The sequence below is a fragment of the Streptomyces sp. NPDC104831 genome, from assembly GCF_055583025.1.
On record NZ_JBVJOT010000009.1, the window covers coordinates 51,943 to 93,760 of the forward strand.

The 41,818-nt window shown below is 72.4% G+C and carries 35 protein-coding genes and 1 tRNA gene; 20 read left to right on the forward strand and 16 right to left on the reverse strand.

The features are described 5' to 3' along the window. Positions 1-189: 189 nt before the first annotated feature. From ACZ63H_RS08865 to ACZ63H_RS08885, 5 genes are all read right to left on the reverse strand, one after another. Positions 190-1,113, reverse strand: a complete 924-nt coding sequence (locus ACZ63H_RS08865) for a serine hydrolase (RefSeq protein WP_469863118.1) — start codon at positions 1,111-1,113, stop codon at positions 190-192. A gap of 463 nt (positions 1,114-1,576) precedes the next feature. Continuing rightward, positions 1,577-1,708, reverse strand: coding sequence for a hypothetical protein (locus ACZ63H_RS08870; RefSeq protein ID WP_469863119.1), 132 nt, complete (start codon positions 1,706-1,708; stop codon positions 1,577-1,579). Between the two features lie 183 nt (positions 1,709-1,891). Further along, positions 1,892-3,577: a thiamine pyrophosphate-binding protein gene (locus ACZ63H_RS08875; RefSeq protein ID WP_469863120.1), complete on the reverse strand. Its 1,686-nt coding sequence runs from the start codon at positions 3,575-3,577 to the stop codon at positions 1,892-1,894. Continuing rightward, positions 3,574-4,554 carry an agmatinase gene (gene speB, locus ACZ63H_RS08880; RefSeq protein ID WP_467933909.1) on the reverse strand — a complete coding sequence of 327 codons (981 nt, stop codon included), beginning with the start codon at positions 4,552-4,554 and terminating at the stop codon, positions 3,574-3,576. The genes ACZ63H_RS08875 and speB overlap by 4 nt, the downstream gene beginning before the upstream one ends. Before the next feature lie 57 nt (positions 4,555-4,611). After that, positions 4,612-6,078, reverse strand: coding sequence for a sodium:solute symporter family protein (locus tag ACZ63H_RS08885; protein ID WP_469863121.1), 1,467 nt, complete (start codon positions 6,076-6,078; stop codon positions 4,612-4,614). 173 nt (positions 6,079-6,251) lie between these two features. Between ACZ63H_RS08885 and ACZ63H_RS08890 the strand changes: the two genes are divergently transcribed. The 3 genes from ACZ63H_RS08890 (at position 6,252) to ACZ63H_RS08900 (ending at position 9,153) form a co-directional block, all read left to right on the forward strand. Continuing rightward, positions 6,252-7,790 (forward strand): PucR family transcriptional regulator, encoded by a 1,539-nt coding sequence (locus tag ACZ63H_RS08890; protein ID WP_469863122.1) that lies wholly within the window; start codon positions 6,252-6,254, stop codon positions 7,788-7,790. Between the two features lie 78 nt (positions 7,791-7,868). Then, a complete protein-coding gene (locus ACZ63H_RS08895; RefSeq protein WP_469863123.1) occupies positions 7,869-8,657 on the forward strand; it encodes a phosphatase in 789 nt (262 codons plus the stop codon). 79 nt (positions 8,658-8,736) lie between these two features. Next, on the forward strand, positions 8,737-9,153 hold the full coding sequence (locus ACZ63H_RS08900) for a hypothetical protein (protein ID WP_469863124.1): 417 nt from the start codon (positions 8,737-8,739) through the stop codon (positions 9,151-9,153). Between the two features lie 253 nt (positions 9,154-9,406). Here ACZ63H_RS08900 and ACZ63H_RS08905 read toward each other — a convergent pair whose 3' ends face one another. From ACZ63H_RS08905 to ACZ63H_RS08915, 3 genes are all read right to left on the reverse strand, one after another. Further along, complete coding sequence (locus ACZ63H_RS08905) at positions 9,407-10,282, reverse strand: acyl-CoA thioesterase (RefSeq protein WP_469863125.1); 876 nt, start codon at positions 10,280-10,282, stop codon at positions 9,407-9,409. Positions 10,283-10,318: 36 nt separating this feature from the next. Continuing rightward, on the reverse strand, positions 10,319-11,476 hold the full coding sequence (locus tag ACZ63H_RS08910; protein WP_469863126.1) for an acyl-CoA dehydrogenase family protein: 1,158 nt from the start codon (positions 11,474-11,476) through the stop codon (positions 10,319-10,321). A gap of 424 nt (positions 11,477-11,900) precedes the next feature. After that, positions 11,901-12,503 carry an SACE_7040 family transcriptional regulator gene (locus ACZ63H_RS08915; RefSeq protein ID WP_469863127.1) on the reverse strand — a complete coding sequence of 201 codons (603 nt, stop codon included), beginning with the start codon at positions 12,501-12,503 and terminating at the stop codon, positions 11,901-11,903. Between the two features lie 96 nt (positions 12,504-12,599). On the opposite strand from ACZ63H_RS08915, the gene ACZ63H_RS08920 reads away from it, so the two are divergent. The 10 genes from ACZ63H_RS08920 (at position 12,600) to ACZ63H_RS08965 (ending at position 25,478) form a co-directional block, all read left to right on the forward strand. After that, positions 12,600-14,216 carry a carboxyl transferase domain-containing protein gene (locus tag ACZ63H_RS08920; RefSeq protein WP_469863128.1) on the forward strand — a complete coding sequence of 539 codons (1,617 nt, stop codon included), beginning with the start codon at positions 12,600-12,602 and terminating at the stop codon, positions 14,214-14,216. An 11-nt stretch (positions 14,217-14,227) separates the two neighbouring features. Next, positions 14,228-16,144, forward strand: coding sequence for an acetyl/propionyl/methylcrotonyl-CoA carboxylase subunit alpha (locus ACZ63H_RS08925; RefSeq protein ID WP_469863129.1), 1,917 nt, complete (start codon positions 14,228-14,230; stop codon positions 16,142-16,144). Further along, positions 16,141-17,082 carry a hydroxymethylglutaryl-CoA lyase gene (locus ACZ63H_RS08930; protein WP_469863130.1) on the forward strand — a complete coding sequence of 314 codons (942 nt, stop codon included), beginning with the start codon at positions 16,141-16,143 and terminating at the stop codon, positions 17,080-17,082. The genes ACZ63H_RS08925 and ACZ63H_RS08930 overlap by 4 nt, the downstream gene beginning before the upstream one ends. Before the next feature lie 5 nt (positions 17,083-17,087). After that, positions 17,088-18,248 carry an acyl-CoA dehydrogenase family protein gene (locus ACZ63H_RS08935; protein WP_469863131.1) on the forward strand — a complete coding sequence of 387 codons (1,161 nt, stop codon included), beginning with the start codon at positions 17,088-17,090 and terminating at the stop codon, positions 18,246-18,248. A 132-nt stretch (positions 18,249-18,380) separates the two neighbouring features. After that, positions 18,381-19,427, forward strand: coding sequence for an ABC transporter substrate-binding protein (locus ACZ63H_RS08940; protein WP_469863132.1), 1,047 nt, complete (start codon positions 18,381-18,383; stop codon positions 19,425-19,427). A 64-nt stretch (positions 19,428-19,491) separates the two neighbouring features. After that, the gene (locus ACZ63H_RS08945; RefSeq protein ID WP_469863133.1) at positions 19,492-20,337 is read left to right on the forward strand and encodes a siderophore-interacting protein; all 846 of its coding nucleotides are present in this window, start codon (positions 19,492-19,494) and stop codon (positions 20,335-20,337) included. A gap of 117 nt (positions 20,338-20,454) precedes the next feature. Further along, complete coding sequence (gene desA / locus ACZ63H_RS08950) at positions 20,455-21,921, forward strand: lysine decarboxylase DesA (RefSeq protein WP_469863134.1); 1,467 nt, start codon at positions 20,455-20,457, stop codon at positions 21,919-21,921. After that, on the forward strand, positions 21,905-23,191 hold the full coding sequence (locus ACZ63H_RS08955) for a lysine N(6)-hydroxylase/L-ornithine N(5)-oxygenase family protein (protein ID WP_469863135.1): 1,287 nt from the start codon (positions 21,905-21,907) through the stop codon (positions 23,189-23,191). Before desA ends, ACZ63H_RS08955 begins: the two co-directional genes overlap by 17 nt. Then, positions 23,188-23,712 (forward strand): GNAT family N-acetyltransferase, encoded by a 525-nt coding sequence (locus ACZ63H_RS08960; protein ID WP_469863136.1) that lies wholly within the window; start codon positions 23,188-23,190, stop codon positions 23,710-23,712. Before ACZ63H_RS08955 ends, ACZ63H_RS08960 begins: the two co-directional genes overlap by 4 nt. Beyond that, on the forward strand, positions 23,709-25,478 hold the full coding sequence (locus tag ACZ63H_RS08965; RefSeq protein WP_469863137.1) for an IucA/IucC family protein: 1,770 nt from the start codon (positions 23,709-23,711) through the stop codon (positions 25,476-25,478). Before ACZ63H_RS08960 ends, ACZ63H_RS08965 begins: the two co-directional genes overlap by 4 nt. Before the next feature lie 71 nt (positions 25,479-25,549). Here the strand turns inward: ACZ63H_RS08965 and ACZ63H_RS08970 are convergent, their stop codons facing one another. Continuing rightward, entirely contained in the window at positions 25,550-27,157 is a 1,608-nt protein-coding gene (locus ACZ63H_RS08970; protein ID WP_469863138.1) for a beta-N-acetylhexosaminidase, read from the reverse strand. Positions 27,158-27,240: 83 nt separating this feature from the next. On the opposite strand from ACZ63H_RS08970, the gene ACZ63H_RS08975 reads away from it, so the two are divergent. Further along, positions 27,241-28,125: a DUF4429 domain-containing protein gene (locus ACZ63H_RS08975; RefSeq protein WP_469863139.1), complete on the forward strand. Its 885-nt coding sequence runs from the start codon at positions 27,241-27,243 to the stop codon at positions 28,123-28,125. A 21-nt stretch (positions 28,126-28,146) separates the two neighbouring features. Here ACZ63H_RS08975 and ACZ63H_RS08980 read toward each other — a convergent pair whose 3' ends face one another. Beyond that, a complete protein-coding gene (locus ACZ63H_RS08980; RefSeq protein ID WP_469863140.1) occupies positions 28,147-29,709 on the reverse strand; it encodes a purple acid phosphatase family protein in 1,563 nt (520 codons plus the stop codon). 165 nt (positions 29,710-29,874) lie between these two features. On the opposite strand from ACZ63H_RS08980, the gene ACZ63H_RS08985 reads away from it, so the two are divergent. After that, the gene (locus ACZ63H_RS08985) at positions 29,875-30,132 is read left to right on the forward strand and encodes a hypothetical protein (RefSeq protein ID WP_359044690.1); all 258 of its coding nucleotides are present in this window, start codon (positions 29,875-29,877) and stop codon (positions 30,130-30,132) included. Between the two features lie 76 nt (positions 30,133-30,208). Then, positions 30,209-32,026, forward strand: a complete 1,818-nt coding sequence (gene glmS, locus ACZ63H_RS08990) for a glutamine--fructose-6-phosphate transaminase (isomerizing) (RefSeq protein WP_469863141.1) — start codon at positions 30,209-30,211, stop codon at positions 32,024-32,026. Positions 32,027-32,094: 68 nt separating this feature from the next. Here the strand turns inward: glmS and ACZ63H_RS08995 are convergent, their stop codons facing one another. Then, entirely contained in the window at positions 32,095-32,655 is a 561-nt protein-coding gene (locus ACZ63H_RS08995; protein WP_469863142.1) for a hypothetical protein, read from the reverse strand. 125 nt (positions 32,656-32,780) lie between these two features. Beyond that, complete coding sequence (locus ACZ63H_RS09000; protein WP_469863143.1) at positions 32,781-33,305, reverse strand: universal stress protein; 525 nt, start codon at positions 33,303-33,305, stop codon at positions 32,781-32,783. A 315-nt stretch (positions 33,306-33,620) separates the two neighbouring features. Between ACZ63H_RS09000 and ACZ63H_RS09005 the strand changes: the two genes are divergently transcribed. The 4 genes from ACZ63H_RS09005 (at position 33,621) to ACZ63H_RS09020 (ending at position 36,407) form a co-directional block, all read left to right on the forward strand. Then, positions 33,621-33,890, forward strand: a complete 270-nt coding sequence (locus tag ACZ63H_RS09005) for a hypothetical protein (RefSeq protein WP_469863144.1) — start codon at positions 33,621-33,623, stop codon at positions 33,888-33,890. A gap of 380 nt (positions 33,891-34,270) precedes the next feature. Then, positions 34,271-35,494, forward strand: a complete 1,224-nt coding sequence (locus ACZ63H_RS09010) for a helix-turn-helix domain-containing protein (RefSeq protein WP_469863145.1) — start codon at positions 34,271-34,273, stop codon at positions 35,492-35,494. Positions 35,495-35,624: 130 nt separating this feature from the next. Beyond that, complete coding sequence (gene orn, locus ACZ63H_RS09015; protein WP_358689621.1) at positions 35,625-36,227, forward strand: oligoribonuclease; 603 nt, start codon at positions 35,625-35,627, stop codon at positions 36,225-36,227. Between the two features lie 107 nt (positions 36,228-36,334). Further along, a tRNA-His gene (locus ACZ63H_RS09020) sits at positions 36,335-36,407 on the forward strand. Between the two features lie 113 nt (positions 36,408-36,520). Here ACZ63H_RS09020 and ACZ63H_RS09025 read toward each other — a convergent pair. From ACZ63H_RS09025 to ACZ63H_RS09040, 4 genes are all read right to left on the reverse strand, one after another. Continuing rightward, positions 36,521-37,576 carry a LacI family DNA-binding transcriptional regulator gene (locus ACZ63H_RS09025; RefSeq protein ID WP_469863146.1) on the reverse strand — a complete coding sequence of 352 codons (1,056 nt, stop codon included), beginning with the start codon at positions 37,574-37,576 and terminating at the stop codon, positions 36,521-36,523. Between the two features lie 125 nt (positions 37,577-37,701). Continuing rightward, positions 37,702-39,144, reverse strand: a complete 1,443-nt coding sequence (locus tag ACZ63H_RS09030) for a GH1 family beta-glucosidase (protein WP_469863147.1) — start codon at positions 39,142-39,144, stop codon at positions 37,702-37,704. Positions 39,145-39,498: 354 nt separating this feature from the next. Continuing rightward, on the reverse strand, positions 39,499-40,419 hold the full coding sequence (locus ACZ63H_RS09035; protein ID WP_469863148.1) for a carbohydrate ABC transporter permease: 921 nt from the start codon (positions 40,417-40,419) through the stop codon (positions 39,499-39,501). Between the two features lie 14 nt (positions 40,420-40,433). Beyond that, positions 40,434-41,426: a carbohydrate ABC transporter permease gene (locus ACZ63H_RS09040; protein WP_469863149.1), complete on the reverse strand. Its 993-nt coding sequence runs from the start codon at positions 41,424-41,426 to the stop codon at positions 40,434-40,436. Positions 41,427-41,818: the final 392 nt, after the last annotated feature.

Consider the following 41,818-nt stretch of genomic DNA (forward strand, 5'->3'; position numbering starts at 1 on the left):
GGGGGGGGGGGGGGGGGGGGGGGGGGAGGGGGGGGGGGGGGGGGGGGGGGGGGGGGGGGGTGGCGGGGGGGGGGGGGGGGGCCCCCCCCCCCACCAGGCCGGCGGCGAGGCCGGCGAATACGGTTCTCAGGCGCATGGCCGTCACCGTAGGGCCGGCCGGTGACGTCCGGGAAGCCGTCCCGTGAAGCGTCAGCCCTGCGGCGGCGCGGCGACGAACGCCTCGCTCGGCCGGCTGGTCGGGGTGAAGCGGGTGACGCCGGACTTGACCGGCACCAGGTCCTTGTGGATGGCCTTGGCGACGTTCTGGATGGTGGTCACGCCGTAGTTCATGGTGCTGTTGTCCTGCGTCAGCACGGTGATCACGTAGTCGTGGCCGGCGCCCTTGAAGGTGCCCAGGCTGTGCACGCGCCAGCCGTGCGTGGAGCGCTGCAGCCAGCCGTTCTTGACGTGCACGGAGACGGAGGACGGGGCGCCGGCCGGGGTGCCCCAGCGCTGCGAGGAGACGACCTGGCCCATCAGCTTCTGGATGTAGTCGCGGGAGTTGTCGCTCAGCACGCTGTTCTTGGCGGTGACGAGCTGGAGCAGCTTCTGCTCGTCGTTGACGTTCTCCTGGGTGAGGCCCCAGTAGCCGCCCGTGCCCGGCACCGTCTTGGTCATGCCGGCGGCCTTCAGGAAGCCCTTGATCTTCGTCATGCCGAGCTGCTTCCAGAGCTTGCTGGTCGCGTCGTTGTCGGACTTGGTGATCATGGCCTTGGCGAGCGACTGCTCGGTGCTCGACAGGTACCGGTTGTGCTTCTTGGCGTCCCACAGCAGTGCAGCGAGCACGGTGACCTTGACGGTGCTGGCCGAGTCGTAGGCGCTGGTGGCCCGCAGGGTGCAGGTGGTCTTGGTGCCGCGGTCGTAGAGGCCGACGGCGACGGTGCCCTTGCGGCCGGCGAGGGCGGCGGTGATGTCCTTCTTCAGCTTGGCGGCGAGTCCCGCCTTGGCCGACGTACAGGTCACGGCCGGGGTGGCGGCGGCGGCCGGGGTGGCGGCGGTGACGGCGGGTATGAGCAGCGCGGCACTGACGACGGCCGCGACCGCGCCGGCCCGGCCGGTGGTCCGGTGAGTCATGAAAAGTCCCCTTGAAGGTCGTACGGGCGTCCCCCTGAACGCCGTTGAGCGCACCCGTGCGCTGCCTGATGGGACTCGTCAATGCGTGGGAAAGTTGCACGCGTGTTCGGAGGAAAAGGGGTTCTTTACCGGACCATCACCGGTTCACCGGGGCGCGGCGGTTCGCGCAGCCCCGCGAACGGGCATATCGGACCCGGCTGTTCGACCGATTCCGAAAACCGTCCCGTGCGGACGGATTTGGCTAGAGTTGCGGGTGACGTGCTCCGCGCCGATGGGCGCCACGCGGGGGCATGGGCGCGCATTCGTCGGTGCACGTCGGCGCGGCGGGGTCCGGCCCCGGGTGCCACCGGAGCCGGACCGCAGCGCGTGCGCCGGGTGGGTCCGGCCGATTAGGGGCCGGTCGGACTCACCTCGCCATGCGGCAAGTCGTCCCTGCGGCCCGAACCACATCCGCGACGTCGCCCTACTTGGCGAACGCCTCCACACACACCGCGACAAGGGGGGCCAATGGCGTCAGGATCGCGACCGCGACCCGTACCCATCGGGGCAGCGGTTCCGGTTCGCTCTCCGCGGTGCCACGCCTGCTCCTTGCCATGCCAGCGCTCCTCTCGCCGTAGCGTCCCGCGCGCTGCGGGATCCGGCCCTGGCGGACCGGAGCACTGGACGGCGATCGAAGTACCGGCGGCTCAGAGCATACTGGCCGTCCACCGGCCGGGTCGGCACCTTCCGGCCATCAAGTCACGCGAGCGACAGAGCAGTTGACCGGGCGGCCCCGTGATCAGCCCAGATGGGTGGGCGCGAACATCCGCAGCACCGCCGGGAGCACGACCACCGACGGGCCCGGGGTCGACAGAGCCCTCGTCAGGTCCTCCTGGAGGGAGTCCGGGGTCGTGTGGGTGGCCGTCACGCCGAAGGACTCCGCCAGGGCCACGTAGTCCGGGCGGTGGAGTTCCGTGGCCGTCGGTTCGCCGAAGGCGTCCGTCATGTACTCGCGCAGGATGCCGTAGCCGCCGTCGTCGACGATCAGCCAGGTGACGGGGAGGCCGTACTGCTTGGCCGTGGCCAGTTCGGCGATCGAGTACAGGGCGCCGCCGTCGCCCGAGACCGCCAGGACCGGGCGGGTCGGGTCGGCCGCCGCCGCGCCGAGGGCCGCCGGGAAGCCGTAGCCGAGGCCGCCCGCGCCCTGGGCCGAGTGCATCAGGTTCGGGCCCTGCGCGTCGAACGCCGACCAGGCCCAGTACGCCAGGATCGTCATGTCCCAGAAGGACGGGGAGCCGGCGGGGAGGGACCGGCGGACGGACGACAGGACCCGCTGCTCCAGGGTCAGGCCCTGCCCGTCGATGCGGGCCGCCACCTTCGCCAGCAGCTCGCGCACCCGCTCCTGTGCCGACTCGTCCGGGCGCTCCCCGGTCGTCTCCAGGAGGGCCTGGAGGGCGAGGCGGGCGTCCGCGTGGATGCCCAGGGCCGGGTGGTTGGACTCCAGCTTGCCGGGGTCCGCCTCGATCTGGATCACCCGGCCGCGGGGCTTGAACGTGTGGTAGTTCGAGGAGAGTTCGCCGAGGCCCGAGCCGACCACCAGCAGGACGTCCGCGTCCTCGAGGAAGTCCGTCGTGTGGCGGTCCTCCAGCCAGGACTGGAGGGACAGGGGGTGGTTCCACGGGAACGCGCCCTTGCCGCCGAACGTCGTCACCACCGGCGCGTTCAGCCTCTCCGCCAGCAGCCGCAGCTTCCCCGAGGCGTCCGAGCGTACGACCCCGCCGCCCGCGATGACCGCCGGGCGCTCGGCGTGGGACAGCAAGTGGGCGGCCAGCGCCGTCAGTTCGGGGCGCGGGGGCAGGTCGTCGGGGGTGGCGTCCATCGCGGTCACCACGGGCAGCGCGGCCGGGGCCAGCAGCACGTCCTGCGGGATCTCCACCCACACCGGGCCGTGCGGGGCGGTCAGCGCCGACTTCCAGGCCGCCGCGATCGCCGACGGGATCTGGGACTGGCTGCGGACCGTGTGGACCGACTTCACCACGCCCCGGAACGAGGCCGACTGGTCGGGCAGTTCGTGCAGGTAGCCCTTGCGGGCCCCGCCCAGTCCCGCCACCGGGATCTGGCTGCCGATCGCCAGCACCGGCGCGCTGGCCGCCGCCGCCTCCTGGAGCGCGGCCAGCGACGTCAGCGCGCCGGGGCCCGTCGAGAGGAGCAGCGGGGCCGCCTCGCCGGTGATCCTGCCGTACGCGTCGGCCGCGAAGCCCGCGTTGTTCTCCACCCGGAGGCCGACGTAGCGCAGCGAGGAGCGGCGCAGGGCGTCGAACATGCCGAGGGCGTGCTGGCCGGGCAGGCCGAAGACCGTCGTCGCGCCGAGCCCGGCCAGCGTCTCCACGACCAGGTCTCCGCCGTTGCGCCCCGGGGGAGGGTTCAGGGCGGCGGTGATCTGCGCCGGCGTGGGGCGGAGTACCAGGTCGTGGTCGTGGGTCACTTCGCTTCAGCGTCCTTCCGGGCCGCGGCGATCCGGCGGCTCATGATGGTGGTCAGTTCGTAGGCCGTGTGGGAGGCCGCGACCGAGGTGATCTCGGCGTGGTCGTACGCGGGCGCCACCTCGACCACGTCGGCCGAGACCAGGTTGCAGGACGCCAGCCCGCGCAGGATCTCCAGCAGCTCGCGGGAGGTCATGCCGCCCGCCTCCGGGGTGCCGGTGCCGGGCGCGTGCGCCGGGTCCAGGCAGTCGATGTCGATGGAGATGTACAGCGGACGGTCGCCGATGCGCTGGCGCAGCTGGTCGGCCACCTCGTCGGCGCCCCGGCGGTAGACGTCCGCCGAGGTGACGATGCCGAAGCCCATCTTCTCGTCGTCGGTGAGGTCCTGCTTGCCGTACAGCGGGCCGCGGGTGCCGACGTGGGAGAGGGCGGAGGTGTCGAGGATGCCCTCCTCCACCGCGCGGCGGAACGGGGTGCCGTGGGTGTACTCGGCGCCGAAGTAGGTGTCCCAGGTGTCCAGGTGGGCGTCGAAGTGCAGGAGGGCGACCGGGCCGTGCTTCTTCGCGACCGAGCGCAGCAGCGGCAGGGCGATGGTGTGGTCGCCGCCGAGGGTCATCAGGCGGGCGCCGGTGCCGAGGAGGTCGTCGGCGGCGGCCTCGATGGTCTCCACGGCCTCGTTGATGTTGAACGGGTTCACCGCGATGTCGCCGCCGTCGGCCACCTGCGCGAGGGCGAACGGGGAGGCGTCCTGCGCCGGGTTGTACGGGCGCAGCAGCCGGGACGCCTCACGGATGGCGTTGCCGCCGAAGCGGGCGCCCGGCCGGTACGAGACGCCGGAGTCGAACGGCACGCCCACCACGGCGACATCGGCGGTGCCGACCTCGTCCAGGCGGGGCAGCCGGGCGAAGGTCGCGGGGCCGGCGTACCGCGGGACGCGGGAGGAGTCGACGGGGCCGCGGGGCGTCTCGTTGCTGCTCATGGTGAAAATGCCTTCTTTCCTGCGCTTCGTCGCGCATGTACTGCTTTCCCTATGACTCTACTGGTGAGCCGGGACCGTTTCGGACGGGAGTTCGGGGCTCCGCCCGGCGAGGCGTTCGCGCCAGGCGGCGAGGACGGCCTCGTCGGTGGGCCGGGTGGCCAGGGAGACGGCGACGTAGGCCACCAGGGAGGCCAGCAGGCCGTAGTAGACGGGCTCGTTGGCGAGGATGCCGTAGCCGGCCATCAGGCCGATGACGGCCAGGCCGCCGACGGCGACGGCGGCCAGCGCGCCCCGGTCCGTGCCGCGCTTCCACAGCAGGCCGCCGAGGATGGGCACCAGCAGGCCGCCGACGAGCAGGTTGTACGCCACGGTGAGCGCCTGGACCACGTCGTTCAGCGCGATCGCGGTGCCGATCACGGCGAGGCCCATGACGAGGATGAAGGCGCGGTTGCCGGCGACCTCGTCGTGCTCCTCGTGCTCCCCGGAGCGCTTGGCGAGGCCGCGCAGCCGGGACCAGATGTCGTTGTTGGCGACCGTGGCGCAGGCGATCAGGGCGCCGGAGGAGGTCGACATCACGGCGGCCAGGGCGGCGGCCAGCACCAGGCCGCGCACACCGACGGGGAGTTCGTCCTTGACGATGGTGGCGAAGGCGTCGTCGGGGCTGCCCAGGTCCGGGTAGAGCACCTTGGCGGCCGTGCCGATCACCGCGCCGGCCACGGCGTAGGCCAGGCAGTAGGTGCCGGCCACCGTGCCGCCCCAGCGGGCGGTCCGGTCGCTGCGGGCGGTGAACACGCGCTGCCAGATGTCCTGGCCGATCAGCATGCCGAAGGTGTAGATCAGCACGTACGTGAAGATCGTCTCGCCGCCGACGCCGAGCGGGTCGAAGTAGGAGGTCGGCAGCTCGGCCTTCATCTCGGCGAAGCCGCCCGCCTTGACCACCGCGATGGGCAGCAGCAGGAGCAGCACGCCGATCGTCTTGACGACGAACTGCACCATGTCGGTCAGGGTGATGGACCACATCCCGCCGAGGGTGGAGTACGCCACGACGATCGCGCCGCCGATGACGATCGCGACGGTGCGGTTCACGTCGAACAGCACGTCGAAGATGGTGGCGTAGGCGATGGTGGAGGTCACCGCGAGCATCAGCGTGTACGCCCACATGACCACGCCGGAGATCACGCCGGCCCGGCCGCCGTAGCGCAGGTCCAGCATCTCGGAGACGGTGTAGACCTTCAGGCGGGCGATGCGGGCGGAGAAGAACACGGACAGGGCGAGGAGGCCGAGGCCGATGGTGAGGACCATCCAGGCGCCGGACAGCCCGTACTGGTAGCCGAGGCCCACGCCGCCGATGGTGGACGCGCCGCCGAGGACGATCGCCGCCATGGTGCCGGAGTACATGGCGGGGCCCAGGCGGCGGCCCGCCACCAGGAACTCGCTCTTGGACTTGGCGCGGCGCATGCCCCACCAGCCCATCGCCAGCATGCCGGCGAGATAGACGACGATCACTGTGTAGTCGACGGCCATGGGGCGGCCCTCCTTCGCGCACTGTCCGGTGGCGTGTCGTGCAGATGCTCCGTATGGGTCGGCAGCGGCTCGCGGGGACATCCGCCCGTACCCGCGGCTGCCGTGCTCCCTTGACAGTAGGTGGCCGGAAAGCGACTGCGAAGTGTACGTTTCATCCAGTCGAACGGGGCGGGATGGAGGGTGTGCACACCATGCCGGAATCGATCTCCCCGGCCCCCGCGGTCCCGCCGACCCCGCCGGTGCCGCTCCAGGCGCTGCTGGCCCGGGAGGACCTGGCCCTGCGGCGGATCGCCGGGCCGGCGGACCCCGGGACCGTGATCCACGGGGCGCACACCTCGGAGATGACCGACCCCTACCCCTATCTGCTGGGCGGCGAGCTGCTGCTCACGGCCGGGGTGCACATCCCGGAGGCGGCCGGCTCCGGGACCTATTTCGACGCGTACGTCTCCCGGATCGTGGCGGCGGGCGGCGCGGCCCTCGGCTTCGGGGTGGCCCCGGTGCACGAGGCGGTCCCGGGCGCCCTGGTCGCCGCCTGCGAACGGCACGGCCTGCCGCTGCTGGAGGTCCCGCCGCAGACCACGTTCTCGGCCGTGGCCCGCGCGGTCTGGCAGCTGATGGCCCAGGCCCGGCTGGCCGAGCTGCGCCGCGTCACCGAGGCCCAGCAGAGCCTCGCGGCGGCCGCCGCCCGCCCGGACCCCGTCCCCTCGGTCCTGCGCCAGCTGTCCCAGCGCCTGTCCGGCCGGGCGGTCCTCTACGGCCCGGACGGCACGGAGGTCGCCGGGGCGGGGCGGCAGACGCCGGGGGACGTGCGGGCGGCCCTGGCCGGGCTGGCCGAAGTGGTCAGGCCCGCCCCCCGGCCGGCGGAAGACCCCTCGCGGCCCTCCCCGGCAAAGGTCTCCTCGCGCCCCTCCTCCGCCACCGACACCCACGGCGGGGCGCACCTCGCCGTGTACGCGCTCGGGGCCGGGGAGGGGTTCGTGCTCGGGGTGGCGAGCGCGCGGCGGGAGGCCGGGGACCACACCATCGCGTCGGTCGCCGCCGTGCTGCTGGCGCTGCTGACCGGGGAGCACCACAGCGGGGCCGGCGCGGCCCGGTCCTCCGCGCTGGTGCGGCTGCTGCTCGGCGCCCCGCCCGAGGAGGTCGCCCCGCTGCTCGGCACCGGCCGGTGGCTCGTCGTGCACGCCCGGCCGGAGGCCCAGGCGCCGGACCCGGTCGCCGCCTCCGCGCTCGGCGCCGCCCTGGCCTCGCCGCTGGTCGACCTCGCCGGCGACGTCGTACGGGTCCTGGTGCCGGCCGACCGGGTGCCGGGGCCGCAGCCCGGCTGGACCCTCGGGGTCAGTGCCCCGGCCGCGCCCCGGGAATGGCCGGCCGCCGACACCCAGGCCGCACGGGCCCTGGCCCGCGCCCGCGCCACCCGCGCCCCGCTGCTGCGGCACGCCGACCGGCCGGCGCTCGCGGACCTGGTGCCGGCGGCGGACGCCGAGACCCACGCCCGCACCCTGCTCGCCCCCCTCGCGGGGCAGCCCGCGCTGGCCGAGACGCTGCGCGCCTGGCTGTCGCTGCACGGCAGTTGGGACCGTACGGCGGTGGCGCTGGGCGTGCACCGCAACACCGTCCGGCAGCGCATCGCCCGCTGCGCGGCCCTGCTGGACACCGACCTGGACCACCCGGACGTGCGCATGGAGCTGTGGTTCGCCCTGCGCCGGAGCTGACCGGGCCGGTGCGTGACCCCCGTCCCAGCGGGCGATATCCCCGGGACCGGCGGCACCCGCTGCCCCACAATGGGAGCCATGCCGATATCCGGGACACCCAGCCGCGCCCAGCTCGTCGACCATCTGGTGCGCACCCGCATCGCGGGGGACGTCGCCACGCCCCGCGAGAACAACCTCTCCCACTACCGTCAGCTCGCCAACGGTGTCCGCAACTTCTGGTTCGGCCTGGAGCTGGGGGACCGCTGGACGGACGAGCAGGACGTGCTGGCGGTCATGGCCGAGCGGGTGGGCGTCAACGACGACCCGGAGTACCGGCACGGGCAGGACACCATCGACCCGGAGCTGACGGTGGCGGCGCTGGAGCGGATGGCGGCGCGGCTGCGCAAGGCGGCCGAGGGGCGCCAGCGGGTGCTGTTCGCGACCGGGCACCCGGGCGGGCTGCTGGACGTGCACCGGGCCACGGCCGCCGCGCTGCGCGCCGCCGGCTGCGAGATCGTGGTCGTCCCGGACGGACTGCGGACGGACGAGGGGTACGTCATGCAGTTCGCGGACGTGGCCGTGCTGGAGCACGGGGCGACGCTGTGGCACACCCACTCCGGGGAGCCGATGCGGGCCGTCCTGACCGGCCTGGAGCGCGCGGGGCGCCCGCTGCCCGACCTGGTCGTCGCCGACCACGGCTGGGCCGGGTACGCGGGACAGCACGGCGTGGACTCGGTCGGGTACGCCGACTGCAACGACCCCGCGCTGTTCCTCGCCGAGGCCGAGGGCACCGTGCAGGTGGTGGTACCGCTCGACGACCACGTGGTCAGCCCCCGCCACTACGACCCCATGACGGCGTACCTGCTGGCCGCGGCCGGACTGGACTGACGGGCCGTCACGCTCCCGGAAACGACGTGGGGGCCCGCCGAGGGGGCCGCACGCCGTGTTCGGTTGTCACGCCGGATCAGTGACCGCCACCACCGCCTCCGTGGCCGCCGCCACCGCCGCCGTGACCGCCACCGCCACCGCCGTGGCCGCCGCCACCGCCGCCGTGGCCGCCACCACCGTGACCGCCACCGCCGTGGTCGCCACCGCCGCCGTGGCCGCCACCGCCGTGGTCGCCGCCGTAGCCGCCGTGGTCACCGCCGTAACCACCGTGGTCACCGCCGTAACCGCCGTCGTCATGGCCGCCGTAGCCGCCGTAGCCGCCGTCGTCATCGTCGTCGTTCCACCAGCCGCCGCCGTGGTCGTCGTCGTACCGGCTGTAGGAACTGTCGCTGCTGTGCTCCGAGGCGGAGGCCGTCGCGGCCGTGCCGAACGCGGCCCCGCCCGCCAGCAGCAGACCGGAGGCGGACAACGCGACAAGACGCCTAGTGCGCTGTGATCGCATGGGAATACCTTCCATCTCCATCGTCTCTCGCGGCTCCGTGGAGAACGCGCGAGGTGGATGGCCGGCGCCGCGGCTGTTCGGAAGATGCGGCGCGGTCTTCAGGTTTCACCGCAGCGTGAACGAACGGAACGGCCGGGATCCGGAGGGTCTGGAACTCCCCCCCTCCGGGGCACGCCGTTCACTGCGGCCCTTCACTCAGAGAGCCTAATCGGACATAGGCCGCAAGTCATCTCGAAAAGCGCGTCCATCACGGCCGCCTCGGAACCCGGACCACGCCCTCCTGGATGACCGTGATGGCGAGCCGCCCGTCCTGCGTGTATATGCGGGCCTGACCCAGGCCCCGGCCGCCGGACGCGGACGGCGACTCCTGGTCGTACAGCAGCCATTCGTCGGCGCGGAAGGGCCGGTGGAACCACATCGCGTGGTCCAGGGACGCCCCGACGACGTCCCCGACCGCCCAGCCGCCGCGCCCGTGGGCGAGCAGCACGGAGTCCAGCAGGGTCATGTCGGAGACGTAGGTGGCGAGGACGACGTGCCGCAAGGGGTCGTCGCCGTCGAGCTTGCCGTTGACGCGGAACCACACCTGGGAGTGCGGCTCGCGCGGCTCGCCGTACCGGCCGTACGGCGGCTCGTCCACGTACCTGAGGTCGACCGCCTCGCGGGCCTCCAGGAACCGCTCGACGACCTCGGGGGCGAGGTGGCCGTAGCCGCGCAGCCGCTCCGGGGAGGTGGGCAGGGTCGCCGGGTCGGGCGCGACGGGCATGGGCGCCTGGTGCTCCAGGCCGTCCTCGTGCGCCTGGAAGGACGCGGAGAGGTGGAAGATCGGCTTGCCGTGCTGGACGGCGACCACCCGGCGGGTGGTGAAGGACCGGCCGTCGCGGATGCGGTCCACGGTGTAGACGATGGGCGCGCCCGGGTCGCCGGGGCGCAGGAAGTACGCGTGCAGGGAGTGGGCGGGCCGGTCGGCCGGGACCGTGCGCCCGGCGGCGACCAGCGCCTGCGCGGCGACCTGCCCGCCGAAGACGCGCGGGACGACGGCGGGGCGGGACCGGCCGCGGAAGATGTCCTCCTCGATCCGCTCCAGGTCGAGCAGATCGAGGAGGTCCTGGAGTGCCTGGCTCATGAGGTGCAGGTATACCCCGGTGTGCCCGTGGAGCCCTTACAGGCCCATGTCCTTGGCGATGATCGTCTTCATGATCTCGCTGGTGCCGCCGTAGATGCGGTTCACGCGGTTGTCCGCGTACAGGCGGGCGATCGGGTACTCGTTCATGTAGCCGTAGCCGCCGTGCAGCTGGAGGCAGCGGTCGATGACGCGGTGCGCGACCTCGGTGCAGAACAGCTTGGCGGAGGCGGCCTCGGCGGGGGTCAGCTCGCCGGCGTCCAGTGCCTCCAGGGCGCGGTCGGCGACGGCCTCGGCGGCGTCCACCTCGGCCTGGCAGGCGGCCAGTTCGAACTTGGTGTTCTGGAAGTGGGCGACCGGCTTGCCGAAGACGGTGCGCTCCTGCACGTACTGCTTGGCGAACCGGACGGCGGCCTTGGCCTGGGCGTAGGCGCCGAAGGCGATGCCCCAGCGCTCGGAGGCCAGGTTGTGGCCGAGGTAGGAGAAGCCCTTGTTCTCCTCGCCGAGCAGGTCCTCGACGGGCACCTTGACGTCGACGAAGGCCAGCTCGGCGGTGTCGGAGGTGCGCAGGCCCAGCTTGTCCAGCTTGCGGCCGATGGAGTAGCCCTCGGACTTGGTGTCCACGGCGAACAGGGAGATGCCGTGGCGGCGGTCCTCGGCGGTCGGCGCGGCGGTGCGGGCGCAGACGATCACCTTGTCGGCGTGCACACCGCCCGTGATGAAGGTCTTGGCGCCGTTGAGGACGTAGTGCGTGCCGTCCTCGCTCAGCCTGGCGGTGGTCTTCATGCCCGCGAGGTCGGAACCGGTGCCCGGCTCCGTCATCGCGATGGCCCACATCTCCTCGCCGGTGACGAACTTCGGCAGGTAGCGCTTCTTCTGCTCCTCGGTGGCGAGCATCTTGATGTAGGGCAGGGCGAGCAGCACGTGCACGCCGGAGCCGCCGAACTGCACGCCCGCGCGCGCGGTCTCCTCGTAGAGGACGGCCTCGAACTTGTGGGTGTCCAGGCCCGCGCCGCCGAACTCCTCGGGCACGCTGATGCCGAAGACGCCCAGCTCGCCGAGCTTGTAGTAGAAGTCGCGCGGCGCCTGGCCGGCGGCGAACCACTCGTCGTAGACCGGGACGACCTCGGCCTCGATGAAGGCGCGAAGGGTCTCCCGGAACGCCTCGTGATCCTCGTTGAACACCGTACGGCGCACGCCGCCACCTCCACGTACCTTGGCATGACTCCGGCATGTCTAAGCGCTTGCTCATTCACCGTACCGGCGAGTACGGAACTCCGTCCAGAGGGGTTCGGCCGTAATACGCGTCACGCGCTCCACGGGGGCGACCCGAGGCACGGCCCCGGCACCCCGGGAGAGCCCCTTCCCCCGGCACAACCAGCGCACGACCACGGCCTCGGCGGGGCCACGCGCCGCGCCCCCTGGACACGGGCCGCGACGAAAGGGACCGCCCCCCGGGCACGGGCCGGAACCGGAGGGCCCGGGCCCCGGGTGCGGTGATGGCGGGTGGGTTCGGTGCGCGTGCGCGCGGTGCCGGGACGGGTGGGTCGCGCCCGCGTGCGGCGGCACGGCACCGGGTCGCCCCTTCGCCCGCCCACGAAGCCCCGCGGGGGAAACGGCCCTACGCCCGCGCCTCCCCCGCCGCCTCGAACGCGCCGCGGGCCATGCGGTGCAGCAGGGTCGCCGTCGTGCTCCGGCCGGGCAGGGTGCCGGCGCGGCCGAGGTGGGGGGTGGAGTTGAGCAGGCCGAAGACGGAGTGGACGGCCGAGCGGGCGGCCGGTTCGGTCAGGCCCGGGTAGGCCTCGCGGACCACCTGCACCCACAGCTCCACGTACTGCCGCTGGAGCTGGCGCACCAGCTTGCGGTCGCTGTCGCGCAGCCGGTCCAGCTCGCGGTCGTGCAGGGTGATCAGCGGCCGGTCGTCCAGGGCGAAGTCGATGTGGCCCTCGATCAGGGAGTCCAGGATCCGGGTCGCGGGGATCCCGTCGGCCTCCGCCAGCCGGAGCCTGGCCCCCGTGAGCAGCTGGCCGCTGATGCCGACCAGCAGCTCGGCGAGCATCGCGTCCTTGCCGGGGAAGTGCCGGTACAGACCGGGGCCGCTGATGCCGACCGCGGCGCCTATCTCGTCCACGCCGACGCCGTGGAATCCGCGTTCGGCGAAGAGCCGGGCGGCCTCCTTGAGGATCTGCTCGCGGCGGGTCGGGGCGTCGGTTCTGCTGGCCATGCCGTCAATTCTAGACAGCGGGGTTAGCGGTCGTTAACCTGAAGGAAATGGTTAACGCTCATTAACAGGTTCGGACACCGGTGAGGGGACCGCAGGATGCAGGAGGCACCGGAGCTTCACAGCGCGGCCGATCCCGCGTCGGAGGGCTGGCGGGCCAACGAGGAGGCCCATCTCGCACTCGTGGAGGAGCTGCGCGCCAAGCTGGCCGCGGCGGCCCTCGGCGGCGGCGAGAAGGCGCGGGCGCGGCACACCGCTCGCGGCAAGCTGCTGCCGAGGGACAGGGTGGACACCCTGCTCGACCCGGGCTCGCCCTTCCTGGAGCTCGCGCCGCTCGCGGCCGACGGGCTGTACGACGGGCAGGCCCCGGCCGCCGGGGTGATCGCCGGCATCGGGCGGGTCAGTGGCCGCGAGTGCGTGGTCGTGGCCAACGACGCCACCGTCAAGGGCGGCACGTATTACCCGATGACGGTCAAGAAGCACCTGCGCGCCCAGGAGGTGGCCCTCGACAACCGGCTGCCGTGCGTCTATCTGGTCGACTCCGGCGGGGCCTTCCTGCCGATGCAGGACGAGGTCTTCCCCGACCGGGACCACTTCGGCCGGATCTTCTACAACCAGGCCCGGATGTCCGGCGCCGGCATCCCGCAGATCGCGGCCGTCATGGGCTCCTGCACGGCGGGCGGGGCGTACGTCCCGGCGATGAGCGACGAGGCCGTGATCGTGCGGAACCAGGGCACGATCTTCCTCGGCGGGCCGCCCCTGGTGAAGGCGGCCACCGGCGAGGTCGTCACCGCCGAGGAACTGGGCGGCGGCGAGGTGCACTCCCGGGTCTCCGGGGTCACCGACCACCTCGCCGAGGACGACGCGCACGCGCTCCGGATCGTCCGCGACATCGTGGCCACGCTCCCGGCCCGGCGGTCCCTGCCCTGGGAGGTCCGGCCGTCCGTCGAGCCCAAGGTGGACCCCTACGGCCTCTACGGCGCCGTCCCGGTCGACTCGCGCACCCCCTACGACGTCCGCGAGGTCATCGCGCGCGTGGTCGACGGCTCCCGGTTCGCCGAGTTCAAGGCGGAGTTCGGGCAGACCCTGGTGACCGGGTTCGCGCGGATCCACGGCCACCCGGTGGGGATCGTCGCCAACAACGGCATCCTGTTCGCCGAGTCCGCCCAGAAGGGCGCCCACTTCATCGAGCTGTGCGACCAGCGCGGCATCCCGCTGGTGTTCCTCCAGAACATCTCGGGCTTCATGGTCGGCAGGGACTACGAGGCGGGGGGCATCGCCAAGCACGGCGCCAAGATGGTCACCGCGGTGGCCTGCACGCGCGTGCCGAAGCTGACCGTGGTGGTCGGCGGCTCCTACGGCGCGGGCAACTACTCGATGTGCGGCCGGGCCTACTCCCCCCGCTTCCTGTGGATGTGGCCGAACGCCAAGATCTCCGTGATGGGCGGCGAGCAGGCCGCGTCCGTGCTGGCGACCGTCAAGCGGGACCAGCTGGAGGGCCGCGGCGAGGAATGGGCCGCCGAGGAGGAAGAGGCGTTCAAGGCGCCGATCCGCGCCCAGTACGAACGTCAGGGCAACGCCTACTACGCCACCGCCCGGCTCTGGGACGACGGCGTGATCGACCCGCTGGACACCCGTCAGGTCCTCGGACTGGCCCTGACGGCCTGTGCCAACGCGCCTCTGGGAGACCCCCAGTTCGGCGTCTTCCGGATGTGAGGAGGGGAACCGTGTTCGACACAGTGCTGGTGGCCAACCGGGGCGAGATCGCCGTACGCGTGATCCGTACGCTGCGCGCCCTGGGCGTGCGCTCGGTGGCGGTCTTCTCCGACGCCGACGCCGACGCGCGGCACGTCCGGGAGGCCGACACGGCGGTCCGGATCGGCCCGGCGCCGGCCGCCGAGAGCTATCTGTCGGTGGAGCGGCTGCTCGACGCCGCCGCCCGCACCGGCGCCCAGGCCGTCCACCCCGGGTACGGCTTCCTCGCCGAGAACGCCGCCTTCGCGCGGGCGTGCGAGGAGGCGGGGCTGGTGTTCGTCGGCCCGCCCGCGGACGCGATCGCGCTGATGGGCGACAAGATCCGGGCCAAGGAGACGGTCGAGGCCGCCGGGGTGCCGGTGGTGCCGGGCGGACGCGATCCCGAGCTGGCCGGGGCGGCCCGCGCCCTGGGGGCGCCCGTGCTGCTGAAGCCGTCCGCCGGCGGCGGCGGCAAGGGCATGCGGCTGGTGCGGGACCTGACCGTGCTGGAGGAGGAGATCGCCGCCGCCCGCCGGGAGGCCCGCGCCTCCTTCGGCGACGACACGCTGCTGGTGGAGCGGTGGGTGGACCGGCCCCGGCACATCGAGATCCAGGTGCTGGCCGACGGCCACGGCAACGTGGTGCACCTCGGCGAGCGCGAGTGCTCCCTCCAGCGGCGCCACCAGAAGGTGATCGAGGAGGCGCCGAGCGTGCTCCTCGACGAGAGGACCCGGGCCGCGATGGGCGAGGCGGCCGTGCAGGCGGCGCGCTCGTGCGGGTACCGGGGCGCGGGCACGGTGGAGTTCATCGTCCCGGGCGGCGACCCGTCGCAGTACTACTTCATGGAGATGAACACCCGGCTCCAGGTGGAGCACCCGGTCACCGAGCTGGTGACCGGACTGGACCTGGTGGAGTGGCAGCTGCGGGTCGCGGCCGGCGAACCGCTGTCCTTCGGCCAGTCGGAGGTCACCCTCACCGGGCACGCGGTCGAGGCCCGGATCTGCGCCGAGGACCCCGCGCGCGGCTTCCTGCCCTCCGGTGGAACGGTTCTGCTGCTGGACGAGCCCGAAGGCGACGGGGTCCGCACCGACTCCGGGCTCAGCGAGGGCACCGAGGTGGGCAGCCTGTACGACCCGATGCTGTCCAAGGTGATCGCCTACGGCCCCGACCGCGCGACCGCGCTGCGCAGGCTCCGGGCGGCCCTGGCCCGGACGGTCACGCTCGGCGTGCAGACCAACGCCGGGTTCCTGCGCCGGCTGCTGGCCCATCCGGCGGTCGTGTCCGGTGACCTGGACACCGGGCTGGTGGAGCGGGTGGTGGACGACCTGGTCCCCGCCGAGGTGCCCGAGGAGGTGTACGAGGCGGCGGCGGCCGTGCGCCTCGAGGCGCTGACGCCGCGCGCGGAGGGCTGGACCGACCCGTTCTCGGTGCCGGACGGCTGGCGGCTGGGCGGCACCCCGAAGCCGCCCGTCTTCCACCTGCGGGTGCGCGAACCGGTGGCCCACTCCCCCCGGGGCGGCCACACCGTCACCGGGGACCGGGTGAGCGTCACCCTGGACGGCGTCCGGCACACCTTCCGCCGCGCCGGCGACTGGCTCGGCCGGGACGGCGACGCCTGGCAGGTGCGCGACCACGACCCGGTCGCCGCCTCGCTGAACCGGGCGGCCCACGCGGGCGCCGACTCCCTGACCGCGCCCATGCCGGGCACGGTCACGGTGGTCAAGGTGGCCGTGGGCGACGAGGTGGCCGCCGGGCAGAGCCTGCTGGTGGTGGAGGCGATGAAGATGGAGCACGTCATCTCCGCCCCGCACGCCGGCACGGTCGCCGAACTGGACGTGACACCCGGCAGCACGGTCGCCATGGACCAGGTGCTGGCCGTCATCGCACCGCACGAGGAGGCGGCCGGATGAGCGTCGCAGGACTGCCCGTGGCCGTACCGGCCGAGGGACTGCCCGCGCGGGTGCGCATCCACGAGGTGGGCGCGCGCGACGGGCTGCAGAACGAGAAGACGTCCGTGCCGACGGCGGTGAAGGCCGAGTTCATCCACCGGCTGGCCGGCGCGGGCCTGACCACCATCGAGGCGACGAGCTTCGTCCACCCCGAGTGGGTGCCCCAGCTGGCCGACGCCGAGGAGCTGTTCCCCCGGGTCAAGGAACTGGACGCGGCCCTTCCGGTGCTGGTGCCCAACCAGCGCGGCCTGGACCGGGCGCTGGCCCTCGGCGCCGAGTACGTCGCCGTGTTCGCAAGCGCCACCGAGTCCTTCGCCAAGGCCAACCTCAACCGGACGCTGGAGGAGTCCCTCGCGGTGTTCGAGCCGGTGGTGCGGCGCGCGAAGGACGAGGGCGCACGGGTGCGCGGCTATGTGTCGATGTGCTTCGGCGACCCGTGGGAGGGCCCGGTGCCGCTCGCCCAGGTGGCGCGGGTGTGCACGGCGCTGCGGGACATGGGCTGCGACGAGCTGAGCCTCGGCGACACCATCGGGGTGGCCACCCCCGGCCAGGTCCGCGCGCTGCTCGCCCTGCTGAACGAGCGGGGCGTCGGGACGGACGCGATCGGCGTGCACTTCCACGACACCTACGGCCAGGCGCTCTCCAACACCCTGGCCGCCCTCCAGCACGGCGTCACCACGGTGGACGCCTCCGCCGGGGGGCTCGGCGGCTGCCCGTACGCCAAGTCCGCCACCGGCAATCTCGCCACCGAGGACCTCGTCTGGATGCTGCACGGGCTCGGCATCGAGACGGGGGTCGACCTCGGCCGTCTGACCGCCACGAGCGTGTGGATGGCCGAGCGGCTGGGCCGGCCCAGCCCGTCCCGTACCGTCCGCGCTCTCTCCCACAAGGACCAGTGATCAGCATGGACCACCGCCTCAGCCCCGAGCTGGAGGAACTCCGCCGTACGGTGGAGGAGTTCGCGCACGACGTCGTGGCGCCGAAGATCGGCGACTTCTACGAGCGGCACGAGTTCCCGTACGAGATCGTCCGCGAGATGGGCCGCATGGGCCTGTTCGGGCTGCCGTTCCCGGAGGAGTACGGCGGGATGGGCGGCGACTACCTGGCGCTCGGGCTCGCCCTGGAGGAGCTGGCCCGGGTGGACTCCTCGGTGGCGATCACGCTGGAGGCGGGCGTCTCGCTGGGCGCCATGCCGCTGCACCTGTACGGCACCGAGGAGCAGAAGCGCGAGTGGCTGCCCCGGCTGTGCTCGGGCGAGATCCTCGGCGCGTTCGGCCTGACGGAGCCGGACGGCGGCAGCGACGCCGGGGCGACCCGGACCACGGCCCGGCTGGACGCGGACACGGACGAGTGGGTGATCAACGGCACCAAGTGCTTCATCACCAACTCGGGCACGGACATCACGGGACTGGTCACCGTCACCGCGGTGACCGGCCGCAAGCCGGACGGCCGCCCGGAGATCTCGGCCATCATCGTGCCGTCCGGCACCCCGGGCTTCACGGTGGCGGCGCCCTATTCGAAGGTCGGCTGGAACGCCTCCGACACGCGCGAGCTGTCCTTCCAGGACGTCCGGGTCCCGGCCGCCAACCTGCTGGGCGAACAGGGCCGCGGTTACGCCCAGTTCCTGCGCATCCTGGACGAGGGCCGCATCGCCATCGCCGCCCTCGCCACGGGGCTGGCCCAGGGCTGTGTGGACGAGTCGGTCAAATACGCGAAGGAACGTCACGCCTTCGGCCGCCCGATCGGCGCCAACCAGGCCATCCAGTTCAAGATCGCCGACATGGAGATGAAGGCCCACACCGCCCGCCTGGCCTGGCGCGACGCGGCCTCCCGCCTGGTCGCGGGCGAGCCCTTCAAGAAGGAGGCGGCCCTGGCCAAGCTCCACTCCTCCACGGTCGCCGTGGACAACGCCCGCGACGCCACCCAGATCCACGGCGGCTACGGCTTCATGAACGAGTACCCGGTGGCCCGCATGTGGCGCGACTCCAAGATCCTGGAGATCGGCGAGGGCACGAGCGAGGTGCAGCGGATGCTGATCGCCCGGGAGTTGGGCCTGGTGGGCTGACGCGGCCCCGGCCGTCGCGGGCCGGGCGGGGACGCGGGGCGACCCGCCCCCTGGACATCGACTGAGGTTAGGCTAACCTACGTTCGAACGTGTCCGGCGGGCGCCCCGCCCCGGTCGAAAGCAGTCATACCCATGTCCCTTGCCCGTGCCACCCACCTCTCCCGCCGCGGACTGCTCGCCGCGGGCGGCGCCCTCGGTCTCGGCGCCGCGCTCGCCGCCTGCGGGGACGACAAGGGCAAAGACGGCGGCTCCCACGGGAGCGGAGGGACGGGCAAGTCGGGCCCCTGGTCGTTCAAGGACGACCGCGGCACGACCGTGAAGCTGGACAAGGTCCCCGCGAACATCGTCGCGTTCACCGGCGTCGGCGCCGCGCTGTACGACTACGGCATCCAGGTCAAGGGCGTGTTCGGCCCCACGAAGACCTCCGACGGCAAGCCGGACGTCCAGGCCGGCGACATGGACATCAGCAAGGTGACCGTCCTCGGCAACGCCTGGGGCCAGTTCAACATCGAGAAGTACGCCTCCCTCGCCCCGGACGTGCTCGTCTCGACGATGTTCGACGGCGCCGGCACCCTCTGGTACGTCCCCGAGGAGTCGAAGAAGAAGATCGCGCAGCTGGCCCCCAGCGTCGGCATCTCCGTCTACGACCGCTCGCTCACCCAGCCGCTCCAGCGCATGTGGGACCTCGCCGCGTCGCTCGGCGCGGACATGAAGGCCGCCAAGGTCACCGACGCCAAGAAGCGGTTCGAGGACGCCGCCGCCCGGCTGCGCGCCGCCGCCAAGGCCAAGCCGAACCTCAAGGTGATGGCCGGCAGCGCCAGCGACCAGCTGTTCTACGTCTCCGGCAGCAACCTCTCCATCGACCTGGAGTACTTCAAGTCCCTCGGCGTGAACTTCGTGGAGCCCCCGGAGAGCGCCAAGAAGCAGGGCGGCGGCTGGTACGAGTCGCTGAGCTGGGAGAACGTCGACAAGTACGACGCCGACATCATCATGATGGACGACCGCTCCTCGGCCATCCAGCCCGCCGGCATCACCAAGGCCACCTGGAAGAAGCTGCCCGCGGTGAAGGCCGGCCAGGTCATCCCCCGCTCCCCCGAGCCGATCCTCTCCTACGACAAGTGCGTGCCGCTGCTCACCAACCTGGCCGAGGCCCTGGAGAAGGCCGAGAAGGTCAGCTGACCGACGGTCCAGCCCCCGGTCCAGCCCCCGACAAAGCCCTGAAAACCACCCTCAGGAGCCACACATGACGACGGCCGTAGCCGCCCCGTTCCGTTTCTTCTCCCTCCAGGTCGTACGGACGAGGCGGCTCGGCCCGTCCCTGGTCCGGGTCACCTTCACCGGCCGCGACCTGCACGCCTTCCACTCCGACGGGTGCGACCAGTCCCTGTCGCTGTTCCTGCCGCACCCCGGGCAGCGCGAGCCCGTGGTGCCGCTGGAGCTGGGCGACGGCTGGTGGCAGGGCTGGCGGGAACTGCCGGACGACGTACGGGCCGTGATGCGCTCGTACACGCTGCGGGCGCTGCGCCGCGACCCCGACGAGATCGACATCGACTTCGCCCTGCACGGCATCGAGCCGGGTGCCGCCCTGCCGGCCGGCCCCGCCTCCCGCTGGGCCGCGGGGGCCGCCGCCGGCGACCGGGTGCTGCTGCTCGGGCCGGCCGTCGCCGACAACCGCGCGATCCGCTTCCGCCCGCCCGCGGACACCGACCTCGTCGTCCTGTGCGGCGACGAGACGGCCGTGCCCGCCGCGACCGCGATCCTGGAGTCCCTGCCCGCCGGCACCCGGGTCCGGGCCTGGCTGGAGGTCCCGCACGCCGACGACGTGCAGGAGGTGCGCACGGAGGCGGACGCGGAGATCACGTGGCTCGTACGGCACGACGGGTCCCCCATGGCCGTCGATGCCGTGCGAGCCGCCCCGCTGCCCGGCGCCGAGCGGCCGTACGTGTGGCTCGCCGGGGAGTCCGGCCAGGTCAAGTCGCTACGGCGGCACTTCGTCGGCGAGCGGGGGGTGGACCGGCGGCGCGTGACGTTCGTCGGCTACTGGCGCCAGGGGCTGACGGAGGAGCAGCTCCGCGCGGCCGGCGAGTAGTTCCCCCTCCCCTTTGGCCTGTTCCGGCCTTGGGGGAGGCACACCTCCATCCGAGAAACTTAGGTTAGGCTAACCTAAGATCATCCCGCACGGACCGTCCCCTCGGAGGACCCCCACATGCGCTCGCACCTGCTCAATGGCCTCACGGCGGAGCATTACCGCCGCTCCGTGACCGAAGGAGTCGAGCGGGTGGCGGCCAAACTCGCCACCACCGACCGTCCGTTCACCGGCGTCACCGTGGACGCCCTCTCCCCCGCCATCGACGCGATCGACCTCGACCGTCCGCTGGGCGACACCACCGCCGTCCTGGACGAGCTGGAGGACGTGTACCTGCGGGACGCGATCTACTTCCACCACCCCCGCTACCTCGCCCACCTCAACTGCCCGGTCGTCATCCCGGCGGTGCTCGCCGAAGCCGTGCTCAGCGCCGTCAACTCCTCGCTGGACACCTGGGACCAGTCGGCCGGCGGCACCCTCATCGAGCGCAAACTCGTCGACTGGACGACCGCCCGCATCGGCCTCGGCCCGGCCGCCGACGGCGTCTTCACCTCCGGCGGCACCCAGTCCAACCTCCAGGCGCTGCTGCTGGCCCGCGAGGAGGCCAAGCCGGGGCGGGCGGGGTGGGACGAGGGGACCCCGCTCGCCAGACTGCGCGTCTTCGCCTCCGAGGTCAGCCACTTCAGCGTCAAGAAGTCCGCGAAACTGCTCGGCCTCGGCCCGGACGCCGTCGTCTCCGTCCCCGTCGACCACGACAAGCGCATGCAGACGGTCGCCCTCGCCCACGAGCTGGAGCGCTGCGCACGCGACGGCCTGGTCCCGATGGCCGTCGTCGCCACCGCCGGCACCACCGACTTCGGCTCCATCGACCCGCTGCCGGAGATCGCCGAGCTGTGCGCCCGGTACGGCGTGTGGATGCACGTCGACGCCGCCTACGGCTGCGGACTGCTCGCCTCCCTGAAGTACCGGGACCGCATCCAGGGCATCGAGCACGCCGACTCCGTCACCGTCGACTACCACAAGTCCTTCTTCCAGCCGGTCAGTTCCTCCGCCGTGCTGGTCCGGGACGCGGCCACCCTGCGGCACGCCACCTACCACGCCGACTACCTCAACCCCCGCCGCGCGGTGCAGGAACGTATCCCCAACCAGGTGGACAAGTCCCTCCAGACCACCCGCCGCTTCGACGCGCTCAAACTGTGGACGACCCTGCGCACGATGGGCGCCGACGGCATCGGACAGCTCTTCGACGAGGTCTGCGACCTGGCCCGGGAGGGCTGGGAGCTGCTCGCCGCCGACCCGCGCTACGACGTCGTGGTCGAACCCTCCCTGTCCACGCTGGTCTTCCGCTACGTCCCGGCCGCCGTCACCGACCCGGCCGAGATCGACCGGGCCAACCTGTACGCCCGCAAGGCCCTGTTCGCCTCCGGTGACGCCGTCGTCGCGGGCACCAAGGTGGCCGGCCGCCACTACCTGAAGTTCACCCTGCTCAACCCCGAGACCCGGGCGGCCGACATCGCCGCCGTCCTCGATCTGATCGCCGGCCATGCCGAGCAGTACCTGGGAGAGTCCCTTGACCGCGCGTCCTGACAGCCCGACCAAGACCTACGACTTCGTGGGGATCGGGCTCGGCCCCTTCAACCTCGGCCTCGCCTGCCTCACCGAGCCCATCACCGGGCTGGACGGCGTCTTCCTGGAGTCCAAGCCCGACTTCGAGTGGCACGCCGGGATGTTCCTGGACGGCGCCCACCTCCAGACCCCGTTCATGTCCGACCTGGTCACCCTGGCCGACCCCACCTCTCCGTACTCCTTCCTGAACTACCTGAAGGAGAAGGGCAGACTGTACTCGTTCTACATCCGCGAGAACTTCTACCCGCTGCGCGTCGAGTACGACGACTACTGCCGCTGGGCCGCCGGGAAGCTGTCGTGCGTCCGCTTCGGCACCACGGTCACCGAGGTCGCCCACGACGACGGGCTGTACGTCGTGCGCACCGCGGCCGGGGGCACCTACCGCGCCCGGCACCTGGTGCTGGGCACCGGCACGGTCCCGTTCGTGCCCGAGGCGTGCCGGGGCCTCGGCGGGGACTTCCTGCACACCTCCCAGTACATGCACCGCAAGGCGCAGCTGCTGGAGAAGAAGTCCATCACCGTCGTCGGCAGCGGCCAGAGCGCGGCCGAGATCTACCACGAGCTGCTCGCCGGGATCGACGACCACGGCTACCGGCTCGACTGGGTCACCCGCTCCCCGCGGTTCTTCCCGCTGGAGTACACCAAGCTGACCCTGGAGATGACCTCCCCGGACTACATCGACTACTTCCGGTCGCTGCCCGAGGAGACCCGCTACCGCCTGGAGAAGCAGCAGAAGGGCCTGTTCAAGGGCATCAACGCGGACCTGATCGACTCCATCTTCGACCTGCTCTACCAGAAGAACGTGGAGAGCGGCGACCGCCCGGTGCCCACCCGGCTGCTGACCAACTCCACGCTGCGCACGGCCGCGTACCGGGACGGCGCCTACACGCTCGGCTTCCACCAGGACGAGCAGGACAAGGACTTCGAGATCGAGACCGAGGGCCTGGTCCTGGCCACCGGCTACCACTACACCCCGCCGGCCTTCCTCGACCCGATCCGCGACCGCCTCCGCTTCGACGGCCACGGCCGCTTCGACGTGGCCCGCAACTACGCCGTCGACGTCACCGGCCGCGGCGTCTTCCTGCAGAACGCCGGCGTCCACACCCACAGCATCACCAGCCCCGACCTGGGCATGGGCGCGTACCGCAACGCGTACATCATCCGAGAGCTCCTCGGCACCGAGTACTACCCGGTCGAGAAGTCCATCGCCTTCCAGGAGTTCGCCGTATGACCTTCACCTTCCGTCCCGTCGACCCCCTGAAGGACGCGGAGTTGCTGCACTCCTGGGTCACGCATCCCAAGGCGGCGTTCTGGATGATGCAGGACGCGCGGCTCCAGGACGTCGAGCGGGCCTACATGGAGATCGCGGCGGACGAGCACCACCACGCGCTGTTCGGGGTGCGCGGCGGTGACCCGGTGTTCCTGATGGAGAAGTACGACCCCGCGCACCGGGAGCTGGTGGGGCTGTACGAGGCGCGGCCGGGGGACGTCGGGATGCACTTCCTGACGCCGGCCACGGACCGGCCGGAGCACGGGTTCACCCGGGCGGTGATCACCGCCGTGATGGCGCACCTGTTCGAGGACCCGGCGGTGGAGCGCGTCGTGGTGGAGCCGGACGTGCGCAACACGGCGGTGCACGCCCTGAACGCGGCCGTCGGGTTCGTGCCCGAGCGGGAGATCGACAAGCCGGAGAAGCGGGCGCTGCTGAGCTTCTGCACCCGTGAGCGGTTCGAGAAGGCGGTGACCGCATGACCCTCGCCGATGCCGTGGCCCATCTGTCCCCCGAGCGGTGGGCGAAGGCCAACCGGCTGCTGGTGCGCAAGGCGCTCGCCGAGTTCGCGCACGAGCGGCTGATCACGCCCGAGGAGGACGGCGGCCGGTACGTGGTGCGCAGCGACGACGGGCTGACCGCCTACCGGTTCCGTGCCGTGCGGCGGGCCCTGGACCACTGGCAGATCGACGCGGACTCGATCACCCGGCACCGCGACGGCGGCGAACGGGAACTCGCCGCGCTGGACTTCTTCGTCGAGCTGAAGGAGTCCCTGGGGCTGAGCGACGAGATCCTGCCGGTGTACCTGGAGGAGATCTCCTCCACCCTGTCGGGCACCTGCTACAAGCTCACCAAGCCGCGGGTGACCTCGGCCGAGCTGACGCGCGCCGGGTTCCAGGCGATCGAGACGGGGATGACCGAGGGCCACCCGTGCTTCGTCGCGAACAACGGCCGGCTGGGCTTCGGCGTCCACGAGTACCTGTCGTACGCCCCGGAGACGGCGAGCCCCGTCCGGCTGGTGTGGCTGGCGGCGCACCGCTCGCGGGCCGCGTTCACGGCCGGGGTGGGGATCGAGTACGAGTCGTTCCTGCGCGAGGAGCTGGGCGAGGAGACGGTGGAGCGGTTCCGGGCCGTCCTCACCGGCCGGGGCCTGGACCCGGCCGACTACCTGTTCATCCCGGTCCACCCCTGGCAGTGGTGGAACAAGCTCAGCGTCACCTTCGCCGCCGAGGTGGCCCGCGGCCTGCTGGTCCTGCTCGGCGAGGGCGACGACGAGTACCTGGCCCAGCAGTCGATCCGCACCTTCTTCAACACCAGCGCCCCGCACAAGCACTACGTGAAGACGGCCCTGTCGGTCCTCAACATGGGCTTCATGCGCGGCCTGTCGGCCGCCTACATGGAGGCGACGCCGGCGATCAACGACTGGCTGGCCCGGCTGATCGAGGGCGACCCGGTGCTGCGGGCGAGCGGTCTGTCGATCATCCGGGAGCGGGCCGCCGTCGGCTACCGGCACCTGGAGTACGAGCGGGCCACCGACCGCTACTCGCCGTACCGCAAGATGCTGGCCGCGCTGTGGCGGGAGAGCCCGGTGCCGTCGCTGGAGGAGGGCGAGTCCCTCGCGACGATGGCCTCGCTGCTGCACGTCGACCACGAGGGCGCCTCCTTCGCGGGCGCGCTGATCGAGCGGTCGGGCCTCGCCCCGGCGGAGTGGCTGCGACGGTATCTGCGGGCCTACTACACCCCGCTGCTGCACAGCTTCTACGCCTATGACCTGGTGTTCATGCCGCACGGCGAGAACACGATCCTGGTACTGCGCGACGGGGAGGTGCGGCGGGCGATCTACAAGGACATCGCCGAGGAGATCGCCGTCATGGACCCGGACGCGGCGCTGCCGCCACAGGTGCGGCGCATCCGCGTGGAGGTCCCCGAGGACAAGAAGCTGCTGTCGATCTTCACGGACGTCTTCGACTGCTTCTTCCGCTTCCTCGCCGCGCAGCTCGCCGCCGAGGGCATCCTGGAGGAGGACGGCTTCTGGCGCACGGTGGCCGAGGTCACCCGCGCGTACCAGCAGGCCAATCCGCAGCTGGCCGACCGGTTCCGCCAGTACGACATGTTCGCCCCCGAGTTCGCGCTGTCCTGCCTGAACCGGCTCCAGCTGCGCGACAACAGGCAGATGGTGGACCTCGCCGACCCGTCCGGCGCGCTCCAGCTGGTCGGCACCCTGGAGAACCCCCTCGCCGCGTTCTGACGGCCCCGCGGACGGACGGGCACCCCGGAAGCACGGTCCTTCCGGGGTGCCCGCCGCTTTGCCGCCTCCGGTCAGCGCGCCGGCCAGGGGACCTGCGGCGAGCGGTAGTAGCGGATGCCGAGGGCGTCCCAGCGCGGGCCCTGCGCGGCCAGCCGTGCCCGGTAGTCGCTCCAGCCCAGGCGGGCGGCCGGGGACCAGCCCAGCTCGGCCGCCCCGGCGAGCCGGGGGAAGGCCAGGTACTCGATGTCGGCGGAGTCGCGCACGGTCTCCGTCCACAGGGGTGCCTCGATGCCCCGGACGGCCGCGCCGGGCACCCCGGCGAGATAGGCGCCCGGATCCCAGTCGTAGGAGCGCCGCACCTCCACCAGGCCCGCCCAGGTGAGGCCGATGCGGCTGGCTTCGGTGTACTTCATGTCGAGGTAGACGTGGTCGGCCGGGGACAGGATGAGGCCGGTGCCGTTGCGGGCGGCCTCGGCGACCTGTTCCTTCTCGGCGGCGCCGGTGCGGTCGCGGCCCCAGTACTGGGCGAGGGCCCCCGGGGCGGGGCGGGCGCCGGTGAGCTGGTGCCAGCCGATGACGGTCTTGCCGTAGCGGGCGACGACCGGCTGCACCCGGTCCATGAAGGCGACGTAGTCGGGGTGGCTGGTGGAGTGGGCCTCGTCGCCGCCGATGTGCAGGTAGCGGCCGGGGGTGAGGGCGGCCAGCTCGCGGATCACGTCGTCCACGAAGTCGTAGGTGACCTTCTTGGGCACGCACAGCGAGCTGAAGCCGACCTTGGTGCCGGTGTAGGGCGGGGGTGCCACGCCGTCGCAGTTGAGCCCGGCGTAGGAGGAGAGGGCCGCGTTGGTGTGGCCGGGCATGTCGATCTCGGGGACGACCTCCAGGTAGCGGGAGGCGGCGTGGCGGACGATCTCCCGGTAGTCGGCCTTGGTGTAGTAGCCGCCCGGGCCGCCGCCGACCTGGGTGGCGCCGCCGTGGGTGGCCAGGCGCGGCCAGGAGTCGATGGCGATGCGCCAGCCCTGGTCGTCGCTGAGGTGCAGATGCAGTTCGTTGACCTTGTAGAGCGCCAGTTGGTCGATGTAGCGCTTGACCTGGGCGACGGTGAAGAAGTGGCGGGAGACGTCGAGCATGGCGCCCCGGTAGGCGTAGCGGGGGCGGTCCTGGACGGTGCCGCCGGCGATCTGCCAGGGGCCGCGCTGCGCGGTCTTCCTCTCGACGGCCGGCGGGAGGAGCTGGCGCAGGGTCTGGACGCCGTGGAAGAGCCCGGCGGGGGTGCGCGCGGTGAGGGTCACTCCGCCGGCGGCGCTGTGCAGCCGGTAGCCCTCGGCGCCGAAGTCGCCCTCGTCCAGGCGGAGTCGGATGCCGCCGCCGCCGTGGTCGGTGAGCGGCAGCGGGTAGCCGGTGGAGCGGCGCAGGATGCCGGCGAGGTAGGCGCCGACGCGGCGGGCCTCGGCGGGGCCGTCGACGCGGACGCGGGTGGCGCGGGTGATGCGGTACGGCGTGCCGCCCGGGGTGACCGAGGCGGGTGCGGGGACGACGCGGTCCAGTGGGGTGGGCGGGGTCTGGGTGGCGGCCCGGGCCCCGGGGGCGTCGAGGGCGACGACGCCGGCCGTCGCGAGCAGGAGGGTGGCGAGGAGGTGGGGGAGGATCCGGGGAGTCGTGCCGTGGTTCGGTCTCACATGCGCTCCCATCGGTGGGGGGAGGTGACCGTCGAACGGGGTCTACCCTGACTGTCCCGCAGAACGGGTGAAACAATTCCTACATGGCGGACATCATCCAGAAGGACGGCACTTGGGCCTTCGACGGCGACGCGCTGCGCATCACTCCGGGCCGGGACAAGGGGGTGAGCCCGCTCCGCCGCGAGCTGGGCGAACTCGTGGTGCCGTTGGGCGCGTTGGCCGGTGTCTCGTTCGAACAGGGCCGGAAGTCGGGGCGGCTCAGGCTGCGGCTGCGCGACGGTGCCGACCCCCTCGTGCAGGCCACCGCCGGCCGGCTGGCCGAGCCGCACGACCCCTACCAGCTGGCCGTGGAGCCCGACCGGTACGGCGTGGCCGAGTACGTCGCCGACGAGGTGCGCACCGCCCTGCTGCTGGCGGGGGTCCCGGCCGGCCCGGTGGACGCGTACCTGCTGCCGGGGCCGTCGCTGCCGGTGTCCGCCTCGGCCGGCGACGGCACGGCGGGCTTCGACGGGGAGCGGGTGCGGCTGGAGTGGAACTGGAAGACGGAGGAGTCCAAGGCGTCGGCCGGTCCGCGCACGATCGCCCTGGCCGACCTGACCGGGGTGGAGTGGCAGCCGGCGGCCGGCCTGGAGAACGGGCACCTGCGGTTCCTGGTGCGCGGCGCCCCGGTCGGCGCGCCGCCCAAGTACGACCCGAACGCCGTCGAGCTGTGGGGGTTCCGGAAGGACCCGCTGATGGCCCTGGTGGCGGCGGCGGTGCAGGCCCGGCTGCCGCACCCCTCGGCCGCGCGGGCGGACGCGGGGCGGATCCCGGCGCAACGGGTCGGGGAGCCGACCGGGGAGCCGGCCGGGGACGACCACGACACGCTGCTGCGGCGGCTGCGGGAGCTGGGCGAGCTGCACCGTGGCGGGGTGCTGACGGACGAGGAGTTCGCCCTGGCCAAGCAGGCGGTCCTCAGGCGTCTGTGAGGACCGCCCGCGCCGCGGGGGCTACTTGGCGGTGCGGGACACCGTGAAGTGGTCGACGCGGTCGCCGGTCTCGGCGATGCCCGACACCTTCAGGGTGGCCTGGCGGCCCTTCGGCGCGGGGCTGACGTCCACGCGCAGGAAGGAGTAGTTCAGGTAGCGCACCCGGGACCAGCCGACGGTCTCGTGGACCTTGCCGTCCTTGGTGTTGACGAACGAGGCCACGGAGTCGGTCCCGTGCTCGTGGCCCTCGTAGGTGTCGGGGGCGGAGAAGGCGTACAGGCTGCGGCCGGCGGCGCCGGCGGTGACGTAGACCACGCCGTCGGTCTCGGGGTGGGCGGTGCCGCCGATGGGCAGCTCCTTGGCGACCCGGCCGTCCTTGATCACGTCGGTGCGCTCGTACTGGTGGTTGTGGCCGTTGATGACCAGGTCCACGGTGTACTTCTCGAACAGCGGGACCCACTCCTCGCGCACCCCGCCCTCGGAGGCGTGGGCGGTGGAGGTGCAGTAGGCGCAGTGGTGGAAGAAGACGACGACGAAGTCCACGTCCTTGGCGGCGCGGAACTTCTTCAGCTGTCCTTCCAGCCATGTCGTCTGGGTTCCGCCGGAGATGCCCAGGTTCGCCGGGATCTCGAAGGAGATGTCGTTGGCGTCGAGCGAGATGACGGCGGTGTTGCCGTAGACGAAGGAGTAGACGCCGGGGAGGTTCTTCCGGTCCGGGCCGTTGTCCGGCAGGGTCCAGCGGGCGTCCTCACCGCCGTAGCCGTTGGGCGAGTACCAGGCCTCCATGTCGTGGTTGCCGTACGCCGGCATCCACGGGACCTGCTTGGCGACGGTCTCGGTCTGGGCGAGGAAGGAGTCCCAGGTGCGCGCGTCGAAGCCGGTGTCGGCGGTCTTGCCCGCGCCGGACGGGTCGGCGTAGGCGATGTCGCCGGCGTGCAGGTGGAAGGCGGGGTTCTGGCCGAGCAGGAGGCTGTTGTTGGCCAGGCCGTGGTAGCCGACGCCCTCGTCGCCGAAGGCGGTGAAGGTGAAGGGCGCCTTGTGGGCGGGGGCGGTGGTGAAGGTGCCCACGGTGCCCAGCAGGTGCGGCTCGGCCGGGTCGAAGCCCTGGTGGCCGACGCCGTAGTAGTAGGTGCGGCCCGGGCGCAGGCGGGTGAGCCTGGCGTGCAGGTAGTACTGGGTGTGGTCGCCGCTCGCGCCGACCCCGGCCGGGGTGTGCAGGGTGCGGACCTCGGCCTCGATCGTGCGGGAGAGGTCCCAGGGGTGGGCGCCGATCCGGATGAAGGGCTTCTTGACGGCAACCGGGACCTGCCAGGAGACGGTGACCTCGGTGCGCGGGTCGTTGCCCCAGGCCAGGTGGCGGCCGAAGGGGGCGACACGGGCGCCGTCGACCGGGGCGGCGGGGGCGGCGTGCCGGGCGGGCACGGCGGCGCGGGCGGTGGCACCCGGCACGAACGCGCCACCGGTGACGGCGCCCAGGGTGACCGCGCCGCCCCTGATCATGGTGCGCCGCGAGAACCTGGCGCGCAGGTACTCGTGCTGTTCGGCCATGCTCATGCGCTCGGCCAGCTTCTCGGGAACGCCCATACGAGGAATGTCCATGGCGTCTGAAACTGGTCGGCTCGGGCAACGGGATGCGGGACTCCGGGTGGACGGCGGGCGAACAGGGCGCCATAAGAGTTTCAACAGCCCTCTGCCCGGAATCGGGCACGATTCTTGCGAAACCGGCGCCGGTACCCCAGGATCTACCGGGTGCACGACGAACTCGTAGATCATCTGACGCGGTCCACGCCCCTGAGCCGGGGCGAGGCACTGCGCGTGGTCCAGGACGTGCTCGCCTACTTCGACGAGACGACCCAGGAGTACGTCCGTCGCCGCCACCGCGAACTCCAGGCGCAGGGCCTGCTGAACGCGGAGATCTTCCAGCGGATCGAGGCGGACCTGAAATACCGGGCGGTGGCGCCGCCGGAGCTGACGCTCAGGCAGCTGCGCCGCATGGTCTACGGCTGAGCGAGACCGCGGCCCGCCCAGGACAGCCCGGCCCCCTCCGGCCCGGACCAGCGACACCCAAGGGATACCTCTCTATATGTGCGGAATTGTCGGTTACATCGGGAAGCGTGACGTCGCCCCCCTCCTCCTGGAGGGCCTCCAGCGCCTGGAGTACCGCGGCTACGACTCCGCGGGCATCGTCGTCACCTCCCCGAAGGCGCCCGGCCTGAAGATGGTCAAGGCCAAGGGCCGGGTGCGCGACCTGGAGGCCAGGGTCCCGGCGCGCTTCAAGGGCACCACCGGCATCGCCCACACCCGCTGGGCCACCCACGGCGCCCCCTCCGACGTCAACGCCCACCCGCACATGTCGGCCGACCAGAAGGTGGCCGTCGTCCACAACGGCATCATCGACAACGCCGCCGACCTGCGCCGCAAGCTGGAGGCGGACGGCGTCGAGTTCCTCTCCGAGACCGACACCGAGGTCCTCACCCACCTGATCGCCCGCTCGACGGCCGAGAAGCTGGAGGACAAGGTCCGCCAGGCGGTCCGGCTGGTCGAGGGCACCTACGGCATCGCCGTCCTGCACGCCGACTTCCCGGACCGGATCGTGGTGGCCCGCAACGGCTCCCCGGTCGTCCTCGGCATCGGCGAGAAGGAGATGTTCGTCGCCTCCGACATCGCCGCGCTGGTCACCCACACCCGCCAGATAGTGACCCTCGACGACGGCGAGATGGCCACCCTCAAGGCCGACGACTTCCGCACCTACACCACCGAGGGCACGCGCACCACCGCCGAGCCCACCACGGTGGAGTGGGAGGCCGAGTCGTACGACATGGGCGGCCACGACACCTACATGCACAAGGAGATCTCCGAGCAGGCCGACGCCGTGGACCGCGTGCTGCGCGGCCGCATCGACGACCGGTTCTCCACCGTGCACCTCGGCGGTCTCAACCTGGACGCCCGCGAGGCCCGGAGGATCCGCCGGGTGAAGATCCTCGGCTGCGGCACCTCGTACCACGCGGGCATGATCGGCGCCCAGATGATCGAGGAGCTGGCCCGCATCCCCGCCGACGCCGAGCCCGCCTCCGAGTTCCGCTACCGCAACCCGGTCGTGGACCCCGACACCCTGTACATCGCGGTCTCCCAGTCCGGTGAGACGTACGACGTCCTGGCCGCCGTGCAGGAGCTGAAGCGCAAGGGTGCGCGGGTCCTCGGCGTGGTCAACGTGGTCGGCTCGGCGATCGCCCGCGAGGCCGACGGCGGCGTCTACGTCCACGCGGGCCCCGAGGTCTGCGTCGTGTCCACCAAGTGCTTCACCAACACCACGGTGGCCTTCGCCCTGCTGGCGCTGCACCTGGGCCGCACCCGCGACCTGTCGGTGCGCGACGGCAAGCGGATCATCGAGGGCCTGCGCAGGCTGCCGCAGCAGATCTCCGAGATCCTCAAGCAGGAGGAGGAGATCAAGCGGCTGGCCCAGAGCTACGCCGACGCCCGCTCGATGCTCTTCATCGGCCGCGTCCGGGGCTACCCGGTGGCCCGCGAGGCGTCCCTGAAGCTCAAGGAGGTCTCCTACATCCACGCCGAGGCCTACCCCGCCTCCGAGCTGAAGCACGGTCCGCTGGCCCTGATCGAGCCGGCCCTGCCCACGGTCGCGATCGTCCCCGACGACGACCTGCTGGAGAAGAACCGCGCGGCCCTGGAGGAGATCAAGGCCCGCGAGGGCAAGATCCTCGCGGTGGCCCACCGGCACCAGGAGAAGGCGGACCAGACGATCATCGTCCCGAAGAACGAGGACGAACTGGACCCGATCCTGATGGGCATCCCCCTCCAGCTCCTCGCCTACCACACGGCGAAGGCGCTCGGACGGGACATCGACAAGCCGAGGAACCTCGCCAAGTCGGTCACGGTCGAGTAGGCGCGAGAGCAGAACGGACCCCCGCGTGTGCCACCTCCACGCGGGGGTCCTTCTCATGCCGCTCGCTGTCAGCCGGTGGCCGTCACCCGCCGGCCCGCGGCACGCCGGGACACCACCGTCGGCCAGTGCGCGAGCGCCGCCGTCGCCGCGTACCAGGCCACCGCCCCCGAGGCCACGGCCACCCATCCCCCGGCCCTCGCGAGGAGGGGGCTGCCGGCGAAGGCGGCGACGGCCAGCACCAGCATGGCCAGGAACAGCAGGCCGTACAGCAGCCGGCCGAGGCCGTCCCGCCCGGTGAGGGTCAGGGTGAGGGCGACCAGGGCGAACAGCACCAGGAAGAGACCGGCCGCGTTGGCCGGACCGCGGTCCGACACGGCCCAGGCGAACCACAGGGCGCCCAGGGCGACATATCCCGCGCCGGAGGCCGCGGCGCCGTCGTGCAGGGCCAGCAGGCCGACGAGGAAGAGGGTCACCCCGCCCACGTAGTGGGCGACGGTCGCGGTGTCGGAGGCGCCCACGCCGTGGATGACCCCGGTGGTGCCGAGCCCGAACGCCAAGAGGGTGAGGGCGAGGGCCAGCCGGCCGGCCACGGCGGTGCTCACGTTTCCCGCGGAGACGTCGTTGTCCACGGCGGGCTCCCTTCGTGCAGGTGCGGTGGTGCGATGCCCGGTATATGCCCTCCGCCGGGGCACGGACACCTGCTACGCGCCAGTAGGCCGCTTGCGCTTCAAGGGAGTTGAGGGGACGCCCCGCCCTAGGGGATGACGATCACGGGCCGCCGCGCCCGCTTGGCGAGCCGTCCGGCGACGGAGCCGAAGATCCGGCCGACGAGGCCGTGGGTGGAGCCGACGACGATCGCGTCGGCCTCGTACTCCCGCCCCACCTCTTCGAGTTCGTGGCAGATGTCCCCGCCCCGCTCGACCAGGATCCAGGGCACCTCGGCCAGATAGTCCGCGCAGGCCAGTTCGAGCCCCAGGACCTCGGTGCGGTGGTCGGGCACGTCGACGAAGACGGGCGGTTCGCAGCCGGCCCACACGGTCGTGGGCAGCCGGTTGGCGACGTGCACGATGATCAGGCCGGAGTGGGAGCGGTGGGCCATGCCGATCGCGTAGGCGAGGGCGCGCTCACTGGAGGTGGAGCCGTCGAAGCCGACGACGACTCCGTGTCGGAAGGCGGGGTCGCAGGAGGGACGTGAGTCCGCCGCCAGGGGATCGGCCGCCGTGGGGTCGGCGACCGGCCGCTTGCGGTCCGCGGGTTCGAAGAATTCGTGACCGGCCATGGCTGTCTCGGCGTTGTGATCCTTTATGGGAAGCGACGACAGTGTGCGGCGGAGCTGTGTCCGGGAAACATCTTCCCAAGCCCATACCCCCAAGGGTACGGCGGCACTCCTCCTGAGCCCAGATCCCGCGCACGCTCCGTGAGCGGTCCCCCGACATCCGTAGGGGTTCACCGGAGCATGCACGAGCCTCGCCCGTAACGCAATGGTTGCTGCCCCGTACAGGCGGTTTGCACGGCGTTCACAGGTGTACGGTCGGTGACCGGCCGGTCGAACGCGCGTTGAACCCGGGTGAGCCACCGCCACAGGGAGTACGAGATGCCCGGTCCCCGATCCAGCAGCGACCCCCGCCCCGCGCCGGACGCGGTCGGCGAGCTGATCCGGTGGGCGGCCTTCAGCTGCGTGCTCGTACCGGTCGTCCTGCTCTGGTACGGCACCTCGCTGGCCGGCGCCGCCGGCACGGCCCTCGGCCTCACCGCCGTCACGGCCGCCTGCCGGGTGCTGCTGCGCCGGTCCGAGCGGTGTGCCGCGCGTTGCGCCACGCAAAGGGGCGGGCGCCGCACGCGGGGTCAGACACCGGTCGACTGACCTGTTTTCGCGCCTCGGGACGCTGCTTTTCAGCCAACTTCTGGTTATCGGCCAAGAGGGCTCCGACCCACCCTCCAATCCCCGTTCCACCTGCAAGGAAAGGGTCCGCAGGCCGGCGTGCACCCTATGCGGTTTGGCCACTGCGACAAGGCGCACTTCCCTGCACGCCTCGTGAGTGCAACGCTTCGTGATCGAATGCTTCACGCCAAGTTGTCATGTCGACAATGTCCGGCGTGTCGAACTTGGTCACCGCGTGATCGCGGGAGCCAGTAAATTCGATCTTGACTGTCTTTACGGCGGGGGACTCGTGCAGGACCGAGGGGAAACGTGCAGGAGCGACACAACCGAGGAGCCGCGACCACCGAGGGGGGCTTAGCAGTATGAGCCACGACTCCACTGCCGCACAGGATGCCGCAGCCCGGAAGCTGTCCGGGCGTCGCCGTAAGGAGATCGTCGCGGTGCTGCTGTTCAGCGGCGGCCCCATCTTCGAGAGTTCCATTCCGCTGTCGGTGTTCGGCATCGACCGCCAGGACGCCGGCGTACCGCGCTACCGCCTGTTGGTGTGCGCGGGCGAGGAGGGCCCCCTGCGGACCACGGGGGGCCTGGAACTCACGGCGCCGCACGGGCTGGAGGCGATCTCCCGCGCCGGGACGGTCGTCGTGCCGGCCTGGCGGTCGATCACCTCGCCGCCGCCGGAGGAAGCACTCGACGCGCTGCGCCGGGCACACGAGGAGGGCGCCCGCATCGTCGGGCTGTGCACCGGCGCCTTCGTGCTCGCGGCGGCCGGACTGCTGGACGGCCGCCCGGCGACCACCCACTGGATGTACGCGCCGACGCTGGCCAAGCGCTATCCGTCGGTGCACGTCGATCCGCGGGAGCTGTTCGTCGACGACGGCGACGTGCTGACGTCGGCGGGCACGGCGGCCGGGATCGACCTCTGCCTCCACATCGTGCGGACGGACCACGGCAACGAGGCGGCCGGCGCGCTCGCCCGGCGCCTGGTGGTCCCGCCGCGCCGGTCGGGCGGGCAGGAGCGCTACCTCGACCGGTCTTTACCCGAGGAGATCGGCGCCGACCCGCTCGCCGAGGTCGTCGCCTGGGCGCTGGAACACCTCCACGAGCAGTTCGACGTGGAGACGCTGGCGGCACGCGCCTACATGAGCCGCCGCACGTTCGACCGCCGGTTCCGCTCGCTCACCGGGAGCGCGCCGCTGCAGTGGCTGATCACGCAGCGGGTGCTCCAGGCGCAGCGGCTGCTGGAGACGTCGGACTACTCGGTGGACGAGGTGGCGGGCCGCTGCGGCTTCCGCTCCCCGGTGGCCCTGCGCGGCCACTTCCGCCGCCAGCTCGGCTCCTCCCCCGCCGCCTACCGGGCCGCCTACCGGGCCCGCCGGCCGCAGGGCGACAAGCCGGGCGAGCCGGAGCAGGCGGTGCCGGTGTCCGGCCCGCAGGGCGCTCCCGCGGGCCTGTCCGGCCCGGGCCCGGTGAGCGGTCCCGCCCCCGCGCTGCTCCACGAGCACCGCGACGGCGGGGTCCCGCTCCAGAGCCGCCGCGCCCCGGCCGGCGCGGTGGGCCTGCTGCCGGGCCCGCGCAGCGGTAACTGAGCGCACCGGAAGGGGGCGGGCACCTCCCGCCCCCTTCCCGGCTCCTCGCCCGGCTCCGCAACCGCGACGACGGCCCTTCCCGCGGGGCACGGGGGCACCCAAAAGCTCAGGTGCGCTTTAGGGTGGTCGCATGAACGATCGCATGGTGTGGATCGACTGCGAGATGACCGGCCTCTCGCTGTCCGACGACGCGCTCATCGAGGTGGCCGCCCTCGTCACCGACTCCGAGCTGAACGTACTCGGCGAGGGGGTGGACATCGTCATCCGCCCGCCGGCCCGGGCGCTGGAGACGATGCCGGAGGTGGTGCGCCAGATGCACACCGCGTCCGGGCTGCTCGCGGAGCTGGAGCGCGGCACGACCCTCCGGGACGCCGAGGAGCAGGTCCTGGCGTACGTACGCGAGCACGTGAAGGAACCCGGCAAGGCCCCGCTGTGCGGCAACTCCGTCGGCACCGACCGCGGCTTCCTGCTGCGGGACATGCCGACCCTGGAGGACTACCTCCACTACCGGATCGTCGACGTCTCCTCGATCAAGGAGCTGGCCCGCCGCTGGTACCCGCGGGCGTACTTCAACAGCCCCGAGAAGAACGGCAACCACCGGGCCCTCGCCGACATCCGCGAGTCGATCGCCGAGCTGCGCTACTACCGCGAGGCCGTCTTCGTGCCCCAGCCCGGCCCGGACTCCGAGACCGCGAAGGCGATCGCCGCCCGGCACGTCGTCCCCGCGCCGTAGCCGCCCCGTGACCGCCCGCGCGAAAACGTGTGCGCGAGCACCCCTGAGAACCCTGTAGACTTCTTCTCGGCCGGTCGGGGAAACGACAAGTTCCACTGCCGGTCATGGTGGGTGTAGCTCAGCTGGTAGAGCACCTGGTTGTGGTCCAGGATGCCGCGGGTTCGAGTCCCGTCACTCACCCCGAGTGATCAGCCGGTGACTCCGTCGGAAGACGGAGTCACCGGCTGATTCGTTTTCCCCTCCTCCGCTTCCTCCACCGCCGGGGCCCGCACGGGCCCCGGCGGTGGAGTGCGTCACGACGACGCCCGGACCACCAGCTGCACCGGCAGCACCGCCCGGCGGGGGGCCGTCTCCCGCGCCGCGGCCGGGCCCCGGCCGGCGATCTCCGTGAGGAGCAGGTCGATCATCGAGCGGCCCATCTCCTCGATGGGCTGGCGGACACTGGTGAGCGGCGGGTCCATGTGGCGGGCGATGGCCGAGTCGTCGTAGCCGACCAGCGCCACGTCCTCGGGGATCCGGCGGCCCGCCTCGCGCAGCACCTGGCGGGCGCCGGCCGCCATCACGTCCGAGCCCGCGAAGACCGCGTCCAGGTCGGGGTGGCGGCCCAGCAGGGTGGTCATCGCGCGCCGGCCGCCCTCCTCGGTGAAGTCGCCCGGCTCGATGAGGAGTTCGTCCGCCGGGTGGCCCGCGTCGGCGAGGGCGTCGCGGTAGCCGTCGGCGCGGCGCTGGGCGCCGTAGACGTCCAGCGCGCCGGTGATGTGCGCGATCCGGCGGCGGCCCCGGGACAGCAGGTGTTCCACGGCCGCGCGGGCGCCGCCGTAGTTGTCGGAGTCCACCGAGGTGAGCGATTCGGCCGCCGAGCGCGGGCCGCTGATCACGGCCGGGATCTCCAGCTCGGCCAGCAGGTCGGGCAGCGGGTCGTCGGCGTGCACGGAGACCAGCAGCACGCCGTCGACCCGGTGCGCCGCCAGGTACTGGGCCAGCCGCTGCCGCTCCCGGTCGCTGCCCGCGAAGATCAGCAGCAACTGCATCTCGGTGTCGGACAGTTCCGCGCCGACCCCGCGCAGCATGTCGGAGAAGTAGGGCTCGGCGAAGAACCGGGTCTCCGGCTCGGGGACGACCAGCGCGATGGCGTCGGTGCGGTTGGCGGCGAGGGCGCGGGCGGCGGTGTTGGGGACGTAGCCCAGTTCCGCGACGGCCGCCTCGACCGCGGCGCGGGTGGCGTCGCTGACCCGGGGCGAGCCGTTGATCACCCGGGAGACCGTGCCCCGCCCGACCCCGGCCCGCGCGGCGACCTCCTCCAGGGTGGGCCGCCGGCCGCCCCGGCCCCTCACACCGTTGCCTGCCATGGTCGCCGCCTTCCGTTCACCGCCGTCAGGCCAGGAATGTAACAGCGTGACGGCGGCGCCTTCGATTCCGCGGGCCGCGGCGGACCCGGCCGGGGGCCGGGGCCGGACCCGCCGCGGCACGGCCGTCAGGCGGGCAGGGCGTTGTTCCGGATCACCTCGGCGTACCAGCGGGCGCTGGCCTTGGGGATGCGGCGCTGGGTGGCGTAGTCGACGTAGACGGCGCCGAAACGCTTCGAATAGCCGTAGGACCACTCGAAGTTGTCCAGCAGGGACCACAGAAAGTAGCCGCGCACGTCGGCCCCGTCGGCGATGGCCCGGCGGACGGCGTCCAGGTGGGAGTGGAGGTAGGCGATGCGCTGCGGGTCCTCGACCCGTCCCTCGGGGGAGACGTAGTCGTCGAAGGCGGCGCCGTTCTCGGTGACCATCAGCGGCAGCCCGGGGTGCGCGGCGGACAGCCCGGTCAGCAGGGTGTGCAGCCCACTGGCGTCGATGGCCCAGTTCATGGCGGTCAGGTCGTCGTTGGCGAGGTGGAAGGCGACCTGCTCGGAGCCGGTCCACGGGGAGTGGTCGCTCGCGCCGTGGCCGTCGTTGCGGGTGCTGGCGGCGCCCTCGGCGGGCAGCGAGACCACGGTCGGCGCGTAGTAGTTGACGCCGAGCACGTCGAGGGGGCGGGAGATCTCCGCCAGGTCCCCGGCGCGCACCAGGTCCTCCCAGTCGACCAGGTGCGCGGTGTCGCGCAGCAGGTCCTCGGGGTAGGCGCCGTCGAGCAGCGGGCCGGTGAAGATCCGGTTGCCGACCGCGTCGATGCGGCGCGCGGCCTCGGCGTCCTCGGGGCTGTCGGTGAGCGGGCGCACCTGGTGCAGGTTCAGGGTGATGGAGACCTGCGCCGAGGCGGGCAGGTTGGTGCGCAGGGCGCCGACGGCCTCGCCGTGGGCCAGGTTCAGGTGGTGGGCGGCGCGCAGGGTGGCGGCCGGGTCGGTCCGGCCCGGGGCGTGCACGCCGGAGCCGTAGCCGAGGAACGCCGAGCACCAGGGCTCGTTCAGGGTGGTCCACAGCCCGACCCGGTCGCCCAGGGCGCGGGCGGCGAGGGCGGCGTAGTCGGCGAACCGGTGGGCGGTGTCGCGGTGCGGCCAGCCGCCCGCGTCCTCCAGCTCCTGCGGCAGGTCCCAGTGGTAGAGGGTGGCGACCGGGGTGATCCCCGCCTCCAGCAGGGTGTCGGTCAGGCGGCGGTAGAAGTCCAGGCCGCGCTCGACGGCCGGGCCCCGCCCGGTGGGCTGCACCCGGGGCCAGGAGATGGAGAACCGGTAGGCCTTGAGGCCGAGGTCCTTCATCAGCGCGACGTCGTCGCGGTAGCGGTGGTAGTGGTCGGCGGCGATGTCACCGGTGTCGCCGTTGCGGATCTTGCCGGGGGTGTGGCTGAAGGTGTCCCAGATGGAGGGGGTGCGGCCGTCCTCGGTGGCGGCGCCCTCCACCTGGTAGGCGGCGGTGGCGGCACCCCAGACGAAGCCGGTCGGGAAGGAGGTGTCCGAGGCCGGCTGGACGGTGGTCTCGGGGCGTACGGCGGTCATGGTGAGAGCGCTCCCAAAGCGAAGAGGAAACGGAGGGCGGACTGCGGTCCGGCCGTGCGGGAGAGGGAGGCGGGCAGAGCCCGGTCCGTGGTCGTTGGCCCGCGGCCCCGGGGGGCCGGGGGTGCCCGGTCCGGTACGGCCCGCTGCGGGGCGGATGGATGAGGTGGGCCGTACCGGACCGGGCACGAGGGGTGGGCCGGCGGGCGGAGCGCGCCGGCGGTGGGACGCGGGACGGAGACGGGGGCGGGGCCGGCGGGCGGGGCGCGCGCCGGCCGCGGGGCGGGGACCGGTGCGGCGGGCCGGTCCGGTGGCGCGCCGGCCCCGCGGCGGGGGCCGGCCCGGCGGCGGGGGCGGTCAGCCCTTGACCGCGCCCGCCATGATCCCCCCGACGATCTGCTTGCCGAAGATCACGAAGACCAGCAGCAGCGGCAGGGTGCTGATCAGCGCACCGGCCATGACGATGCTCTGGTCGGGCGTGTAGGAGGCGCTGAGCTGGCCGAGCGCCACCTGGATGGTGGGGTTCTGCTGGTTCAGCGCGAGGAAGGGCCAGAAGAAGTCGTTCCAGGCCTGGACGAAGGTGAGCATGCCCAGCACCATCATCGCGGGCCGGGCCACGGGCAGCACCACGCTCCACACGATGCGGATGTTGCTCGCCCCGTCCACCTTGGCCGCCTCGATCAGCTCGTACGGCAGCGCCTCGAGGAGGTACTGGCGCATGAAGAAGACGCCGAAGGCGCCGACCAGGGTCGGGAAGATCACCGACTCCAGCTTTCCGCCCCACCCGATGTCCGACATCATCATGAACAGCGGGACGACGCTGAGCTGGGGCGGGATCGTCAGCGTGGCGATGACCGCGGTCATCAGCACGTTGCGGCCCCGGAAGCGCATCTTGGCGAAGGCGTACCCGGCCAGGGTGCAGAAGAACAGGGTGGCGACGGTGATGCTGCCGGCCACGATCACGCTGTTGACGATGGCCTTGCCCAGGTTCGCCTGGTCCCAGGCCGCCTGGAGGTTGCTCCACAGCCGGCCGCCGGGCACCAGCGGCGGGGGGCTGTCCAGGACCCGCTGCTGGTCGTGCGAGGCGGCCACCAGCGTCCAGTACAGCGGGAAGATCGAGCCGAGGCCGACGACGATCAGGGCGGCGTAGGTGAACGGGCCGCCCCGCAACTGCTGGCCGGCGCCCAGGCGCAGGCGGCCCGGACCCTTGCCGGGGGCGGGGGGAGTCGGTGCCGGGACGAGGTCCGGCGAGGTCTTGGTGGGACTGGTCGTGGTCATCGATGTCGCTCCCGTCAGGCCGCGTTCTTGCGCACGAACCGGCCGACGATCCAGTTGATCAGGGCGATCAGCAGCAGCAGGACGAGCATGGCCCAGGCCACGGCCGCCGCCGGTCCCAGATGACCGAGCTTCCAGCCGTAGTTGAACAGGTAGATGCTGAGCGTCTCGTACTGGTGCTCGCTGCCGCCGATCGAGCCGAGGGTGCCGCCCTGGAGCAGCAGCGGCTCGCCGAACAACTGCATCGAGCCGATGGTCGAGATGACGATGGTGAACAGGATCGTCGGCCGCAGCGAGGGGATGGTCACCTTGCGGAACTGCTGCCAGCGCGACGCCCCGTCGATGGACGCGGCCTCGTACAGATCGGTGGGCACGGCCTGCATGGCGGCCAGGTAGATGAGGGCGTTGTAGCCGGTCCACCGCCAGATCACGATGACCGAGATGGCGATCTTGGACGTCCAGGTCCCGTTGCCCCAGTTGACGTTGCCGGCGCCGAAGAAGTGCAGCACCCAGTTGAGGATGCCGCCGTCGGCGCGGAAGACCAGCGCGAAGACCAGGGCGGCCGTGGCGACCGAGGTGGCGTACGGGGTGAGGATGACGGTCCGCCAGAAGGTGCTGGCGCGCAGCTTGTAGTTGAGCAGGTGGGCCAGGCCGAGGGCCACCAGCAGCTGCGGAACGGTGGAGACGACACCGATGACGAAGGTGTTGGAGACGGCCGTCCAGAACTCGGAGTCCTGGAGGATCCTGGCGAAGTTGTCCAGGCCGACCCACTCGGACTGGTCGAGTCCCGTCATCTCCACCCGGTGCAGGGAGATCCAGCCGGTGTAGAGCAGCGGGTAGAGCCCGAAGGCGCCGAAGATCAGGAAGAAGGGGGCGATGTAGGCGTACGGCGACGCCTTGTCGTCGAAGCGCCACAGCCGGCTGCGCCATGTGCCGCGTCCTTTGGACGCTGCGCCGGAGCCGCCGGGCGGCGGGGTGTAGGCACCCCGGGCGGGGGTTGTCGTTGCCACGGAGGGAGTCCTTCCCTGGAGGTTTCGGCCGGTGGGGGCGGATGAGGGGCCGGTCCGCCGCTCCCCGCGCGGATCGGTACGGTGGCGGACGACCCGTGCCGCGGCCTGACGTGCGTGTGGGGCGGAGCCCGGCCGTCGGCCGCCGGTCCCCGCCGGTGACGGCGCGGCGGCGCCCTGTGCCGGGCACCGCTCCACGTCGTCGGGCGCTCACCCGCCCGGGCCTTCGGTCCCCGTGCCGCGCACCGGTCTGCGCTGTCCGGCGGCGGGGGGCGGGGAGCCCGTGCGGGCGGGGGGGGGGGGGGGGGGGGGGGGGGGGGGGGGGGGGGGGGGGGGGGGGGGGGGGGGGGGCGGTGGGGGGGGGCGATGCAGTTCCTGCCCCTCAGCCCCCGCTT

Excerpts from the sequence above, each read along its gene's own strand:
- ACZ63H_RS09035 (WP_469863148.1), bottom strand. The coding sequence starts at position 40,419 with ATGACCACGACCAGTCCCACCAAGACCTCGCCGGACCTCGTCCCGGCA.
- glmS (WP_469863141.1), top strand. The coding sequence starts at position 30,209 with ATGTGCGGAATTGTCGGTTACATCGGGAAGCGTGACGTCGCCCCCCTC.
- ACZ63H_RS08870 (WP_469863119.1), bottom strand. The coding sequence starts at position 1,708 with ATGGCAAGGAGCAGGCGTGGCACCGCGGAGAGCGAACCGGAACCGCTG.
- ACZ63H_RS08945 (WP_469863133.1), top strand. The coding sequence starts at position 19,492 with ATGACGACGGCCGTAGCCGCCCCGTTCCGTTTCTTCTCCCTCCAGGTC.
- speB (WP_467933909.1), bottom strand. The coding sequence starts at position 4,554 with ATGAGCAGCAACGAGACGCCCCGCGGCCCCGTCGACTCCTCCCGCGTC.
- ACZ63H_RS08980 (WP_469863140.1), bottom strand. The coding sequence starts at position 29,709 with ATGGGCGTTCCCGAGAAGCTGGCCGAGCGCATGAGCATGGCCGAACAG.
- ACZ63H_RS09030 (WP_469863147.1), bottom strand. The coding sequence starts at position 39,144 with ATGACCGCCGTACGCCCCGAGACCACCGTCCAGCCGGCCTCGGACACC.
- ACZ63H_RS08905 (WP_469863125.1), bottom strand. The coding sequence starts at position 10,282 with ATGAGCCAGGCACTCCAGGACCTCCTCGATCTGCTCGACCTGGAGCGG.
- ACZ63H_RS08940 (WP_469863132.1), top strand. The coding sequence starts at position 18,381 with ATGTCCCTTGCCCGTGCCACCCACCTCTCCCGCCGCGGACTGCTCGCC.
- ACZ63H_RS08965 (WP_469863137.1), top strand. The coding sequence starts at position 23,709 with ATGACCCTCGCCGATGCCGTGGCCCATCTGTCCCCCGAGCGGTGGGCG.
- ACZ63H_RS08915 (WP_469863127.1), bottom strand. The coding sequence starts at position 12,503 with ATGGCCAGCAGAACCGACGCCCCGACCCGCCGCGAGCAGATCCTCAAG.
- ACZ63H_RS08920 (WP_469863128.1), top strand. The coding sequence starts at position 12,600 with ATGCAGGAGGCACCGGAGCTTCACAGCGCGGCCGATCCCGCGTCGGAG.
- ACZ63H_RS09005 (WP_469863144.1), top strand. The coding sequence starts at position 33,621 with ATGCCCGGTCCCCGATCCAGCAGCGACCCCCGCCCCGCGCCGGACGCG.
- ACZ63H_RS08975 (WP_469863139.1), top strand. The coding sequence starts at position 27,241 with ATGGCGGACATCATCCAGAAGGACGGCACTTGGGCCTTCGACGGCGAC.
- ACZ63H_RS08890 (WP_469863122.1), top strand. The coding sequence starts at position 6,252 with ATGGAGGGTGTGCACACCATGCCGGAATCGATCTCCCCGGCCCCCGCG.
- ACZ63H_RS08885 (WP_469863121.1), bottom strand. The coding sequence starts at position 6,078 with ATGGCCGTCGACTACACAGTGATCGTCGTCTATCTCGCCGGCATGCTG.
- ACZ63H_RS08865 (WP_469863118.1), bottom strand. The coding sequence starts at position 1,113 with ATGACTCACCGGACCACCGGCCGGGCCGGCGCGGTCGCGGCCGTCGTC.
- ACZ63H_RS09000 (WP_469863143.1), bottom strand. The coding sequence starts at position 33,305 with ATGGCCGGTCACGAATTCTTCGAACCCGCGGACCGCAAGCGGCCGGTC.
- desA (WP_469863134.1), top strand. The coding sequence starts at position 20,455 with ATGCGCTCGCACCTGCTCAATGGCCTCACGGCGGAGCATTACCGCCGC.
- ACZ63H_RS08895 (WP_469863123.1), top strand. The coding sequence starts at position 7,869 with ATGCCGATATCCGGGACACCCAGCCGCGCCCAGCTCGTCGACCATCTG.
- ACZ63H_RS09010 (WP_469863145.1), top strand. The coding sequence starts at position 34,271 with ATGAGCCACGACTCCACTGCCGCACAGGATGCCGCAGCCCGGAAGCTG.
- orn (WP_358689621.1), top strand. The coding sequence starts at position 35,625 with ATGAACGATCGCATGGTGTGGATCGACTGCGAGATGACCGGCCTCTCG.
- ACZ63H_RS08960 (WP_469863136.1), top strand. The coding sequence starts at position 23,188 with ATGACCTTCACCTTCCGTCCCGTCGACCCCCTGAAGGACGCGGAGTTG.
- ACZ63H_RS08935 (WP_469863131.1), top strand. The coding sequence starts at position 17,088 with ATGGACCACCGCCTCAGCCCCGAGCTGGAGGAACTCCGCCGTACGGTG.
- ACZ63H_RS09025 (WP_469863146.1), bottom strand. The coding sequence starts at position 37,576 with ATGGCAGGCAACGGTGTGAGGGGCCGGGGCGGCCGGCGGCCCACCCTG.
- ACZ63H_RS08930 (WP_469863130.1), top strand. The coding sequence starts at position 16,141 with ATGAGCGTCGCAGGACTGCCCGTGGCCGTACCGGCCGAGGGACTGCCC.